Below are 40,450 nucleotides of genomic sequence, written 5' to 3' on the forward strand. Positions count from 1 at the left end.
TCTGGCCCTGTCCGGCCTCGCCAACTGGATCGAGCGACGCGGCCGGCGCACCCCGAAGGGGATCGGCATGGCCCCGGCGGCCGAGCCCGTCGTGGAGATGTCGGAGATCCAGCAGACTCTGGGCAAGACCACGGGCAGCGGTACGAACAACGGGGTCTGACGGATCGTCGTTTCTCGTCGGCGACCTCATCGACCGTTGAGGTATCACGGAGGCAGTGGCGTCGTCGCCACTGCCTCCGTCACTTGACGCAAGCACCGGCAATGGGTTGCATACGCTCTGTGAACGCGCACCCCGCTCCAACTGCCCCTTCCTGTATGTTCAGTACTTCGCCCGCGCCCTGCGGCGCGGCGCCGCACGGGGCAGGAGGGGCCGCGCCGTGGATCCGGTGATCGTCGTCGGCGCGGGCCCGGTGGGGCTCACGCTGTCCCTGGCTCTCGCCCGTCACGGCGTACCGTCCGTGGTGCTCGACGAGGGGCCCGGCAAGGACGAGCCGCGCCCCGCCCGCACGGTCGTCCTGCGCGAGGACACCGCCGCGCTCACCGAGCGGCTGTCCGGTGCCTCCTTCGATGCGCTCGGCTCCCGCTGGACCGGCTGGCGCTCGCTGCGCCGCAAGCAGGAGATGCGGGTCCTCACCTTCGGTGAGCAGGAGAACGCGCTGCCCGCCCCGCTGCACATCGCCCAGCACGATCTGACCGGCGCCCTGCGCGCCGCCGTCGCCAGGGAACGCCTGGTCAAGCTCACCGTCGACAGCCGCCTGGACTCCGTCGAGGAGGACGGGAACGGGCTGACGGCGCACACCCGCGGCCCCAAGGGAACCTGGTGGCGCGGCAGTTATCTGGTGGGCTGCGACGGCCCCCGCTCGACGGTGCGCAAGCTCCTCGACATCCGCTTCCCGGGTCGCACGGCCGTCGAACGGCACGCGGTCGCCGCGCTGCGCACGGAACTTCCCTGGCCCGGTCAGGCGTTGCTCCATCGCAACCCTCCGTGGCGGACGTCGGGCCCGTCCGGCGCGGAGGTCGTCGGCCGTCCGCTGGCCGACGGCGTCTGGCGCCTGGACTGGCTGCTGCCGCCGCGCAGCGACCTGGTCACCCCCGATGCGCTGGTGACCCGCATCCGGGAGACCCTCGCGGGCTGGTGCGGCGGCTCCACACCCCCGTACGAGCTGCTGGACACGGGCGTGCACACCGTGCACCACCGCCTCGCCCGGCGCTGGCGCGTCGGCCGCGCCTTCCTCGCCGGGGACTCCGCGCACCTGCTCGGCGCGCTCGGCACCCAGGGTCTCGACGAGGGCCTGCGCGACGCCGACAACCTCGCCTGGAAACTGGCCCTGGCCTGGCACGACGGCCGCCGCCCCACCCCCGACGCCCTCCTCGACAGCTACCAGACGGAGCGCCGTGCCGTCGTCGCGGGCCGGCTGCGCGCCGCCGACCAGGCGCTGCCGATACTGCGGGGCGGCGGCGGACTGCGTTCGTACGTGCCCGGATCGGCCCGCGGCCACGACGCGCTGCTCACGGACGGTCACCTGGGCTACGGCCCGCTGGGCGCGCCCGGGGCGTACACCGACTCACCGCTCGCGCCCCCGCGCGCCGAGTCGCAGGTGGATGTGGGCACGGCGCCCGGGGCCCCTGCCGCCGATGTGCGGGTGACGGCGCCCGACGGCTCGTTCGTCAACCTGCGCGACCGGTTCGGCCTCGGCCCTCTGCTCGTGGTCCTGGTGGCGCCCGGCACCGGCGTATGGGACCGCAAGCACTGGATGTCGGCGGGTCTCATGCCCCGGCTCGCGGCCGCCGTCTCCGCGCTCCCGCACGAGGCCGAACTGCTCGTCGCGGAGAGCTACCCGGACGCCCCCGCCCACACGGTCTTGCTGATCCGGCCCGACGGGCATCTCGTCACCGCGCTGAGCGGGGTGCGCCCTGCGGAGCTGTACGAAGCGGCGCGGACGGCGCTCGGCGGACCGGAGCCGGCCGTGGAAGAGCCCGCGCAGGCCGCGTCGGAGGTGAGCGGCGCATAGTGATGTTCAAGCGCCCCTTGAACAAGAGTTGACCGGCCCTTACCGCCATGGTGTACTCCGGAACGTGACGACGATCGACACGAATGTGCGCCTGTGGCGGAGGGTCCATATGGACCTCGTCCGCTACGCGGGCTGCGTGTGTCGCCCGTCCTGCTGAATTCGCCTTCTTCCTTTCGCGCCCCACCGCTTCCCGGCCGTCCGCCGGGCCGGTGGCGCGCGTCCTTCGCGAACCTCAGGACGGTTTCCATGTCTGTACCCGCCCCTGCACCTGCTGCCGTGTCCGCCGCGTCCTCCGCGTCGTCGACCGCAGCGCCCACTCAGGCCGACCTCTTCGACTTCGTCCGCCGCACCGCGACGGACCAGGACCTCATCGCCTCCCTGCCGCTCGACCCCGAAGGCCGTACGTGGGTGCGCCTCGAGGGTCCCGGCGGCAGCGAGGCCTGGCTGATCGGCTGGCCGCCCGGGTCGGGCACCGGCTGGCACGACCACGCGAATTCGGTCGGCGCCTTCCTGACCGCGTCCGGCACGCTGACCGAGAACTCGCTCGCCGCCCGCCTACCCACCGACGGCTGGAAGACCCTGGAACTGTCCGAGGGCTTCGACCGCGCACGGCGGCTGGGGACGGGCCAGGGCCGCGCCTTCGGCCGCCACCATGTCCACGAGGTCCTCAACGAGTCACCCACCGAGCACGCCGTCTCGGTGCACGCCTACTACCCCCCGCTCCCGCAGATCCGGCGCTACAGCCGCACCGGCCCGCTGCTGCGCCTGGAGTCGGTGGAGCGCCCGGAGGACTGGCAGTGAGTACCGCGGAACGCCCGGTGGGCATCGACGAACTGCTGGAGCGCGTACGGTCCGGGCTGGACCGGGTCGAGGCGCAGGAGGCGTACGCGGCGGCGACGGCGGGCGAGGCCCTGCTCGTCGACATCCGCTACGCGGCCCTGCGCGAGCGCGACGGGCTGATTCCCGGGGCCCTCGTGGTCGAGCGCAACGAGCTGGAGTGGCGCCTCGACCCGCAGGGCAGCCACCGCGCCCCCGAGGCGACCGGTCACGACCTGCGCGTCGTGGTGGTCTGCAACGAGGGCTACGCGTCGAGCCTCGCGGCCGCCTCCCTGCGGCAGTTGGGGCTGCACCGGGCGACAGACCTGGTGGGCGGGTTCCAGGCGTGGCGCTCGGCGGGGCTTCCGGTGTCCGCGGGCTGAGTCCCCGTGTCCCGGGCGACGGTGACGGACTCACTCGTTCGCCGTCGCCACGGTCACGGGCCGCACCCGCAGGGCGGCCCGGCCCGGGAGTGCCGTCGCCGTGAGCGCGAGGACGGCGGCGGCCGCGACCACGGTGATGTACGTCAGGGGCAGGACGGCCGGGGCCGCCGTGCCGGTCATGCCCAGGCTGAAGGCGCTGAGCACGGCGGCCGCGATCCCGCTGCCGAGGCCCACTCCCATGAGGACGACGGTCAGCGCCTCGACGCGCAGCATGCGCAGCACTTGGCGCCGCGTCGCACCGGCGAGCCGGAGCAGGGCGAACTCACGGATCCGCTCGGACACGGACATCGCGAGCGTGTTGACGACGGCGATGGCGGTGAAGGCGAGGACCAGGGCCATCGCGATGATGTTGACCTCCGCGGCGGCCTGCTGCTGCTCGGCCCGGAGCCCGTCGGCAGCACTCGGCGAGAGAACGCGGACCCCTGGGAACTCTCGGAGGGCGTCCATGAGTTGTTCCTGTGAGCGGGTGGTGGAGACGAGCACGGAGGAGGCGAGCGGATTGTCGACGTGGCGCGAGAGCAGATCGTGGGGGACGGTCAGATCGCCGAAGCCGAGACCCCGCGCGTAGACGGCGGCGACGGTCAGGGTGACGGGTGTGCCGTCCCCGAGCGTCACTTTCAGTGTGCTGCCGGGCTTCAGCCGCTGCTGATCGGCGGCGAGTTCACTGACGGCGACCGAGCGCGCCCCGAAGCGCTCCAGCGATCCCGCGGTGACGTCCGGGTCCCAGGTGCGGGTGAGGTGGGCCCGGGTGAGGCCCTGCACCGGGTACTTGTCGAGGCCGATCCGGACGGTGGAGCGGACGACCTCGGTGGCGGTGGTCCCATGGGCCCGGCGCAGCTCACGCGTGGCCGCAGCCGGGATGCCCGGGCCCTGTCCGGTGAGTACCCAGTCGGCGCGGACTCCCGCGCGCGCCTGGGCCCGGGCGGCGTCGCCGAGGGTGGGCTGGACGAACAGCACGGTGCAGGTCATGCCGACGAGGAGGGTGAGCGGGGTGACGACGGCGGCCATCCGCGCCGCGTGCCCCTTCAGGTTCGCCGTGGCGAGCCGGGCCGCGGGCCCGACCGTGCGCAGCGGCAGCCCCAGGACGGCGGCGGCCGCCCGGACCAGCAGCGGCCCCAGCAGGGAGACGGCCACCGCGAGCACGACGACGGACAGGAACGTCACCGGGGTCGAGGCCGCCTCGGTGCGCAGCCCGGCCAGGACGACGACGAGCACGGTGCCGCCGGCCAGGGCGACGAGCCCGGCGACGGTCCGGAGCACCGCGGGCCGCACCGGTGCGGCGCTCGCCTCGGAGAGGGCGGCGGCCGGCCTGATCCGGCTGATGCGCCAGGCGGCGACGCGGGTGGCGGCCCAGGCGCCGAAGAGGGTGGCGGCGAGCCCGGCGGCGACAGGGAAGAAGCTCACGGTGCGCTCGAGGGTGGGGGGTACGGAACCGAGGTCGACGAAGCGCCCGTACAGCCATCCGCCGAGCGGCAGCCCGGCGAGGGAGCCGACGGCCCCGGCGGCGGCTCCGACGACCAGCGCCTCGCACCCGAGCAGCCGGCGGATCTGCCGCGGGGTGGCGGCGATGGCGCGCAGCAGGGCCAGCTCGCGGTGACGCTGCTGGACGGACAGGGCGAAGGTGCCGACGACGACGAGCACGGCGACGAGCAAGGAGGTGCCGCCCATGGCCCCGCCCATGCTGACGAGCTTCACGCGCGCGGCGTCCGCGTCCAGGAACTCGACGGGTCCGCGCGCGTCCCCGGCGGTGACCCGCGCCGTGGTCCCGTCGAGCGCTTCGTCGACGGCCTTCTTCAACTCGCCTACGTCCCGGCCCTGTTCGGGCACGACGCCGATCGCCGTCACCCGGCCGGGATGCGCGGCGAGCCGCTCCGCCTCCTCGGTGGAGAAGAACAGCGAGGTCTGGTGGGTGACCGTGGCGCCTGCGCCCGGTTCGGCGATGCCCGTCACCCGGTACGTACGAGGGTCCTGGGTGGACTGCACGGTGAGCCGGCTGCCGACCGTGAGCCGGGCGCGGTCGGCGAGATCACGGTCCACCACGATGTCCCCGTCGGAGCCGGGCGCGGTGCCCGCGGCCAGCGTGTAGGGGGTCAGGGCTGCGGAGTCCCAGGCGTGGCCATAGGCGGGCCGGTCGGGATCGGCGGCACCCGCCGCCAAGGGATCGGCGAGGAAGGTGAGTTCGGGTATGGCCCGCCGCACGCCGGGCACCGCTCGCACCTTCCGCACGATGTCCCGCGACAGCCAGGCACGCTCGGCGAGGGGCTTGGCCTTGTGCTTGACCTTCGTCTTGCCCTTCTTGTGCTTGACGATGGTCCGGTGCACGGCCTGGTCGGCGGAGACCAGTACCGGAACGGCTCCGTAGCGCTCGGTGCGCACGGTGCCGCGCAGTCCCGTCTCCAGCAGAGTGCCGCAGGCGGTGACAAGGGCGGCGGCGCACATCAGCGCGAGAAAGGCTCCGAGGAACCCGCCCTTTCGGTGACGAACGGTCCGCAGTGCGTAGCGCAGCATCATCATGGCGTCCCCCGGTGAACCGTGCGCAGCTTCAAGGTCATGCGCTCACAATGGCCCGTGCACAACACCCCGCACACTGCGGCGTCCAGGCGTCTTGAGGTGGGGTAAACCCCACCTGTCCACCGGCCGGTCCCCCGCTCGGTCCGCCGCTACTCCGCGAACCCCAAGTCCTCGGTGTCCTCCCCCTCTTCCTCCAGCGCCTGCCGGACCACCCGAAGCGCCATGCCCTCGGGGTAGCCCTTGCGGGCGAGCATCCCCGCGAGCCGGCGCAGCCGCTTGTCACGGTCGAGGCCGCGCGTGGAGCGGAGCTTGCGGGCGACGAGGTCGCGCGCGGTCTCCTCCTCCTGCTCGGAGTCGAGCTGCCCCACCGCTTCGTCGATCACCGTGGAGTCCACTCCCTTGGTGCGCAGCTCACGCGCGAGCGCCCGACGCGCCAGGCCCCGCCCGTGGTGCCGGGACTCGACCCAGGCATCGGCGAAGGCGCTGTCATTGATCAGCCCGACCTCCTCGAACCGGGACAGCACCTCCTCGGCCACGTCGTCCGGGATCTCCCGCTTGCGCAGTGCGTCGGCGAGCTGCTTGCGCGTGCGCGGGGTCCCGGTGAGCAGCCGCAGGCAGATGTTCCGCGCCCGCTCCGCCGGGTCCCCCGATGGCTCCCCCCGCTCGGCCCTCGACGAGTCGGAGGGGCCGTCGTCCGGTGCGGCGCCGGACGGATCCCCGAATCCGCCCCTGCGCCGGCGCCCGCGCGGTCCGGCCCCGCCGCGCGAACGTCCACCACGGCGCGGCCCGTCCACCGCGCCGTCCCCCGCTTCGACGTCGTGACCGGCCATCCCGTCAACGGCGTCGTCGTACGCCCTCTCGCCCGCACGGCCCCGACCGGCGGTGGGGAGGGCGTCGTACTCGGCCCAGTCGGTTCGTCGTGTCACGGACTAGCTCTTGGCCGCCGCGGCCTTGGACTTGGCGGCCTTGGGCGCGGGGACGGTCTTCGCGTCCTCGGCGGGGGCGGCCGCCGCTTCCTCGCCCGGCTCGCCGGCCGGCTCCTCCACCTTCTTGACGCCGACGCCCAGCTTCTCCTTGATCTTGCGCTCGATCTCGTTGGCCAGGTCGGGGTTGTCCTTCAGGAAGTTGCGCGCGTTCTCCTTGCCCTGGCCGAGCTGGTCGCCCTCGTACGTGTACCAGGCGCCGGCCTTGCGGACGAAGCCGTGCTCCACGCCCATGTCGATCAGGCCGCCCTCGCGGGAGATGCCCTGGCCGTAGAGGATGTCGAACTCGGCCTGCTTGAAGGGCGGCGCGACCTTGTTCTTGACCACCTTGACGCGGGTGCGGTTGCCCACCGCGTCCGTGCCGTCCTTCAGGGTCTCGATGCGGCGGATGTCCATGCGCACCGAGGCGTAGAACTTCAGGGCGCGGCCACCGGTCGTGGTCTCCGGCGAGCCGAACATCACACCGATCTTCTCGCGGAGCTGGTTGATGAAGATCGCGGTGGTCTTGGACTGGTTGAGCGCGCTGGTGATCTTCCGGAGCGCCTGGCTCATCAGACGAGCCTGCAGACCCACGTGCGAGTCACCCATCTCGCCCTCGATCTCCGCACGCGGGACGAGCGCGGCGACGGAGTCGATGACGATCAGGTCGAGGGCGCCGGAGCGGACCAGCATGTCGACGATCTCCAGAGCCTGCTCGCCGTTGTCCGGCTGGGACAGGATCAGGTTGTCGATGTCGACGCCGAGCTTCTTGGCGTACTCGGGGTCGAGGGCGTGCTCGGCGTCCACGAAGGCCACCGCGCCGCCCGCCTTCTGGGCATTGGCGACAGCGTGCAGGGTCAGGGTCGTCTTGCCGGAGGACTCCGGGCCGTAGATCTCCACCACGCGGCCGCGCGGGATGCCGCCGACGCCCAGCGCCACGTCGAGCGCGGTCGAGCCGGTCGAGATGACCTCGATGGGCTCGTTGGTGCGCTCGCCCATGCGCATGACCGCGCCCTTGCCGAATTGCCGTTCAATCTGTGCGAGCGCGGCGTCGAGCGCCTTCTCGCGGTCGGTTCCTGCCATGGGTTCCACCCGATTTGCTTGAGTCGATCGCTTCACGTCAAAGACGCTAACGCCTGCCACTGACAATCGGCCTCGACGCCCGTCCGCCTGTGGATAACTCGAGGCTCTTCGCCCGGCGACTCTCCCCGAATCCCTTGGGATTACTGGCACGAAGAGCCCCTGGACCTTCCATAAGAAAGGATGTTCGATTTTGGTGTCAAGCGCACCACGCGGCACAGGAGCAAGTCTCCGGCCCACCGCCCGGGTACTCCCCGCGGCGTACGCCGGGTGCCTCCGGCCGGACGACGCCCGCGCGGGCCCGCCCGACGAACCTTGCCCCCATGGACCTCTCCCACCCCTGCCCCGCGGAACCCCGGCTCACCCCGGCCGAGCGGCTCTGTCACACGACCGGCGCCGTCCTGATCGCGTCGGGGCTCGTCCATGTCGTCGTCTTCGCGGTCGACGGCGGCCCGTGGGACGGCCCCGTCTCCTGGCGCAAGCCCGTCACCTTCGGGCTCTCCTTCGGCCTGACCCTGATGGCGCTCACCTGGGTGACGTCGTATCTGCGCGTCGGCACCCGGCTGCGCGGTGTCCTGCTCGTGGTGTTCGCCGCGGACTGCGTCCTGGAGGTCGCCGGCATCACTCTCCAGGCGTGGCGCAAGGTGCCGTCGCACCTCGACATGGAGACCGGCTTCGACACCGCCGTGTCCCTCTCGCTCGCCGTGGGCGGCGGTGTCCTGGTGGTGCTCCTGACGGCCTTCGCCGTCCTCTCCTTCCGTACCCGTCCGAGCGGGTGCACGGGCATGCCGCTCGCCGTGCGCGCCGGTTTCGCCCTCCTCCTGGTGGCGCTCGCCTCGGGGGCGGCCATGATCGCGCGGGGCGTGGCGCTGACCCGGGGCGGCCACCAGGAGGCGGCATACCACTCGACGGCCGCGCTCAAGCCGCTGCACGGGGTCAGCCTGCACGCCGTGCTCGTGCTGCCGGCTCTGGCCTGGCTGATGTCGCGCACGGCATGGCGGGACCGCACCAAGGAACGCGTCATGTACGGCGCGGTGGCCGCCTACACGCTGGCGGTTCTCGCGGCGGGCGCGCGGGCCGCCGTCACGTACTGACCGGCCCGGCCGCCTTCGGGCCGCTTATGGGCCGACCGGCCCGAGCGCCATCAGGCCGTGTCTACGGGGCCTCGGAGTCCCGGGACTCGGCGTCGGCCGCGGACTCGGCGTCCGGATGGTTCGGCCCGTTCAGGGCGCGCCGCATGCGCGCGAGGAGCGACGCGCCGCCCCGCCTGCGGCGCCCCTGCACGCGCGGGTCGTCCGTCACGTCGTACCGCTTCACGTACGCCCCCAGGAACGCCTGCAGCGTGGCGACGGCGGGGATCGCGATGAGCGCCCCCACGGCGCCGAGCAGCGCGGTGCCCGCGATGACCGACCCGAAGGCGACCGCGGGGTGGATGTCCACCGTCTTCGCGGTCAGCTTCGGCTGCAGCATGTAGTTCTCGAACTGCTGGTAGACCACCACGAAGATGAGCACCCACAGCGCGTACCAGGGGTCCACCGTGAAGGCGATCAGCATCGGCAGCGCGCCCGCCAGATAGGTGCCGATCGTCGGGATGAACTGCGAGACGAGCCCGACCCACACGGCGAGCACGGGCGCGTACGGCACGCCGAGCGCCTGCAGCAGGATGTAGTGCGCGATCCCGGAGATGAGCGCCATCAGACCGCGCGAGTACAGATAGCCGCCCGTCTTGTCGACGGCGATCTCCCACGCGCGCACCACCTCGGCCTGCTTGGCGGGCGGCAGCACCGAGCACAGCGCACGTCGCAGGCGCGGGCCGTCCGCGGCGAAGTAGAACGAGAACAGGGTGATCGTCAGCAGCTGGAAGAGCGCGCCGAGCACCTGCCCGGACACGTCGAGGACGCCGGTCGCGCTGTTCTGCACGTACTTCTGGAGCCAGTCCGAGTGCAGCAGGCTGTCCTGGACCTCGACGCGGCTCAGGTCCGTGTGGAACGTCGTGTTGACCCAGCTGATGAGCTGGTCGAGATACTTCGGGAAGTCCTCGACCATGTCGACGACCTGGCCGGCCAGCATCGAGCTGAGCAGGAAGACGAAACCGGCGGTGGCGATCATCACCCCGAGGAAGACGAGGCCGGTGGCGAGGCCGCGGCGCAGACCGCGCGCCGCCATCCAGCTCACCGCGGGCTCGATGGCGAGCGCCAGGAAGAACGCGATCAATACATTGATCAGCAGGCCGGTGACCTGGTGGAAGGCCCAGCTGCCGAGCTGGAAACAGGCGATCAGGGCGAGGGCGAGCACCATGGCGCGCGGCAGCCAGCGCGGCATCCCCGCGCGCGCGGCGGCCACCGGCCCCGCGGGCGGCTCGGGCGGCGTCGTGCCGGGCGGTGCGGCGTCGGTCTTCACCTGGAATTTCTCGTCTGTCGCTGCCACGCTGCCCAGTCTCACCCACACCACGGACAATCCGTGCCACGCGCGGGGAATCAGGCCCGCTCAGCGCTTGTCTTGTGGCACGTCCATCGTGCTGCACACCACACGCCAGACGTCCTTCGCGTCCCAGCCGGCGTCCAGCGCCTCGTGGATCGTGTGCCCGCCGAGCCCCGCCATCACGTGGTCGCGCGCGAAGGTGTCGGCGTAACCGGACCCGAAGTGATCCGCCATCCGCTGCCAGAAGACCGTCAACCGCATGACTCCAGTATCCCGCCCCTGAGAGTGCAGCCGTGCCGGGGAGTCTTGTTGAGAACGCTTTCCGCCCTACGGTCGGTGCATGGCCGAAACCGGAGCATCCGCACTCCCCTCATCGCCGTCGCCACACACCCCGCTCTCCCGTGCCGAGGGTTTCATCTGGCTGACCGCGCGCGTCCTGGAGCAGCGCCGGTTCGCCTACCACTTCCGGGCGGGCTCGACCGCCGCGGCCGACGCCGTGGAGACCGCCCTGGCCGCCTACCGCAACGAGGACGGCGGGTACGGGAACGCCCTCGAACCGGATCTGCGCGGCCCCGTCAGCCAGCCGCTGCACACCGGTCACGCGCTGCGCGTGCTGGACTCCATCGGGCGCTGTTCGGGGCAGCGGGTGGAGCGCGTGTGCCGCTACCTCACGACGGTCTCCACACCGGAGGGTGCCCTTCCGGCAGTGCATCCCAGCCAGCGCGGTTATCCCTGTGCCCCGTTCGTGCCCATCGTGGACGACCCGCCGAGCGACCTGCTCGCCACCGGTCCGGTGGTCGGTCTGCTGCACCGCAACGAGGTTTGGCACGCGTGGCTGTTCCGGGCCACGGACTTCTGCTGGTCGGCCGTCGAGTCGCTGAAGGTCTCGCACCCGTACGAGATCCATGCCGCGATCGCCTTCCTCGACGGTGTTCCGGACCGCTCGCGCGCGCGGGCGGCCGCCGACCGGCTCGGGCGTCTCGTCCGTGAACAGCGGCTCGTGGTGCTCGATCCGGAGCACGCGGGCGACCACCCGGTGGCCCCCGGTTACGCGCCGGGCGAGCACCACTACCCGTACGACTACGCGAAGGCGCCCGAGTCGCTGGCCCGCTCCTGGTTCACCGAGGAGGAGATGGCCCGCGCGCTCGACCATCTGCGGAGCGAGCAGCAGGAGGACGGCGGCTGGCCGGTCAACTGGCGGCAGTGGGCACCGGGCACGGCCCTTGAGGCACGCCCGATGGTGACGATCGAGGCGCTGCGCACCCTGCGTGCCTACGGCCGCCTCTTGTAGCCGCCGCGACCTCCAGGTCCTTCCGCCGCGGGGCCCCTCACCCGGTGAGTGCCCGCACGCCCGCCGTGACCACCACGGCGGCCGCGACGATCACCAGGAAAGGCGCGCGCAGCAGCAGAGCCACGGCGGCCGCGGCGAGTCCCGCGGCCTTGGCGTCCAGCACGAGCGTGCGGCCGTCCGCAAACGTCTGCTGGGCGGTGAGCGTGGCGAGCAGCGCGACCGGCAGCAGCGCCGCCAGCCGCTTCACCACGGGCCGTTCCAGCGCCCCCGCGGGCACGAGCAGGCCGATGAGTTTGACGGCGTAGCACCCCACCGCGGTGACGCCGATGGCGATCCAGATGTTCAACGGTTCTCTCCTTGCGGCGTGTTCGGGGCCCCGCCCCGGCGGCGTCCCTCTACGTAGAGCACGGCCGGGGCGGCGAGCGCGGCCACCAGAACGGGCACTCCGGCCGGCAGCACGGGCAGCAGCCCGAGCATCAGGAGGACGGCGAGACCCGCCACGGCACGCTCCGTGGTGGTCCGCAGCATCGGGGCCAGCAGGGCGAGGAAGACCGCGGGCCCGGCCGCGTCGATCCCCCAGGCGTCGGTGTCGCCGATGGCCTCGGCCCCGAGGGCGCCGAGCAGCGTGGTCAGGTTCCACAGCACGTAGAGGCTCAGCCCGGTGACGGTGAAGCCCAGCCGCACGCTGCGCCGGTCGGGCTGGGCGAGCGAGACGGCCGACGTCTCGTCGATGACCCAGTGCGCGGCGAACGGCCGCACCGCGCGCGGGAGAGCGAGCAGCTGCGACAGACGCAGCCCGTAGAAGGCGTTGCGCACCCCCAGGAAGAAGGCTCCCGCGGCGGCCGTGAACGGGTTGCCGCCGGCCGCGAGCGCGCCGACCAGCGCGAACTGCGAGGCCCCGGTGAAGACGAGAAGGCTGAGCGCGCAGCTCTGCAGCACGCTGAGGCCGCTGCCCGCCGAGGTCACCCCGAAGGCGAATCCCGACAGTCCGACGGCGACCCCGACGCCGAGTGCGTCCCGGACGACGGCGCCGGTGGGCTTCCCGGCCGCTCCGGCGTGATCGCCGTGCCGGGCGGGGGCTGCGTCGGGCGCCCTTCCCGCTGTGCGTATGTCCGTGGGTGTTGTCTGTTCTGCCACTCGTCGGACGGTACGAGCAGGTGCCGGTCGCCGTCTTGTACGTTCTTGCGCACCCGCTGATACGCCCCGGGCGGCACGCCGACGATCCGGGTGAAGTGCCGGTTCAGGTGCGGCTGGTCGGTGAAGCCGACGGCGACCGCGGCGTCGGACGGGGCCGTGCCCGCCTCCAGCAGACGCCGGGCGGCACGCACGCGCGCGCTGGTGAGCCAGGTGTGCGGAGGCATCCCGTAGGCGTCGCGGAAGGCCCGCAGCAGTGCGAAGGGGCTGGTGCCGAGTTCGGCGGCGAGCGCTTCCAGGGACGGCGGGTCGGCCATGCGCTCCTCGAGGAACTCACGCGCGCGTGCCGCGGCTCCGGCCCCCGCGGTCCTGCGGGGACGCTGGGCGCGCACCGTGCCGTGGTCGCGCAGCAGCCGGGCGAGCACGACGCGCAGGAGGCTGTCGGCGGCCAGCGCGTTGCCCTGCTCGGCGGCACGGTGCACCTCGATGATCATCCGTGCGGCCTGCGGGTCGGTGACGATGGGCTTCCCGAAGACCGGGGTGCCGCGGAGCGTGCCGGTCTCGGCGGCGATCTCGGCGACGATCCGCGCCGAAGGGTAGAGCGTGGAGTAAGACCACCCGTCGGGGCCGCCCGCCTGCGCGGTGTGCGCCACCTCCGGGTTGATCATGACGACGCTGCCGGGCCCGGCGAGCAGGGTGTCGTCGGGCATGCCGACCTCCTCGACACCGCCCGTGACGGCGCCGAGGACGTAGCCGTCGTGGCTGTGGCGCGGGAACGTGTGGCGGAGGTAGCGGGCGCGCAGCAGGTCCAGGCCCGGCAGCTGTTCGTACCGCCAGTGCCGTGCCCATTCGCCCTTGCCCGCCATGACATCCATTGTGCGGCAGGCCCGGCGCGCCGAACCACCCGTTTGCGCTGGTCACGGCGGTTGTCAGTGGTCGGGTGCAGGATGGAGCCATGGTCAGGTCCAGTCAGGGGGCGAACAGCGCCCGCAGCGCACTTGAGGGGTTCTCCCCCGCGACCCGCGGTTGGTTCGCGGGCGCCTTCTCCGCGCCCACGTCCGCGCAGGCCGGGGCGTGGCGGGCGATCGGCGAGGGCTCGGACGTGCTGGTGGTCGCGCCGACCGGGTCGGGCAAGACGCTGGCCGCGTTCCTGGCCGCCCTGGACCAGCTGGCCTCCACTCCGCCGCCCGCCGACCCCAAGAAGCGCTGCCGGGTGCTGTACGTGTCCCCGCTGAAGGCCCTGGCGGTCGACGTGGAGCGCAATCTGCGCAGCCCGCTCACCGGTATCCGGCAGGAGTCGGTGCGTCTCGGCCTGCCGGAGCCCGAGGTGAAGGTCGGCATCCGCTCCGGCGACACCCCGCCCGCCGAGCGTCGCGCCCTGGCCACCCGCCCGCCGGACATCCTGATCACGACGCCCGAGTCGCTGTTCCTGATGCTGACGTCGGCCGCGCGTGACGCGCTGACGGGCATCGAGACGGTGATCCTGGACGAGGTGCACGCGGTGGCCGGCACCAAGCGCGGCGCTCATCTGGCGCTCTCCCTCGAGCGTCTCGACCAGTTGCTGCCCCGCCCCGCCCGCCGCATCGGCCTGTCGGCGACGGTCCGCCCGGTGGACGAGGTGGCGCGCTATCTGTCGCCGCAGCGCCGGGTGGAGATCGTCCAGCCGCCCTCGGGCAAGGAGTTCGACCTGTCGGTGGTCGTGCCCGTCGAGGACCTGGGCGAGCTGGGCGGCTCCCCGGTGGCCGACTCCGACCAGGGCGCCGAGCGGCCGTCGATCTGGCCCTCGGTGGAGGAGCGCATCACGGACCTCATCGAGGCCCACCGCTCGACGATCGTCTTCGCGAACTCCCGCCGCCTCGCGGAGCGCCTGTGCAACAGGCTGAACGAGATCGCGTACGAGCGCGCCACGGGCGAGGCCGTCCCCGAGGACCACTCGCCCGCCGAGCTGATGGGCGGCTCCGGCGCGGCGACCGGCGCTCCCCCGGTCATCGCGCGCGCCCACCACGGCTCGGTCTCCAAGGAGCAGCGCGCGCAGGTCGAGGAGGACCTGAAGGCGGGCCGGCTGCCCGCGGTCGTGGCCACCTCCAGCCTGGAGCTCGGCATCGACATGGGCGCCGTGGACCTGGTCGTCCAGGTGGAATCGCCGCCCTCCGTGGCCTCCGGGCTGCAGCGGGTCGGCCGTGCGGGCCACCAGGTGGGCGCGGTGTCCACGGGAGTCGTCTTCCCCAAGTACCGGGGCGACCTCGTGCAGTCGGCCGTGGTGACCGAGCGCATGCGGACCGGCTCGATCGAGTCGCTGCGCGTCCCGGCCAACCCCCTGGACGTCCTCGCGCAGCAGCTGGTCGCGATCACGGCCCTCGACAGCTGGCAGGTCGACGACCTCCTCACCCTGGTCCGCGGGGCGGCCCCCTTCGCCTCGCTCCCCGAGTCGGCGTTCACCGGGGTCCTCGACATGCTGGCGGGCCGCTATCCGTCCGACGCCTTCGCCGAGCTGCGGCCGCGCGTCGTCTGGGACCGCGTCGCCGGCACCGTCACCGGCAGGCCCGGGGCGCAGCGCCTGGCCGTGACGTCCGGCGGCACGATCCCCGACCGGGGCCTCTTCGGAGTCTTCCTCGCCGGAGCCGACCCCAAGAAGGGCGGCGGCCGCGTCGGCGAGCTGGACGAGGAGATGGTCTACGAGTCCCGGGTCGGCGACGTCTTCACGCTCGGCACCAGCTCCTGGCGCATCGAGGACATCACCCGCGACCGGGTCCTGGTCTCCCCCGCCCCCGGGGTCCCCGGCCGGCTCCCCTTCTGGAAGGGCGACCAGCTGGGCCGCCCGCTCGAACTGGGCAGGGCGGTGGGCGCGTTCCTCCGTGAGATCGGCTCCCAGAAGCCCGACGACGCGCGCGTGCGGCTCAGCGCGGCGGGCCTGGACACCTGGGCCGCCGACAATGTCCTGGCGTATCTGACCGAGCAGCGCGAGGCGTGCGGCCACATCCCGGACGACCGCACCATCGTGGTCGAGCGTTTCCGCGACGAGCTGGGCGACTGGCGGGTCGTCGTCCACTCCCCCTTCGGCGCACAGGTGCACGCCCCCTGGGCACTCGCCCTGGGCGCCCGTCTCAGCGAGAAGTACGGCATGGACGCGCAGGTCATGCACGCCGACGACGGCATCGTGCTGCGCCTGCCGGACGCTGACCTGATGGGCCTGGACCTCCTCGACCAGGAGCCCGCCAAGCCGGGCCTGGAGTACGACGCCGAGCAGGCCCCCATCGGCGCGGCGGACGTCGCCTTCGACAAGGGCGACGTCGACCAGATCGTCACCGAACAGGTCGGCGGCTCGGCCCTGTTCGCCTCCCGTTTCCGCGAGTGCGCGGCCCGCGCGCTGCTGCTCCCCAAGCGCAACCCCGGCAAGCGCACCCCGCTGTGGCAGCAGCGCCAGCGGGCCTCCCAGCTCCTGGAGGTGGCCAGCGAGTTCGGCTCGTTCCCCATCGTCCTGGAGGCGGTGCGCGAATGCCTCCAGGACGTCTTCGACGTTCCCGGGCTCGCCGAGCTGATGGGCGACATCGAGTCCCGCAAGGTGCGTCTCGTCGAGGTCACCACCCCGGAGGCGTCCCCGTTCGCCCGCTCGCTGCTCTTCGGTTACGTGGCGCAGTTCCTGTACGAGGGCGACTCCCCGCTCGCCGAGCGCCGCGCGGCCGCGCTGTCCCTGGACTCGCACCTCCTGGCCGAGCTGCTCGGCCAGGCCGAGCTGCGCGAGCTGCTCGACGCGGACGTGCTGGCCGAGCTGGAGCAGGAGCTGCAGTGGCGCACCGAGGACCGCCGCGTCAAGGATGCCGAGGGCGTCGCGGACCTGCTGCGGCTCCTCGGGCCGCTCACCGGCGCCGAGCTGACCGAGCGCGGCGCCGAGCCGGGCTGGGCCGAGGACCTGGCCGCCGCGCGCCGCGCCATCCGCGTCCGCGTCGCCGGCACCGATCACTGGGCGGCGATCGAGGACGCCGGACGGCTGCGCGACGCCCTGGGCACGGCGCTGCCCGTGGGTGTTCCCGAGGCGTTCACGGAGCCGGTGAAGGATCCCCTGGGTGATCTGCTGGCCCGTTTCGCCCGCACCCACGGCCCGTTCACCTCGGCGCAGGCGGCCACCCGCTTCGGCCTGGGCACCGCCGTCACCGAGGGCGCCCTGCAGCGTCTCGCGGCGAACGGCCGGGTCGTGCAGGGCGAGTTCCATCCGGCGGGCATCGGCCAGGAGTGGTGCGACGCCGCCGTGCTGCGCCGCCTGCGCCGCCGCTCGCTGGCCGCGCTCCGGCACGAGCTGGAGCCGGTGCCGCCCGCCGCGCTGGCCCAGTTCCTGCCCCAGTGGCAGCACTTGGGCGGCCACGGCCTGCGCGGCATCGACGGCCTGGTCCGTGCCGTCGAGCAGCTCCAGGGTGCCTCGGTCCCCGCCTCCGCGCTGGAGAAGCTGGTCCTGCCCTCCCGCGTCTCCGGCTACACACCGGCGATGCTGGACGAGCTCATGGCGTCCGGCGAGGTGGTGTGGGCCGGAGCGGGCTCACTGCCCGGCAAGGACGGCTGGGTCAGCCTCTACCTCGCCGACACCGCGCCGCTCCTGCTGCCGCCCCCGCACCCGCTGGAGCCGACGGCCCTCCACCAGTCGGTCCTGGACAGCCTCGCGGGCGGCTACGGCCTGTTCTTCCGGCAGATCGCCGACCAGGTCCGCGCCACCACCCACCCCGAGGCCGGCGATCCCCAGCTGGCCGACGCCCTGTGGGAGCTGGCCTGGTCGGGCCGGCTCACGAACGACACGCTGGCGCCGATGCGGGCCGTCCTGGGCTCCGGACGCACCGCCGGATCCACCGCCCACCGTGCTCGCCGGACCGTCCCGCGCGGCCGCTACGGAAGCCTCACGGCGGCCGCCCGCGCGACCTCGCGCACCGGCCCGCCCACGGTCGCGGGCCGCTGGTCCCTGCTGCCCGCCCAGGAGCCCGACCCGACGCTGCGCGCCCACGCCCTGGCCCGCACCCTTCTCGACCGGCACGGCGTGGTGACCCGCGGCGCCGTGGCCGCCGAAGGCGTCGAGGGCGGTTTCTCGGCGACGTACCGGGTCCTGTCGGTCTTCGAGGAGAGCGGCCAGGCCCGGCGCGGATACGTCGTGGAAGGGCTCGGCGCGGCCCAGTTCGCCATGGACGGCGCCGTGGACCGCCTGCGCGCCGCGGCGACCGCACGGGAGCGCGGCTCGACCCCGCCGGACCCCTGGGCCCCGGCCGACTCGCCCGCCCCGAAGAGCGGCGGACCGCGGGCGCTGGTCCTGGCGGCGGCCGATCCGGCGAACGCGTACGGGGCGGCCCTGTCCTGGCCGGAGCCCCCCACCGGCGCAGGCCACAAGCCGGGCCGCAAGGCGGGCTCCCTCGTGGTCCTCGTCGACGGCGAGCTGACGCTCTACATGGAGCGCGGCGGCAAGACTCTGCTGTCCTGGCCGGCCTCGGACGGCACGCCCGCGGCGGACGCCGCGGCACCCACCCCCGCCGAGCTGGCCGAAGACCCCCGGCTGCCCGCGGCGGCGCAGGCGCTGGCCGACGCGGCCCGCTCCGGCGCCCTCGGCACGATCACGGTCGAGCGGATCAACGGCACGGCCGCGCTCACCTCCCCGTACGCCTCCCTGCTGGAAGGAGCCGGCTTCCACGCGACCCCGCGCGGACTGCGCCTGCGCGCCTGAGACGGCGTTCACACAAGCCGGTGCGCATCGCGGCTCGCGCAAGCCCGGCGCCCCACGCTCACGCGAGCCGGTGCGCCCCACGCTCACGCAAGCCCGGCGCACCACACTCACGCAAGCCCGGCGCACCACACTCACGCAAGCCCGGCGCACCACACTCAGGCAGCCGGCGCGCCGCCGGCGAACACCCCCGCCTCGGACGTCGGCAGCGCGTCCAGGGCCGCCACCGCGGCGACCAGATCCGCGCGCACGCGCTCGAGATCGGCAGGGACATCCGCGGCACGCGGATCGTCGGTGCCGGTCACGGACATGCAGGACAGCAGGTTGAGCAGCGCGTTGGAAGCGTGGGCGCCGACGGTGCCGAGCGGCTCGCGCTCCTCCTCGCTCATGCTCTTCAAGGCGTTCCAGACGTGGCCCGTCTGCCAGTGCAGCAGACCGATCACCCCGGTCCAGTCGGCCCCCGACGCCTTGAACACCTGCTCGCGCGCGAGCGCCATCTCCTCCGAGCCCGCCCCCGCTTCCAGCATGTTCCCCTCGGTCACCATGCCGGTGCCGATGGAGGCGCCGTACAGGGCGTTGGCGAGGACGGCGGCAAGGATGTGCTCACCGCCGACGGCGACGGCTTGCTGCGCCAACTCCTCGGGGGTCGGCTGTTGGGCGTAGATGCCGAGGGCGGTCATGGCCGCGGCTATCTCGGTCGGGCTGGGCGCGGGATGGGGCTGATCTTGGGCTGGCATGAACAGGACCGTAGCCGCTCTTGGCGGCGAGGCGGTCAGAAGTGCGTGGCGATCCCGAAGACGCGGCGGAGCTCGGCCATGTCGTGCCGGTCGCGTTCCGTCGGTTCGTAGCCCTGATGGAAGAAGACCTGCTGCTCGGCGGAGAGACAGGGAACGGACGCCCCCTGCACGGTGCCCGTCACGAAGCAGGAGGAGGGGTAGACGAAGGGGCGCTGCGGATCGGGTGACGCCTGCACCGCCGAACCGTCGCCGCTGAAGACCAGCGGGTGCAGGTCGATCTCCCGGCCGCCCGGGTCCCGCACGACGAACCGGACGGGTCTCTGGTCCAGGCTCTCCACGAACCCCGCCGCGGAGAGGGCCGCCAGCACGGCGTCCTCCTGATCCTGCCGGTGCATCAGGTCCAGGTCGCGATGGTCCCGGGTCTGCCCACCGACCAGCGCGTCGATCCCCCATCCGCCGCCGATCCAGACATCGGCCCCCGCCCGACGCAACAGGCCCAGGACGGACAACACGTCATCAGAGGTCATCATCCGACGCAGGCTAGAAGTGTCGGCGGCATCCGGCGAGACATTTTCCGCGGGCCAGTAGGGGCGACGTTCGGCCCCAGGGGTGCGGGAAACTGCGCGATAGGCCCCTCCGGGCCACGGACGGACGACACCCGGCAAGAGGACCCGCCCCGCGCAGCGACCGACCGGCATGCCACCTCGCCCCCACCCCGCCTACGCTGAATCCCATGCCCGAAGGAGACACCGTCCTGCAAGCCGCGAAGCGGCTGCACACCGCCCTCGCGGGCCAGGTGCTCACCCGCTCCGACCTGCGCGTTCCCCGATTCGCCACGGCCGACCTGACCGGCCGCACGGTCCTGGACGTCACGGCGCGCGGCAAACACCTCATGACCCGGATCGAGGGCGGCCTCACCCTCCACTCGCACCTGCGGATGGACGGCTCCTGGAAGATCTACGCCCCCGGCGAGCGCTGGCGCGGCGGCCCCGCGCACCAGATCCGCGCGATCCTCGGCAACGAGACCCGCACGGCGGTCGGCTACCGCCTCCCCGTCGTCGAACTCCTGCGCACGGCCGAGGAGTCCAAGGCCGTCGGCCACCTCGGCCCCGACCTGCTCGGCCCGGACTGGGACCCCGAGAAGGCCCTGGCCAACCTGTACGAGGACCCGGCCCGCCCGCTCGGCGAAGCCCTCCTCGACCAGCGCAATCTGGCCGGTATCGGCAATGTCTACAAGTCCGAGCTCTGCTTCCTCCTGCGTGTCACGCCCTGGCTCCCGGTCGGCGACCTGCCGCCCGACACCGCATCCCGCCTCCCGCCGCTCGCCAAGAAGCTCCTCGAAGCCAACCGCGACCGCCCCACCCGCATCACCACCGGCAGCTCCCACCCCGGCGAACACCTGTACGTCTACGGTCGCGCTCCGCGCCCCTGCCTGCGCTGCCGCACCCCGATCCGCAAGGCGAACCAGGGCGACGGGTCCCGCGAACGCCCCACCTACTGGTGCCCGGCCTGCCAGCAGGGCCCGACACCGTAGAAGCAGATGCGCACTCCGGTGCGCGCACAACAATTGACGCCTCGTCAGAAATGCTCGTACGGTCCTTCCATGCCTGTCACGGCGTACGACCTCACCGGACGCACCGCGTTCGTCACCGGCGCGGCGAGCGGCATCGGCCGCTCATCGGCCGTCCTGCTCGCCCGCGCGGGAGCCACCGTGCACTGCGCGGACCGCGACGAGCAGGGCCTGCACGAGACGACCGGCCTCATCAAGCAGGACGGCGGCACCGCACACCCGTACCCGCTCGACGTCAGCGACCGCGCCCAGCTCACCGAGGCGATCGCCACGGCGGCCCGCCCCACCGGCGACGGCAGCGGCGGTCTCGACATCATGGCCGCGATCGCCGGGGTCATGCACTCCAGCCCCGTCCTGGAGACCCGCGACGAAGACCTCGACCGCGTCTTCGCCGTCAACTTCAAGGGCATCCTGTACGCGTGCCAGGAAGCGGCCCGCATCATGATCGCGAACGGCACCCGCGGCAGCATCGTCACGATGGCGTCGGGCGCGGTCGACACCGGCGGCCCGGGCCTGCTCTGCTACGGCGTCGCGAAGGCCGCCGTCGTCCAGCTGACCAAGACGCTCGCCACGGAAGCCGGACCGCACGGCATCCGGGTCAACGCGGTCGCCCCCGGCTGGATCCGCACCCCGATGACGACCCGCCACGACGATCGCGCGCAGGCCCACACGGAGTCCCTGATGAGGCGCATGGCCCCGCTCGGCCGGGTCGGCGAGCCCGACGAGATCGCGCACGCGGTGCTGCACCTCGCCTCGGACGCCGCGTCCTTCACGACGGGCCAGATCCTCCGCCCGAACGGAGGCGTCGCCATGCCCTGGTGACCGCCCTGCCGCCGACACCCCACAGTCCGCCCGCCGCCTCCTGCCCCGCCCGCAGCGCCCGCACCCGCACCTTCCGCGCACCGTGCCGCCCCGGCATTCCCGCGACGCCGGCGGCCTTCGACTTGGGCAGCGCGTGCACCGGCAGCAGACTCAGCCCCCAGCCCCCCGCGGCGACCGCCCCCTCGAACGCCCCCGCGTCCGGCGCGAAGGCCAGCCGCAGCACGCCCCACCACCACAGCGCCCCGACCAGTACGGCGGGTATCCAGCGCAGCGCTCGCCACCGGCCCACGGTCACCGCCCGTTCACCTCCACCCGTACCGCACCCCTCACCGCATCCCGACACTGACGACGCTGACGGCGCCCGCACCCCACGCAACAGGGCGCACCGGGGGCGCTACGGCGGTTCAGCCGCCGTTCTCGGCCTGGAACATCCAGTGGTGCTTCTCCAGGTCCGCGGTGACGGCGATGAAGATGTCCTGGCTCACGGGGTCCGCGTCACCGGTCGCCTCGATCCGCTCCCGCATCCGGGTGATCACGGCGCCGAGGGCCTCGACGAGCGTGCCGACCGCGTCCACGTCCTTGACCCAGCCGTCGGCGATCGTGCCGATGCCGCTGGTGGCGGCCACGGTTCCGGCCCGGCCGTCCGGCGACACCCCGAGCGTGGAGGCCCGCTCGGCCACCGTGTCGGAGTGCAGACGCGCGGTGTCCACGACCTCGTCGAGCTGGAGATGCACGGACCGGAAGCGGGGACCGACCACGTTCCAGTGGACCTGCTTCGCCACCAGTGAGAGGTCCACCAGATCGACCAGGGCACCCTGCAGGGCCTCGGAGACGGTCTTCAGGTCAGCATCGGTCAGTGGGCTCTTCACGACGTACATCCGTTACCTCCGTATCGAAACCATCATCAACAATGGCATACAGGTACTAGAACGGATATACGGAGGAGATGTGAGGGCCAAATGGCCCATGTTCGCGTCGGCCGTGCGCGCAGCGGAAAGCCCCGGCCGAGGATCTCGACCGGGGCTTTCCCCAAGCTCATGCTGAGCGCAGGCGCTACGCCGCTACGACGTCCACGGCCTCCGCAGGCGCCTTGATCGTCACCCGTTCCGGCGGGACACCGGTCACGGAGACGGAATTGAGCATCGGGCGAACCGGCGCTGGCACCGGCTCCGACGGGACTGCCGCCGCCGACGCGGCCAGCTCCGCGAGAGCGAGCTCGTCGCTCACCTCGCGCATCAACTCGGACATCCGTACGTCAAGCGCGTCGCAGATCGCGGAGAGCAGTTCGGAGGAAGCCTCCTTCTGCCCCCGCTCCACCTCGGAGAGATAGCCGAGCGAGACTCGGGCGGACGAGGAGACTTCGCGCAGAGTACGGCCCTGGCGCTGGCGCTGCCGACGCAGCACGTCACCCAGCAGGCGACGGAGCAGAATCATCGGTGGCTCCCTCCTCGGACCGCGTAGCCGCATCCTTCACGCCCCACCGTACCGCCTTGGGCGGCGGCCGTGCGGGGAGCGATGTCGTGTTCACTCAGGGCTGCAAACATCAAAACCCCCCGTTCTGTTCCGTATCCTGTGCCCGCGCATTCTCGGTACGTTCGCCGGAATGCCCTCCGACCAGCTCTTCCGTGAGCAGCCCGAGCACGCTCCGTACACTCTCTCTACGGATTTCCGTACGGCCGCCGTTCAACCGCAACGCGCGCACTTTGCGGCTACCAGCGAAATCCCGGACAGGCCGGAAACCACCCGTCTGTGGCCCCTCGGGCCCGGCCACGGCCACGAAGACGGTGCCCACCGGCTGCCCGTCCTGGGGCTCGGGGCCCGCGACGCCGGTGGTGGCGATCCCCCAGTCCGCGCCGAGCGCGTCACGCACTCCGGCGGCCATCCGGAGCGCCACCTCCGGGTGGACGGCGCCGTGCGCGGCGAGCAGTGCCGCGTCCACGCCGAGGACCGTGTGCTTGAGCTCGGTGGCGTACGCAGTGACGGAGCCCCGGAAGGCCTTCGAGGCCCCCGGCACGGACACCAGCTCCGCGGCCACGAGACCGCCGGTCAGCGACTCGGCGACGGCAAGGGTCTCCCCTCGCTCCGTCAACAGCCGCAGCGCCTCGGCAGCCCCGTACGTCACTTCTCGGCCGCCTCCGAAGGCGTCTGGTCCGCGGCAGCGGCCTGGGAGCGGGCCGCGGCGGCGGCCGCTTCGGCCAGCCCGGCGCGGCGCAGCACGACCGCCTGTCGTACGTAGTCGAGCCCGGTCACCACGGTGAGCACCACGGCGACCGCCATCACCCAGAACCGGAAGGTCGCGAGCGGCCCGGTCAGCGCGAGCACGTACATGCCGACGGCCGTGCCCTGGGCCAGGGTCTTCATCTTGCCGCCGCGGCTGGCGGGGATGACCCCGTATCTGATCACCACGAAGCGCAGCAGCGTGATCCCCAGTTCCCGCCCGAGGATGACGCCGGTCACCCACCACGGCAGGTCACCGAGCGACGACAGACAGATCAGCGCGGCACCCATGATCGCCTTGTCGGCGATGGGGTCGGCGATCTTCCCGAAGTCCGTGACCAGGTTGTACGTGCGGGCCAGATGGCCGTCGAAGACATCCGTGATCATGGCGACGGCGAACGCCGCCCAGGCCCACGCCCGCATCGCCGGGTCATAGCCCCCGTCGGCGAGCATCAGCACCACGAAACCCGGCACCAGGAGCAGCCGGATCATGGTCAGGATGTTGGCGATGTTCCACAGGCTGGCCTGGTTCACGGCCGCAGTGCCCAGCTTGCCGCCGGGCGCCGGCCTACCGGTGCCACCCGCGGCGGATGCCGGCACTCCGGTCATCTGCCTGCCTCCTCGAGCCCGTCGAGCGGCTCGGCGACGAGGTCCACGCCCTCGGTGCCGACCACCTTTGCCACGACCATACGGCCGACGGTCAGACCTTCGCCGCTCGTGAGGCGCACCTGGCCGTCCGTCTCCGGTGCCTGGTGCGCGCCGCGGCCGACCACGCCGTCCTCGGCGTCCACCGACTCGACGAGCACCTCCACGGTCTCGCCCAGACGCTCCTCGGCCCGCTGCGACACCAGCTGCTCGGCGAGGCGCGAGACCCGCGCGAGCCGCTCGGCGACGACGTCCTCGTCCAGCTTGGTCTCGAACGTGGCCGCTTCCGTGCCCTCCTCGTCGGAGTAGCCGAAGACACCGATGGCATCCAGTCGCGCGCCGTTCAGGAACCGCTCCAGCTCGGCGAAGTCGGCCTCGGTCTCACCGGGGAAGCCCACGATGAAGTTCGACCGGACACCTGCCTGCGGCGCCTTGCTCCGAATGGTGTCGAGCAGCTCCAGGAAGCGGTCGGTGTCGCCGAAGCGCCGCATCGCGCGCAGCACGGCGGGGGCCGAGTGCTGGAAGGAGAGATCGAAGTACGGGACGACCTTCTCGGTCCCCGTCAGGACGTCGATGAGCCCCGGCCGCATCTCGGCGGGCTGCAGGTAGCTCACCCGGACCCGCTCGATCCCGTCGACACCGGCCAGCTCGGGCAGCAGCGACTCCAGGAGACGGATGTCACCGAGGTCCTTGCCGTACGACGTGTTGTTCTCGGAGACCAGCATGACCTCCTTGACGCCCTGCTCGGCGAGCCAGCGCGTCTCGTTGAGAACGTCGCTCGGGCGGCGCGAGATGAACGAGCCGCGGAACGACGGGATGGCGCAGAAGGTGCAGCGCCGGTCGCAGCCGGAGGCCAGCTTCACGGAGGCCACGGGCGCGCCGTCGAGCCGACGCCGCAGCGGCGCACGCGGCCCGGACGCGGGCGCGACACCGTCGGGGAGGTCGACCGGAGCGTGGCCCGGCAGCGCGATCCCGGAGCCCGCCTCCTGGCGCTCGGCCGGGCTGATGGGCAGCAGCTTGCGCCGGTCGCGCGGAGCGTGGGCCTCCACGCTGCCGCCCGAGAGGATCGTCTGGAGACGGCCGGAGATGTCCTCGTAGTCGTCGAAGCCGAGCACGCCGTCGGCCTCGGGAAGGGCCTCGGCGAGCTCCTTGCCGTACCGCTCGGCCATGCAGCCCACCGCCACGACGGCCTGGGTTCTGCCGTGGCCCTTGAGGTCATTGGCTTCGAGGAGGGCGTCGACGGAGTCCTTCTTGGCGGCCTCGACGAAGCCACAGGTGTTCACGACGGCGACATCGGCGGACTCGGCGTCCTCGACGAGCTCCCAGCCGTCCGCCTCCAAGCGGCCTGCGAGCTCCTCCGAGTCCACCTCGTTACGGGCGCAGCCAAGGGTGACAAGTGCGACGGTACGGCGTTCGGGCATGGACTCAAGACTACTTCGTCCCACTGACACCCCTCGCCGGGAGGGTTACCGGGAGACCGCCGGGGCCACCGGCCGGCCGTCAGCCGACCTCGGGATCGCCCTTGGTGTAGGTCAGCCGCTCGACCTGGCCGGCCTGGAACTCGTCCTGGATCTTCTTGCCGTTCACATACAGCTGGACGGCACCGGCGTCCCCGAGGACCACGTCGACCTTCTGGTTGTCCTGGAAGGTCTTCGACTGCCCCTGTTCGAGCACTCCGTCGAACAGAAGTCGCCCGTTGTGATCCTTCGCGGAGATCCAGCTGCGGCCGTCCGCCGCGTTGATCTTGACGGTGACCTTGTCGCGCGGGGCGGCCGCGATGGCGCTGTCCGACGGGTTCGGCTTCGGGTCGGAGGGCTTCTTGGTGCTGGGCTTCGGCTTGGGAGCGGCGGGCTTGGAGGTGCTGGGCGTGGCGCCCTCGGCGGCCTGCTGCTTGTCGCTCCCGTCGTCGTCGCCGCTCACCGCCGTGTAGCCCACGAAGGCGATGACCGCGACGATCGCGGCGACCATGGCGGCCGTCCAGTTGGGCCGGCGCGGCTCGGAGCGGATGCGCTCGGCCTCGAACAGCGGGGTGGCCGGTGTCGGCGCGGGCTGTCCGCCGTGCTCGGCGCCGAACTGCGCGAGCAACGGTTCCGGATCGATCCCCACGGCACGCGCGAGCGTGCGGATGTGGCCGCGCGCGTACACGTCGCCGCCACAGCGCGAGAAATCGTCCTGTTCGATCGCATGCACGATCGGGATGCGCACCCGGGTCGACTGGCTGACCTCGTCGACAGTGAGACCCGCGGCGATGCGTGCCTGCTGCAGGACATGACCGATCGACGGTCGGTCGTCGCCCGCTTGCGGGGTGTGGTCTTCCGAAGGACGGTCGTCTTCAGGGGAGTTGCCGATGGACACGGGGGCGCCTTTCGAGCGTGTAGCCACCTGCTGGAGGTTCAGTTTAGGGGTGGTACGAAAGGGTGGGGCAACCGGGCGGTCGGACTTTGTACGCCATCAGAGCCACCGGCATGACCCGTGGTCCTGAAGGTCGACAAGGTGTCGCCCCTTCCCTCAACTTGACGTACGCGATGAGGAAACGGTTGCCCCCGATTCCCTTACGAGTGACATCGATTTCGCGCCGGTCCTGCGGCGCGCGGTCCCGGGTCGCCCGGCCCGGGACCGATCGGCCTAAGGGTGAGCCTCCCCGCGGATCACCGCGAGCACTCCATCGAGTTCGTCCGGCTTCACGAGCACGTCCCGGGCCTTAGACCCCTCGCTCGGGCCGACGACGTTCCGCGACTCCATGAGGTCCATCAGCCGGCCCGCCTTCGCGAAGCCCACGCGCAGCTTGCGCTGGAGCATGGACGTGGACCCGAACTGGGTGGAGACGACCAGCTCGGCCGCGGCGCACAGCAGCTCCAGGTCGTCGCCGATGTCCTCGTCGATCTCCTTCTTCTGCTTGGTGCCCACGACGACGTCTTCCCGGAAGACGGGCGCCATCTGGTCCTTGCAGTGCTGGACGACGGCGTGGATCTCGTCCTCGGTGACGAAGGCGCCCTGCATACGGGTCGGCTTGTTCGCGCCCATGGGGAGGAAGAGCCCGTCGCCCTTGCCGATCAGCTTCTCTGCGCCCGGCTGGTCCAGGATGACGCGGCTGTCGGCGAGCGAGGAGGTGGCGAAGGCGAGGCGCGAGGGCACGTTGGCCTTGATGAGGCCGGTGACGACGTCGACGGACGGCCGCTGGGTGGCGAGCACCAGGTGGATTCCGGCCGCACGCGCGAGCTGCGTGATCCGCACGATCGCGTCTTCCACGTCCCTCGGCGCGACCATCATCAGGTCGGCGAGCTCGTCGACGATGACCAGCAGGTACGGGTACGGCTTCAGCTCCCGCTCACTGCCCTCGGGCGTGGTGAGCTTGCCGTCCCTGATGGCCTGGTTGAAGTCGTCGATGTGCCGGTAGCCGAAGGCCGCGAGGTCGTCGTAGCGCAGATCCATCTCGCGCACGACCCACTGCAGCGCCTCGGCGGCCCGCTTGGGGTTGGTGATGATCGGCGTGATGAGGTGCGGAATCCCCTCGTACGCGGTCAGCTCCACGCGCTTGGGGTCGACGAGGACCATCCGTACGTCCTCGGGGGTCGCCCGCACCATGATCGAGGTGATCAGGCAGTTGATGCAGGACGACTTTCCGGAGCCGGTGGCGCCCGCGACCAGGATGTGGGGCATCTTGGCCATGTTCGCCATCACATAGCCGCCCTCGACGTCCTTGCCGAGCGCGACCAGCATCGGGTGGTCGTCCTCGGCGGCGTCCGCGAGGCGCAGCACGTCCCCGACGTTGACCATCTCGCGGTCCGTGTTCGGGATCTCGATGCCGACCGCGGACTTGCCGGGGATCGGGCTGATGATCCGCACGTCCGGGGAGGCGACGGCGTACGCGATGTTCTTGGCCAGCGCGGTGATCTTCTCGACCTTCACCGCGGGGCCGAGCTCGACCTCGTACCGGGTGACCGTGGGACCGCGCGTGAAGCCCGTGACGGCGGCGTCGACCTTGAACTCGGTGAAGACGGTCGAGAGCGATTCGACGACGGCGTCGTTGGCGGCGCTGCGCGACTTGCCGGGGCCGCCGCGGGTCAGCAGGTCGAGCGACGGCAGGGAGTATGTGATGTCGCCGGCCAGCTGGAGCTGCTCGGCGCGCGGCGGCAGCTCGCGCGGCGCGTCGGGGGCGGACTTGGTCAGGTCGGGCACGGCGAGCCGGGAGGGCGTCTCGGGCTCCGGGGCGGCCGGCGGCGCGGCCTTCTTGCCGCGCGCCGTGGGTACGGGCGCCGTGCGCTCCGGCGCCGAGGTGTCCCCGGTCCGCTCCCCCGCACGTTCCCCGCCGACGCCCTGGGTGAGGTCGGCGACGAGCGGTGACGGCGGCATGCCGTGCAGCACCGCACCGTCGAGGGCCGCCGCGGCGGCCGCGGCCACGTCGACGGCGTCCATCGGGCGGTCCATGGACGGCTGCACGGACCCGCGTCGGGGCCTGCGGCGCTTGGAGAGGGCGTCTTCCTCTATCCGGTCGGGGTCGTACCCCAGCGGCTCGTCCTGGACCGCCGGGCGCCGCCTCCCGCGCGCGGGCGCGGCCTCGCGCCAGTCCTCGTCGTACTCGCCGTCCACGGCCTCCCCGACGAGCGTGTCGTCGTGGACGATGCCGAGGCGCACGCCGAGCAGCCGCAGCCGCTGCGGGATCGCGTTGACCGGCGTCGCGGTGACCACGAGCAGCCCGAAGACGGTGAGCAGGACGAGCATCGGGACCGCGAGCACCTGCGTCATGGTGAAGCTCAGCGGGGTCGCCGCGGCCCAGCCGATGAGGCCGCCCGCATCCTGTATGGCCTGCATGCCGTCACTGCGCGCGGGCGAGCCGCAGGCGATGTGGACCTGGCCGAGCACGCCGACGACGAGTGCCGACAGGCCGATGACGATCCGCCCGTTCGCCTCGGGCTTCTCGGGGTGCAGGATCAGGCGCACCGCGATGAAGCCGAGCAGCAGCGGCACCAGCAGATCGAGCCGACCGAACGCTCCGGTCACCAGCATCTCGACGAGGTCCCCGACGGGGCCGCGCAGATTGGACCAGGTACCGGCGGCGCAGATCAGCGCGACACCGAGCAGCAGCAGCGCCAGACCGTCCTTGCGGTGCGCCGGGTCGAGCCCCTTCGCGCCTCGCCCTATGCCGCGGAACATCGCGCCGACGCTGTGCGCGGCACCGAGCCACACGGCGCGGACGAGCCGGTAGAGACCGCCGGTGGGACTGGGTGCCGGCTTCGGCGCGGGCCTCTTGGCAGCCGCCTTCTTGGCCGGTGCCTTCTTGGCGGCGGTCTTCTTGACGGGCGCCTTTTTCGCGGCGGCCTTCTTCGCCGGAGCCTTGGTCGGCGCCGCCGCCTTCTTCGCGGGCGTCTTCTTGGCTGCGGGACGTGAGGCCATAGGTGTGAGGTTACCGGGGGACGACGTCGGGGACACGTGTGGCGCGACTTCACCCGTTCGTGTCGCGGTCTGATGTTGTGTGAAGTGACGCGCCCTCAAGGCCGGTGCGGCTGCTCAGTTCTGAGAGGGGACCGACGGCGCGCCGCTGCCCGTGCCGGGCTCCAGCGCGTCGAGCGCTCTGCGCAAACCGGTGAGCTTGCGCTCCAGATGAGCGGCCGTGGCCACCGCCGCCGCGTCCGCCGACTCGTCGTCGAGCTGCTTGGACAGCGCTTCTGCCTGCTCCTCGACGGCCGCGAGCCGCGCGGACAGCTCGGCGAGCAGCCCCGCGGGCTCCTTCGCGTCACCGGCCGCCTTGCCGCCGCCCTCCAGCTGGAGCCGCAGCAGTGCCGCCTGCTCCCGGAGCTGGCAGTTCTTCATGTACAGCTCGACGAAGACCGAGACCTTCGCTCGCAGCACCCACGGGTCGAACGGCTTGGAGATGTAGTCCACCGCGCCGGCCGCGTACCCCCGGAAGGTGTGATGCGGCCCGTGGTTGATCGCTGTGAGGAAGATGATCGGGATGTCCCGGGTCCGCTCCCGGCGCTTGATGTGCGCCGCGGTCTCGAAACCATCCATTCCCGGCATCTGAACGTCGAGCAGAATGACCGCGAAGTCGTCCGTGAGCAGCGCCTTGAGCGCTTCCTCCCCGGACGATGCCCGCACCAGCGTCTGATCGAGCGCAGAGAGGATGGCCTCCAGCGCCAGCAGATTCTCCGGCCGGTCATCGACCAGGAGGATCTTGGCCTTCTGCACCATGGCCCGCCCTCCTCGCCCCGGCATGGGGCCGCCCCTGTCCGCAGGACTCGGGGAGGCTCCTGTCGCCGCCCCGGGGAACGACTCCCTAGCGCCGCCCGTCCTTGTGCCGGTCATGGTAGCCGCACCCCGCCTGTCGCCACACCCTGTCACCGCGATGTCACTGTGCACGTAGCAGAAACGCGGTGGGGGACCAGAAGGTTCCCCGTACACCGCACTTCTACACGGCTTTGGCCACACTCAGTCAGCAACTCTGCGTGAAAATTCCGTTTTCCAGTTACTCACCGCGCATCCACTGTTCCATCACAGAGAGCAGATGATCCGGGTCGACCGGCTTCGTGACGTAGTCGGATGCGCCCGATTCGATGGCTTTCTCCCGGTCGCCCTTCATCGCCTTCGCGGTGAGCGCGATGATCGGCAGACCGGCGAACTGCGGCATCCTGCGGATCGCCGTGGTCGTCGCGTACCCGTCCATCTCGGGCATCATGATGTCCATCAGCACCACGGTCACATCGTCGTGCTGCTCCAGGACTTCGATGCCCTCGCGGCCGTTCTCCGCGTACAGGACCGACAGGCCGTGCTGCTCCAGAACGCTGGTCAGCGCGAAGACGTTGCGGATGTCGTCGTCGACGATGAGCACCTTCTCACCGCCGAACACGGACCCGCGCCGCGGCGTCGGCGCGGGGATCTCCTCGACCGCGCTCTCCCACGGCTCCTGAGCGGGCGCGGGCTGCCCCGGCAGGGCCGCTCGCGGCTCGGGCTCCGGAACGGCCTTGCGGCGGCGCCTGAAGAGCGCGGCGGCGCCGTTCTGCGTCTCCCGGTACGACTTCACCTCCGCCGGCGTCTCCACCTCGGCGGCCGGCTCGGGCGCGGCGTCCAGGGCGAGCGGACGGCCCGGCTCGACGGCCGGGGCCAGCTGCGCGTACCCCTGGGGCGGCAGCTCGCTCGGGTGCAGCGGCAGGTACAGCGTGAACGTGGAGCCGCGTCCGGGCTCGCTCGCCGCGTGGATCTCACCGCCCAGCAGACGGGCGATCTCCCGGCTGATGGAGAGCCCGAGGCCCGTACCCCCGTACTTGCGGCTGGTCGTGCCGTCGGCCTGCTTGAACGCCTCGAAGATGACCCGCATCTTGCTGGCCGCGATGCCGATACCGGTATCGGTGACCGAGAAGGCGATCAGATCGGCGTCCGCGTCCCGCAACGACCCCGCTTCCAGGAGCTGTTCCCTGATCGCGTTCGGCACGTCGCCGCCCGCCGGCCTGATGACCAGCTCGACGGCCCCCGAGTCGGTGAACTTCACCGCGTTGGAGAGCAGGTTGCGCAGCACCTGGAGGAGGCGCTGCTCGTCGGTGTGCAGCGTGGTGGGCAGTTCCGGCGACACCCGTACGGAGAAGTCGAGTTGCTTCTCCGCGGTCAGCGGCCGGAACGTCGCCTCCACGTAGTCGACGAGCTGCACCAGGGCGATCCGCGTCGGCGAGACGTCCATCTTGCCCGCCTCGACCTTCGACAGGTCCAGGATGTCGTTGATCAGCTGGAGCAGGTCGGAGCCCGCACCGTGGATCGTCTCGGCGAACTCGACCTGCTTGGGCGTGAGGTTCGCATCCGCGTTGTCGGCGAGCAGCTTGGCGAGGATCAGCAGCGAGTTGAGCGGTGTGCGCAGCTCGTGCGACATGTTCGCGAGGAACTCGCTCTTGTAGCGCATCGACACCGCGAGCTGTTCGGCGCGCTCCTCCAGGACCTGCCGCGCCTCTTCGATCTCGGTGTTCTTGACCTCGATGTCACGGTTCTGCTGGGCCAGCAGTTCGGCCTTCTCCTCCAGTTCGGCGTTGGACGCCTGGAGGGCCTTCTGCCGGTTCTCCAACTCGGCCGAGCGCTCCCTGAGTTGCTCGGTCAGTTCCTGGGACTGCTTCAGCAGCACCTCGGTCTTGGTGTTCACCGAGATGGTGTTGACGCTGGTCGCGATCATCTCGGCGATCTGGTTGAGGAAGTCCTTCTGGATCTGCGCGAACGGCGTGAAGGACGCCAGCTCGATCACCCCGAGCACCGTGCCCTCGAAGAGCACCGGAATCACGATGACCTGCGCGGGCGGCGCCTCCCCGAGACCCGACGCGATCTTCAGATAGCCGCTGGGCGCGTTGTCCACGATGATCGTGCGCTTCTCCTGGGCGGCCGTGCCGATGAGCGTCTCACCGGGCCGGAAGGAGGTTGGCATCGAGCCCATGGAGTAGCCGTAGCTGCCGAGCATCCGCAGCTCGTACGCGTCCTCGTCGCTGCTCGCCGCGTCGGGCCCGTCGTCCAGCGGCATCGCCATGAAGAACGCGCCGTGCTGCGCGGAGACCACCGGCGTCAGCTCGCTCATGATGAGCGAGGCCACGTCGTCGAGGTCGCGGCGGCCCTGCAGCAGACCCGAGATGCGGGCCAGGTTGCCCTTGAGCCAGTCCTGCTCCTCGTTGGCGATCGTGGTGTCGCGCAGGTTGGAGATCATCTTGTTGATGTTGTCCTGGAGGACCTGGATCTCGCCCGCCGCGTCGACGTCGATCTTGAGGTTGAGATCGCCGCGGGTCACCGCGGTGGCCACGGCCGCGATGGCACGCACCTGACGGGTCAGGTTCCCGGCCATCTCGTTCACGGACTCGGTCAGGTCCCGCCAGGTGCCGTCGACGTCGCGCACGCGTGCCTGGCCGCCGAGCTGGCCCTCGGTGCCCACCTCGCGGGCGACCCGGGTGACCTGGTCGGCGAACGACGACAGCTGGTCGACCATCGTGTTGATCGTCGTCTTCAGTTCGAGGATCTCGCCCCGCGCGTCGATGTCGATCTTCTTGGTCAGGTCGCCCTTGGCGATGGCGGTCGTGACCATCGCGATGTTGCGCACCTGACCGGTGAGGTTCGAGGCCATGCCGTTCACGGACTCGGTGAGGTCCTTCCACGTACCGGAGACGCCGGGTACGCGGGCCTGGCCGCCGAGGATGCCGTCCGTGCCCACCTCACGGGCCACCTTGGTGACCTGGTCGGCGAACGAACTCAGCGTCTTCACCATCGTGTTGAACGTGTCGGCGAGCTGTGCGACCTCGCCGCGCGCCTCGATGGTGACCGTACGGGTCAGGTCGCCGTTGGCCACGGCGTTGGCGACCTGGGAGATGTTGCGCACCTGCATGGTCAGGTTGTTGGCCATCAGGTTGACGTTGTCGCTCAGGTCCTTCCAGATGCCGGTGACGCCCGGAACCCTTGCCTGGCCGCCCAGTTGGCCCTCGGTGCCCACCTCGCGGGCCACCCGGGTCACCTGCTCGGCGAACGACGACAGCTGGTCCACCATCGTGTTCACCGTGGTGACCAGTTCGAGGATCTCGCCCTTGGCGTCGACGGTGATCTTCTTGGAGAGGTCGCCGCGCGCCACGGCCGTGGTGACCTCCGCGATGTTGCGCACCTGGAGCGTCAGGTTGTTGGCCATGCCGTTCACGGACTGCGTCAGGTCCTTCCAGGTACCCGACACACCCTGGACCTCGGCCTGGCCGCCGAGGATGCCGTCCGTGCCCACCTCGCGGGACACCCGCGTCACCTGCTCGGCGAAGGCCGACAGCTGATCCACCATCGTGTTGAGGGTGTTCTTCAGCTCCAGGATCTCGCCGCGCGCGTCCACGTCGATCTTCTGCGACAGGTCACCGCGCGCGACCGCGGTGGCGACCTGCGCGATGTTGCGCACCTGGGCCGTGAGGTTGCCGGCCATGCCGTTCACGGAGTCCGTCAGGTCGCGCCACACACCGGCGACGCCCGGCACCTGCGCCTGACCGCCCAGACGCCCTTCCGTGCCCACTTCCCGGGCCACCCGCGTGACCTGGTCGGCAAAGGCGGACAGCTGGTCCACCATCGTGTTGATGGTGTTCTTCAGCTCCAGGATCTCGCCGCGCGCGTCCACGTCGATCTTCTGCGACAGGTCACCGCGCGCCACTGCCGTGGTGACCTGAGCGATCTGCCGCACCTGAGACGTCAGGTTGCCGGCCATGAAGTTGACGGAGTCGGTGAGCTCCTTCCACGTACCGCTCACCCCGTCCACGCGGGCCTGCCCGCCGAGCCGGCCCTCCGTGCCCACGTCCCGGGCCATCCGGGTCACCTGGTCGGCGAACGACGACAGCTGGTCCACCATCGTGTTCACGGTGTTCTTCAGCTGGAGCATCTCGCCGGAGACGTCGACGGTGACCTTCTGCGACAGGTCGCCGTTGGCCACCGCCGTCGTCACCTGCGCGATGTTGCGGACCTGCCCGGTCAGGTTGCGGAAGGCCGTGTTGACGGAGTCCGTCAGGTCCTTCCACGTACCGGCGGCGCCCACGACGAGCGCCTGACCTCCCAGCTCACCCTCGACACCGATCTCACGGGCCACACGCGTCACTTCGGAACCGAAGGCGGAGAGCTGGTCCACCATCGTGTTGACGGTGTTCTTCAGCTCCAGCATCTCGCCCGCGACGTCCACGGTGACCTTCTGGGAGAGGTCACCGTTCGCCACCGCCGTGGTGACGGTCGCGATGTCGCGCACCTGTGTGGTCAGGTTTCTGAAGACGGTGTTGACGGAGTCCGTCAGGTCCTTCCAGGTCCCGGCCGCGCCCGGCACGTTGGCCTGGCCGCCGAGCTGGCCCTCGGCCCCGACCTCGTTGGCGACGCGCGTGACCTCGTCGGCGAACGTGCGCAGCGTCTCGGTCATCTGGTTGATGGTCTCGGCGAGCTGGGCGACCTCGCCCCGCGCGGACACCGTCACCTTCTGCGACAGGTCACCGTTGGCCACCGCCGTGGTGACCTGGGCGATCCCGCGCACCTGGGCCGTCAGGTTGCCGGCCATGAGGTTCACCGAATCGGTGAGGTCCTTCCACACCCCGGCCACGCCGGGCACCTGCGCCTGGCCGCCGAGCTCGCCCTCCGTGCCCACCTCGCGCGCCACTCGTGTGACCTCGGAGGAGAAGGACGACAGCTGGTCCACCATGGTGTTCACGGTGTTCTTCAGCTCGAGCATCTCGCCCGCGACGTGAACCGTGACCTTCCGGGACAGGTCGCCCTTGGCCACCGCGGTGGTGACGAGAGCAATGTCACGCACCTGTGCGGTGAGCCGGTACGCCATCGTGTTGACCGAGTCGGTCAGGTCTTTCCAGGAACCGGACATTCCGCGTACACGCGCCTGGCCGCCCAGCTTTCCCTCCGTCCCGACCTCGCTCGCGACACGCGTGACCTCGTCCGTGAAGGTGGAGAGCTGGTCGACGAGGTTGTTGACCGTCCGCCCGACCTTCAGGAACTCACCGCGCAGCGGATGCCCCGCCCCTTCGGGCGCCTGTGCCCGCAGCTCCATGCGAGGCGACAGATCGCCCTCGGCGACCGCCGTGAGTACCCGGCCCACCTCGGACACGGGGCGTACGAGGTCGTCGACGAGCGCGTTCGACGCGTTGATCGCCGAGGCCCACGAGCCCTCGCACGCGCCGGCCTCGAGGCGCTCCGTGAGCTTTCCCTCACGTCCGACCATCCGCCGCACCCGCGACAGCTCACCGGTGAGGTGCAGATTCCGGTCGGCCACCTCGTTGAACACGGCGGCGATCTCCGACATCACACCGTCGCCGCTGACCGTGAGGCGCTTTCGGAAATTGCCGTCCCGCATGGCGACGAGACCGGCGAGCAGCCGGTTCAGCGCCGCACTGTCGACCGTTGTCGTCCCTCCGCCGTTGCGCGATTTGCGCTGTTTCGTCAGGGACTGTCCGCCTTCTGCGCGCGTTTTCCTGCCCCGCGTCGCTGCGCCAGACTCCACTGTGTCCCTCCCGCAGGGATCGACCTGTACTGCTCGGGTAGCTCGGCTTGCCCAGATGCGCTTCTACCTCAGCACCGGCACTTCGATGCGTTTTCTTCAGAAGCCTGCCCAGTGTTTCACCATGGCTGAACCAGGCCATAACAGTTCGGCAGCTTCGCACACCGTCCGCACACCCTCCGGGCGGAAACACTGGCGACCGGCATCCGCATGGACGGCGAAGGTAAGTAACCTGGCTTACGGCTGTCCACCCACCCCGGTCTGCCCGACCTGGGCGGTGGCGGAAAACGAGCGGGCATCGGAGGGGCGGCCGAGACATGGGTACGGGAGACCTGGGCCTCGACATTCGTACAGCGAGTGCGGCAGGTACGGCGACTACATCGAGTTCTACGCGTACAGGGAGTTCTGTGATCACCGCGCGTGCGGCTGCCACCTTCGAACCTGTCGGGCGGTCCGTCGCGACCGCCCGGTCCTTCGTGCGCGACACCCTCCAGGGGTGGGGCTACGCCGACATCATCGACGACGCCGTGGTGCTGACCAGCGAACTCGTGACGAATGCGGTGGTGCACGCGGGCACCTCCGCGGACGTGCTGTGCCTGCGCAGCGACGACCATGTCCGTATCGAGGTCTCCGACCGCTATCCGGAGCGCGAGATCCCGCTCCAGTCCTCGGCGATCAACATGGGCAGTCCCGACCGCGAGGGCGGCCGCGGCCTCCAGCTCTGCGCCGCGCTCGCGGGCCGTTGGGGAGTGGACTATTCGGCCACGCACAAGCAGGTGTGGTTCCAACTCGACCTGCCGGAGCGCCCGGTGGGCACCCGCGCGGCCGGCCCCGTCGTTCCCACCGATCTCCTGCCGCTCGCCGACGAGCGGGTGCGCGTCGCCGTGGTGCAGATCGACAAGACCGGCGCGGTCACGTCGTGGAACGAGGACGCGGAGCACCTCTTTGGCTATCCGGCCGACCAGGTCACCGGCAAGCCCCTCACCGACTTCGCGGCCTGGCCGCACACCCCGGGCACCAGCACCGGCATCGCCGACGCGCTCCAACTCTCGCGCTGGGAGGGCAGTTACGGCATCCGCGGCGCCACGGGTCGCGTCCTCCCCGTCTACGCCTCCCATCTGCGGGTCCGCGACACCGACGGTGAGCCCTCGACGGTCTGCCTGCTCGTACGCGATCACGAGCGCGCCGTGCTGCAGACGCCGCTGCGCGTCCCGGCGCCCGACAGCGGGTCGTCGGAGAGTCAGGGCTCCGACCCGTTCGAGGTCTTCATCGGCTCTCCGGCCCCCGACGACCTGGACGGCCTGCTCCAGCGCACGGTCGAGCGGGCCCGCGACATGCTCGACGGCGACTCGGCCTTCCTGCTGCTGGCGACGGACGACGAGACGGAGCTGGAGGTCCGCGCCTCCACCGGCCTCCCCTCGGCCCGTCAGCGCTTCGCACGGGTGCCGGTCGAGGTCGGCCCCGGCCGCTACGGCTCGGCGCGCATGCCGGCCGTCCATGAGGACCTCACTCAAGTCCCGGGCGCGGTACCGCTGTTGAACGGTACGGGCATGCGTTCGGTCGTGACGGTCCCGCTCAAGGTCGAGGGGCGTCTCACCGGCTCCCTCGGTGTCGCGGCCGAATCACCGGACCGCTACTCGAACGAAGAGGCCCTTCGCCTCCAGTTCGCGGCGGACCGCATCGCGCTGGCGGTCGAATCGGCCCGCCTCGGTGAGCTGGAGAAGCTGCGCCGCGGTTCGCTGAGCTTCCTGGTGGAGGCGTCCGACCTGCTGGCCGGCACGCTCGACCGCGACCAGACGCTGGCGCTGATGGCCCAGATGACGGTGCCGACGCTGGCGACCTGGTGCGCGGTGTACACGATCGCCGACCAGGCCTCGGACCCGTACCTCTCGTACGTCCTGCACGAGGACGAGGAGCGCATCGACGGCCTCAAGGCGCTCCTGTCCAAGATCTCCCCGCCGGAGCCGGTGCCCACGCCGGGCGCCCGCGTCTGGCCGGCCCCCGCGGAGGCGGCCCATCAGGCGGCACTGCGTACGTCGATGAGAAGCCTCGGCCTCAACGAGCCGACGAGCATCACGTCCGGCATCGGCACCACCCTCGCGACGGCTTCCGCGGTGGGCGGCGAGACGGTCGTCCTCCCCCTGGTCGCCCGTAACCGCGTCATCGGCATGCTGACGCTCGGCAAGCCGACCGACGAGCACTTCCGCCAGGAAATCCTGGAGCTGGCCGAGGACTTGAGCCGCCGAGCGGCCCTGGCACTCGACAACGCCCGCCTCTACTCGGAACGCATGGCGATCAGCCAGTCCCTCCAGCGCAGCCTCCTCCCGCCGGAGCTCCCGGACGTCCCAGGCGTGGAGGTGGAGGTCATCTACCGCGCGGCCGGCGAGGGCAACGAGGTGGGCGGCGACTTCTACGACCTCTTCCCGATCCGTGACGGCGCGTACGGCTTCGCGATCGGCGATGTCTGCGGCACGGGCCCGGAGGCGGCCGCGGTGACGGGCCTGGCCCGCCACGCGCTGCGCCTGCTGGCCCGCGAGGGCTTCGGCGGCCCCGCGGTCCTGGAGCGGCTGAACGCGGCGATCCTCGACGAGGGCGCACGCAGCCGCTTCCTGACGCTGCTCTACGGGGAGTTGTGGCCGCAGGAGGACGGCTCGGCGGTCCTGAAGATGGTCTGCGCCGGTCATCCGCTTCCGCTGCGTCTGCGCCAGGACGGCACGGTCGTCCCGTTCGCCGAGCCGCAGCCGCTGCTCGGCGTCATGGACGACCTGGAGCTGTACGAGCAGACGATGACGCTGGACGCGGGCGATGTCCTGCTGTGCGTCACGGACGGCATCACGGAGCGCCGCGAGGGCACCCGCATGCTGGGCGACGACGGTCTCGCCGAAGTCCTGTCGACGTGTACGGGTCTGACGGCCGGCGCTGTGGCCGCCCGCATCATGCGCGCGGTGGAGCGCTTCGCCGCTGACGCCCCGTCCGACGACATGGCGATCCTGACGATGCGCGTACCGGGCCTGCAGCACGACTGACGCCGGAGGGGGCGGGGGAAAGGAAAAGGCCCCCGCCCTGTTTCCAGGGCGGGGGCCTCAATTCCTGAGCCCCCAAGCGGAATCGAACCGCTGACCTTCTCCTTACCATGGAGACGCTCTACCGACTGAGCTATAGGGGCCTGTTGCTTTCGCGGTTTCCCGCTCACCAACGAGTTAAAGCATACCCGAAGATCAGGTCGCTTCGAACCATCGATCGCACGGCCCGCGAAGGCAGCGTCAGAAGGCGGGTTGAAGCAATCCGCCGAGCGCGTTGCAGGCGGAGACGATGCGCTGCATCTGCCGCTTGGACAGTTCCGCGTCGAGGGGCAGCGCCAGCGTTTCGTCGGCGGCGCATTCCGTCTCGGGCAGTTCCACGTCACGCCGGAACGCGGGCATCCGGTGCACCGGCGTCTTCACCGGCACGCTGCATTCGACGCCCTTGCCGCGCAGGGCACGGGCGAAGGCATCCCGATCGGGCCGCCCGTTGCCGGGCACGCGCACGACGTACTGCTGAAAGGTGTGCCCTTCGCCGGCCGCGGGCGTCCGCAGCCCGCTGAGCCGCCCGCTCAGATAGGCCGCGTACGCGCGTCGCCGCCCGACTTCCTCGAACGGCTGCTGGGATTCGCCCTGTTCCACCAGGAACAGCCCGTGGCGCCGGGTGACTCCGGTCAGCCGCTCGATGTCGGCGCGGTGTCCGAAGCGGTGGACGGCGACCACGGCGGCGGTCCGCTCGCTCACGCAGGCGGCGACGTGCGAGGGATCGATGCAGTACGTGTCGGGGTCGATGTCAGCGAAGACGGGAGCGGCGCCCGCCTGTACGACGGCTTCGGCGACCTCGGGGTTGCCGTAGGCCGGCACGATCACTTCGTCACCGGCGCCGATACTGGCGGCTTGCAGCATTCCAACTGTGCCCATGGCACAGAATGCTCATCGTGCCACGTGAACGCCAAGTAAAGGGAAACAAAAAAGAGCTGGTCCCCGAACCAAAGGTTCGGGGACCAGCTCTTTATCAAAAGGAGTTCGGCGGCGTCCTACTCTCCCACAGGGTCCCCCCTGCAGTACCATCGGCGCTGTAAGGCTTAGCTTCCGGGTTCGGAATGTAACCGGGCGTT

31 protein-coding genes, 1 tRNA gene, 1 rRNA gene and 1 pseudogene (1 of these 34 running past the window's edge) are annotated in these 40,450 nt (G+C 71.3%); 11 read left to right on the plus strand and 23 right to left on the minus strand.

The window, feature by feature from the left end; all coding sequences use genetic code 11:
- From ABT127_RS28645 to ABT127_RS28665, 5 genes are all read left to right on the plus strand, one after another.
- A protein-coding gene (locus ABT127_RS28645) for an amino acid ABC transporter permease (protein ID WP_351455951.1) crosses the window boundary here: on the plus strand, nt 1-160 show its 3' portion. Its footprint begins 779 nt before the window's first position; the window shows 160 of its 939 coding nt (coding positions 780-939); the start codon falls outside the window, past its left edge; the stop codon is at nt 158-160.
- Between the two features lie 217 nt (nt 161-377).
- A complete protein-coding gene (locus tag ABT127_RS28650; RefSeq protein ID WP_351455953.1) occupies nt 378-2,012 on the plus strand; it encodes an FAD-dependent monooxygenase in 1,635 nt (544 codons plus the stop codon).
- 85 nt (nt 2,013-2,097) lie between these two features.
- Nucleotides 2,098-2,169, plus strand: coding sequence for a putative leader peptide (locus tag ABT127_RS28655; protein ID WP_309544753.1), 72 nt, complete (start codon nt 2,098-2,100; stop codon nt 2,167-2,169).
- 89 nt (nt 2,170-2,258) lie between these two features.
- Nucleotides 2,259-2,813 carry a cupin domain-containing protein gene (locus ABT127_RS28660; RefSeq protein ID WP_351455956.1) on the plus strand — a complete coding sequence of 185 codons (555 nt, stop codon included), beginning with the start codon at nt 2,259-2,261 and terminating at the stop codon, nt 2,811-2,813.
- Complete coding sequence (locus ABT127_RS28665; RefSeq protein WP_351455959.1) at nt 2,810-3,211, plus strand: rhodanese-like domain-containing protein; 402 nt, start codon at nt 2,810-2,812, stop codon at nt 3,209-3,211. Before ABT127_RS28660 ends, ABT127_RS28665 begins: the two co-directional genes overlap by 4 nt.
- A 30-nt stretch (nt 3,212-3,241) precedes the next feature.
- On the opposite strand, the gene ABT127_RS28670 is transcribed toward ABT127_RS28665, so the two are convergent.
- From ABT127_RS28670 to recA, 3 genes are all read right to left on the minus strand, one after another.
- Nucleotides 3,242-5,782, minus strand: a complete 2,541-nt coding sequence (locus ABT127_RS28670; RefSeq protein ID WP_351456033.1) for an FtsX-like permease family protein — start codon at nt 5,780-5,782, stop codon at nt 3,242-3,244.
- Nucleotides 5,783-5,931: 149 nt separating this feature from the next.
- Nucleotides 5,932-6,708 carry a recombination regulator RecX gene (recX, locus tag ABT127_RS28675; protein ID WP_351455961.1) on the minus strand — a complete coding sequence of 259 codons (777 nt, stop codon included), beginning with the start codon at nt 6,706-6,708 and terminating at the stop codon, nt 5,932-5,934.
- Nucleotides 6,709-6,711: 3 nt separating this feature from the next.
- Nucleotides 6,712-7,827, minus strand: a complete 1,116-nt coding sequence (gene recA, locus ABT127_RS28680; RefSeq protein WP_351455964.1) for a recombinase RecA — start codon at nt 7,825-7,827, stop codon at nt 6,712-6,714.
- 320 nt (nt 7,828-8,147) lie between these two features.
- Here recA and ABT127_RS28685 point away from each other — a divergent pair, with 320 nt between their 5' ends.
- Nucleotides 8,148-8,918, plus strand: a complete 771-nt coding sequence (locus ABT127_RS28685; protein ID WP_351455967.1) for a hypothetical protein — start codon at nt 8,148-8,150, stop codon at nt 8,916-8,918.
- Between the two features lie 61 nt (nt 8,919-8,979).
- Here ABT127_RS28685 and ABT127_RS28690 read toward each other — a convergent pair whose 3' ends face one another.
- Together ABT127_RS28690 and ABT127_RS28695 are read right to left on the minus strand one after the other, a co-directional pair.
- A complete protein-coding gene (locus ABT127_RS28690; protein ID WP_351455970.1) occupies nt 8,980-10,251 on the minus strand; it encodes an AI-2E family transporter in 1,272 nt (423 codons plus the stop codon).
- A 60-nt stretch (nt 10,252-10,311) separates the two neighbouring features.
- On the minus strand, nt 10,312-10,506 hold the full coding sequence (locus ABT127_RS28695; RefSeq protein ID WP_351455973.1) for a DUF3046 domain-containing protein: 195 nt from the start codon (nt 10,504-10,506) through the stop codon (nt 10,312-10,314).
- 79 nt (nt 10,507-10,585) lie between these two features.
- Between ABT127_RS28695 and ABT127_RS28700 the strand changes: the two genes are divergently transcribed.
- Nucleotides 10,586-11,536 (plus strand): hypothetical protein, encoded by a 951-nt coding sequence (locus tag ABT127_RS28700; RefSeq protein WP_351455975.1) that lies wholly within the window; start codon nt 10,586-10,588, stop codon nt 11,534-11,536.
- 37 nt (nt 11,537-11,573) lie between these two features.
- Here ABT127_RS28700 and ABT127_RS28705 read toward each other — a convergent pair whose 3' ends face one another.
- From ABT127_RS28705 to ABT127_RS28715, 3 genes and pseudogenes are all read right to left on the minus strand, one after another.
- On the minus strand, nt 11,574-11,882 hold the full coding sequence (locus ABT127_RS28705) for an AzlD domain-containing protein (protein ID WP_351455977.1): 309 nt from the start codon (nt 11,880-11,882) through the stop codon (nt 11,574-11,576).
- Nucleotides 11,879-12,646 carry an AzlC family ABC transporter permease gene (locus ABT127_RS28710; protein WP_351456036.1) on the minus strand — a complete coding sequence of 256 codons (768 nt, stop codon included), beginning with the start codon at nt 12,644-12,646 and terminating at the stop codon, nt 11,879-11,881. Before ABT127_RS28710 ends, ABT127_RS28705 begins: the two co-directional genes overlap by 4 nt.
- A gap of 140 nt (nt 12,647-12,786) precedes the next feature.
- Nucleotides 12,787-13,545 (minus strand): annotated as a pseudogene (locus ABT127_RS28715) (AraC family transcriptional regulator); the annotation flags it as partial.
- 80 nt (nt 13,546-13,625) lie between these two features.
- Here ABT127_RS28715 and ABT127_RS28720 point away from each other — a divergent pair.
- Nucleotides 13,626-18,365, plus strand: coding sequence for an ATP-dependent helicase (locus ABT127_RS28720; RefSeq protein ID WP_351455980.1), 4,740 nt, complete (start codon nt 13,626-13,628; stop codon nt 18,363-18,365).
- A gap of 155 nt (nt 18,366-18,520) precedes the next feature.
- On the opposite strand, the gene ABT127_RS28725 is transcribed toward ABT127_RS28720, so the two are convergent.
- Nucleotides 18,521-19,099 (minus strand): DUF6245 family protein, encoded by a 579-nt coding sequence (locus tag ABT127_RS28725; protein ID WP_351455982.1) that lies wholly within the window; start codon nt 19,097-19,099, stop codon nt 18,521-18,523.
- Between the two features lie 35 nt (nt 19,100-19,134).
- On the minus strand, nt 19,135-19,626 hold the full coding sequence (locus tag ABT127_RS28730) for a nucleotidyltransferase domain-containing protein (RefSeq protein ID WP_351456039.1): 492 nt from the start codon (nt 19,624-19,626) through the stop codon (nt 19,135-19,137).
- A gap of 206 nt (nt 19,627-19,832) precedes the next feature.
- On the opposite strand from ABT127_RS28730, the gene ABT127_RS28735 reads away from it, so the two are divergent.
- A complete protein-coding gene (locus ABT127_RS28735) occupies nt 19,833-20,633 on the plus strand; it encodes an Fpg/Nei family DNA glycosylase (protein ID WP_351455985.1) in 801 nt (266 codons plus the stop codon).
- Nucleotides 20,634-20,702: 69 nt separating this feature from the next.
- Nucleotides 20,703-21,491, plus strand: a complete 789-nt coding sequence (locus ABT127_RS28740) for an SDR family NAD(P)-dependent oxidoreductase (protein WP_351455988.1) — start codon at nt 20,703-20,705, stop codon at nt 21,489-21,491.
- Here ABT127_RS28740 and ABT127_RS28745 read toward each other — a convergent pair.
- The 10 genes from ABT127_RS28745 to ABT127_RS28790 form a co-directional block, all read right to left on the minus strand.
- A complete protein-coding gene (locus ABT127_RS28745; protein WP_351455991.1) occupies nt 21,439-21,786 on the minus strand; it encodes a hypothetical protein in 348 nt (115 codons plus the stop codon). The two genes, ABT127_RS28740 and ABT127_RS28745, sit on opposite strands and share 53 nt — an antisense overlap.
- Nucleotides 21,787-21,895: 109 nt before the next feature.
- Entirely contained in the window at nt 21,896-22,369 is a 474-nt protein-coding gene (locus ABT127_RS28750; RefSeq protein WP_351455994.1) for a Dps family protein, read from the minus strand.
- A gap of 175 nt (nt 22,370-22,544) precedes the next feature.
- The gene (locus ABT127_RS28755; protein WP_111662634.1) at nt 22,545-22,925 is read right to left on the minus strand and encodes a helix-turn-helix domain-containing protein; all 381 of its coding nucleotides are present in this window, start codon (nt 22,923-22,925) and stop codon (nt 22,545-22,547) included.
- Between the two features lie 109 nt (nt 22,926-23,034).
- Complete coding sequence (locus ABT127_RS28760; protein WP_351455997.1) at nt 23,035-23,613, minus strand: CinA family protein; 579 nt, start codon at nt 23,611-23,613, stop codon at nt 23,035-23,037.
- The gene (gene pgsA / locus ABT127_RS28765) at nt 23,610-24,317 is read right to left on the minus strand and encodes a CDP-diacylglycerol--glycerol-3-phosphate 3-phosphatidyltransferase (RefSeq protein WP_351456000.1); all 708 of its coding nucleotides are present in this window, start codon (nt 24,315-24,317) and stop codon (nt 23,610-23,612) included. The genes ABT127_RS28760 and pgsA overlap by 4 nt, the downstream gene beginning before the upstream one ends.
- Nucleotides 24,314-25,774 (minus strand): 30S ribosomal protein S12 methylthiotransferase RimO, encoded by a 1,461-nt coding sequence (rimO, locus tag ABT127_RS28770; RefSeq protein WP_351456002.1) that lies wholly within the window; start codon nt 25,772-25,774, stop codon nt 24,314-24,316. The genes pgsA and rimO overlap by 4 nt, the downstream gene beginning before the upstream one ends.
- A gap of 79 nt (nt 25,775-25,853) precedes the next feature.
- Entirely contained in the window at nt 25,854-26,708 is an 855-nt protein-coding gene (locus ABT127_RS28775) for a helix-turn-helix domain-containing protein (RefSeq protein WP_351456005.1), read from the minus strand.
- A 270-nt stretch (nt 26,709-26,978) separates the two neighbouring features.
- Nucleotides 26,979-29,747: a DNA translocase FtsK gene (locus ABT127_RS28780; protein WP_351456007.1), complete on the minus strand. Its 2,769-nt coding sequence runs from the start codon at nt 29,745-29,747 to the stop codon at nt 26,979-26,981.
- A 114-nt stretch (nt 29,748-29,861) separates the two neighbouring features.
- Entirely contained in the window at nt 29,862-30,542 is a 681-nt protein-coding gene (locus ABT127_RS28785) for a response regulator (RefSeq protein WP_351456010.1), read from the minus strand.
- 274 nt (nt 30,543-30,816) lie between these two features.
- On the minus strand, nt 30,817-36,315 hold the full coding sequence (locus ABT127_RS28790; RefSeq protein ID WP_351456013.1) for a HAMP domain-containing protein: 5,499 nt from the start codon (nt 36,313-36,315) through the stop codon (nt 30,817-30,819).
- A 404-nt stretch (nt 36,316-36,719) separates the two neighbouring features.
- Here ABT127_RS28790 and ABT127_RS28795 point away from each other — a divergent pair, with 404 nt between their 5' ends.
- Entirely contained in the window at nt 36,720-39,338 is a 2,619-nt protein-coding gene (locus ABT127_RS28795) for a SpoIIE family protein phosphatase (protein WP_351456015.1), read from the plus strand.
- Between the two features lie 67 nt (nt 39,339-39,405).
- Here the strand turns inward: ABT127_RS28795 and ABT127_RS28800 are convergent.
- The 3 genes from ABT127_RS28800 to rrf all read right to left on the minus strand — a co-directional run.
- Nucleotides 39,406-39,478: transfer RNA gene (locus ABT127_RS28800), tRNA-Thr, on the minus strand.
- Between the two features lie 97 nt (nt 39,479-39,575).
- Nucleotides 39,576-40,238 carry a DegT/DnrJ/EryC1/StrS family aminotransferase gene (locus tag ABT127_RS28805; RefSeq protein WP_351456042.1) on the minus strand — a complete coding sequence of 221 codons (663 nt, stop codon included), beginning with the start codon at nt 40,236-40,238 and terminating at the stop codon, nt 39,576-39,578.
- A 118-nt stretch (nt 40,239-40,356) separates the two neighbouring features.
- Nucleotides 40,357-40,450, minus strand: a 5S ribosomal RNA gene (rrf, locus tag ABT127_RS28810); the annotation flags it as partial.

Origin of the sequence: Streptomyces sp. NPDC001904 (assembly GCF_040297005.1) — a bacterium.
Taxonomy (GTDB): domain Bacteria; phylum Actinomycetota; class Actinomycetes; order Streptomycetales; family Streptomycetaceae; genus Streptomyces.

Coding starts and splice junctions, on each gene's coding strand:
- ABT127_RS28660 (WP_351455956.1), top strand. CDS start 2,259: ATGTCTGTACCCGCCCCTGCACCTGCTGCCGTGTCCGCCGCGTCCTCC.
- ABT127_RS28670 (WP_351456033.1), bottom strand. CDS start 5,782: ATGATGCTGCGCTACGCACTGCGGACCGTTCGTCACCGAAAGGGCGGG.
- recA (WP_351455964.1), bottom strand. CDS start 7,827: ATGGCAGGAACCGACCGCGAGAAGGCGCTCGACGCCGCGCTCGCACAG.
- ABT127_RS28685 (WP_351455967.1), top strand. CDS start 8,148: ATGGACCTCTCCCACCCCTGCCCCGCGGAACCCCGGCTCACCCCGGCC.
- ABT127_RS28695 (WP_351455973.1), bottom strand. CDS start 10,506: ATGCGGTTGACGGTCTTCTGGCAGCGGATGGCGGATCACTTCGGGTCC.
- ABT127_RS28700 (WP_351455975.1), top strand. CDS start 10,586: ATGGCCGAAACCGGAGCATCCGCACTCCCCTCATCGCCGTCGCCACAC.
- ABT127_RS28720 (WP_351455980.1), top strand. CDS start 13,626: ATGGTCAGGTCCAGTCAGGGGGCGAACAGCGCCCGCAGCGCACTTGAG.
- ABT127_RS28725 (WP_351455982.1), bottom strand. CDS start 19,099: ATGCCAGCCCAAGATCAGCCCCATCCCGCGCCCAGCCCGACCGAGATA.
- ABT127_RS28730 (WP_351456039.1), bottom strand. CDS start 19,626: ATGACCTCTGATGACGTGTTGTCCGTCCTGGGCCTGTTGCGTCGGGCG.
- ABT127_RS28735 (WP_351455985.1), top strand. CDS start 19,833: ATGCCCGAAGGAGACACCGTCCTGCAAGCCGCGAAGCGGCTGCACACC.
- ABT127_RS28740 (WP_351455988.1), top strand. CDS start 20,703: ATGCCTGTCACGGCGTACGACCTCACCGGACGCACCGCGTTCGTCACC.
- ABT127_RS28750 (WP_351455994.1), bottom strand. CDS start 22,369: ATGTACGTCGTGAAGAGCCCACTGACCGATGCTGACCTGAAGACCGTC.
- ABT127_RS28755 (WP_111662634.1), bottom strand. CDS start 22,925: ATGATTCTGCTCCGTCGCCTGCTGGGTGACGTGCTGCGTCGGCAGCGC.
- pgsA (WP_351456000.1), bottom strand. CDS start 24,317: ATGACCGGAGTGCCGGCATCCGCCGCGGGTGGCACCGGTAGGCCGGCG.
- rimO (WP_351456002.1), bottom strand. CDS start 25,774: ATGCCCGAACGCCGTACCGTCGCACTTGTCACCCTTGGCTGCGCCCGT.
- ABT127_RS28780 (WP_351456007.1), bottom strand. CDS start 29,747: ATGGCCTCACGTCCCGCAGCCAAGAAGACGCCCGCGAAGAAGGCGGCG.
- ABT127_RS28785 (WP_351456010.1), bottom strand. CDS start 30,542: ATGGTGCAGAAGGCCAAGATCCTCCTGGTCGATGACCGGCCGGAGAAT.
- ABT127_RS28805 (WP_351456042.1), bottom strand. CDS start 40,238: ATGCTGCAAGCCGCCAGTATCGGCGCCGGTGACGAAGTGATCGTGCCG.